The organism is Streptomyces sp. NPDC029164 (assembly GCF_055563995.1).
This window is the reverse complement of sequence record NZ_JBVHWW010000041.1, coordinates 1-54,597: the sequence shown is the minus strand read 5'-3', so window position 1 is coordinate 54,597 and position 54,597 is coordinate 1. Positions and strand designations below refer to the sequence as shown.

Sequence of the window (54,597 nt, the reverse complement as noted above, 5' to 3'; positions counted from 1 at the left end):
CACCGCCGAGCTGGCCGAGCGCGGCGAGCCGGTGCTGCTGGACGTGGCACGCGAACTGGGCCTGGACGTCGAGGAGTTCGACACCGCCCTGATCGACGGGCGGCACATCCTGATCGTCGACGCCGACCAGGCCGAGGGCAAGGCGATCGGCGTGACCGGCACCCCGACGTACGTGATCGACGGCGAGCGCCTCGATGGCGGCAAGAGCCAGGACGGCCTGCGCGCCCGCATCGAGGAGATCGCCGACCGCCTGCTCGGTTCCTGACATCCCGGGCTCCCGGGCTCCCGGGCTCTAGATCAGCTCTTTGACGGCGTTCACCGAGGTGTCCCGGTAGCCGAGCGACTCGTAGAGCCGCCGGGCCGGGGTGTTGCCCTCGACCACGTACAGCCCCAGGTGCCGGGCCCCGGCGGCCAGCGCACTGTGCTCGGCCAGCAGCATGAGGGTCCGGCCGTGACCCCGACCGCGGTGTCCGGGCTCGACCCGTACGTCGTACACGTAGGGGACGGTGCCGAGGCCGGGCAGTGCGCGCTCCCCCACCCACACGCTGCCAAGGATCGCGCCCTGCGGGCTCTCCACCACGTGGAAGGCCGTGCCGGGGGTCTCCCGCCCCGCCGGCAGCATCCGGGCGTGTTCGGCGCGGGACGCGGCCACGCCCTGCTCCGCGGTCATGCCCGGGGAGACGAGGCGGGGACCGTACTCCACGATCTCCACCTCCAGCCACGCGTCGAACTCCGCCTGGGTCATCGGGCGGCCCGTGCTGCCCGCCGGGAGCGCGGGCGGTTCGGCCGGCAGCTCATTGACCATGACCCGGCCGGCCTCCCGGTAGCCGAGGGCGGTGGCCATCCGCAGCGCCGGCGCGGCGTCGGCGGGCACCGACACGGCGATACAGGTGCAGCGCCAGGAGCGCAGCACCTCCTCGGCCGCGAGCGCGGCGACCGTGCCGCGCCCGCGCCGGCGGTCCGGTTCGTCGATCCACAGGTCCCGGATCTCGCCGGTCCCGGGCTGGGCGGCGGACCTGGTGGCCAGTTCGAGCGTGCCGACGTGCCGGCTGTTGACCCGCACCTCGTAGGTCCGCGAGCGGGTTCCGTCACTGTGCTGCTGGAGCGGCTGCGCGGGCCGCAGGGTGGTGGTCATCACTTCGAGTTCTACCTGCCCGGCGGCTTCGCGTCACCAGGGTTCACGGATCGATGTCCGATCCGGCCTTCACCTCGAAGATCCGCATCACCTCGGCCGTGACCGGCCCGGGGCCCGTCCCCAGCTCGCGGTCGTCGATCCGGACGACCGCCTGGGCGTCGCGCAGGGAGGAGGTCACGAAGATCTCCTCGGCCTGTTCGAGCGCCTCGAAGGGCAGGTCGGTCTCCTTGGCGCCGGCCCAGTCGACGAGGAGGGCCCGGGTGATGCCCGCCAGACAGCCGGAGCTCAGGGGCGGGGTGTGCAGTTCCCCGTCGATGACGACGAAGACGTTGGAGCCGGTGCCCTCGCAGAGCCGGCCGACGGTGTTGGCGAGCAGGGCCTCGGAGGCCCCGGCCCGGTGCGCGGCGGCGAGCGCGACCACGTTCTCCGCGTACGAGGTGGTCTTCAGGCCGGCCACGGCGGAGCGTTCGTTGCGCACCCAGGGGACGGTGACGACGGCGGTGGTGTCCGGCCGGCGGGCGGACGGCGCGACGGCGGCGATCAGGGTGGTGCCGGCGTCGCCGCGGTCGGAGCCGAGCGGGGCGACCCCGCCGGTGTAGGTGAGGCGCAGCCGTCCCTGCTCCACCGGGTTGGCCTCCAGTACGGCGGCGCAGGCCCGGCGCACCTCGTCGAGGTCGGGGTCGGGCAGGCCGAGTCCCCGGGCGGATCGGGTCAGCCGCTCCAGGTGGCGGGTGAGGGCGAAGGCCCGGCCGCGCTCCGCCTTCAGCGTCTCGAAGACGCCGTCGCCCACGGTGAGCCCGTGGTCGAGGACGGACACGTGCGCGCTGTCCACGTCCTTCAGCGCTCCGTCGAGCCAGATTCTCATGGTGCGGTCCTTCCGATCGTCCCGTTCGCCCCCTGGATGCCGGTGCTCTCGTGGCCCGCCGCGACCCGCAGCAGCCGGGCGGCCTTCAGTTCGGTCTCCGCCCACTCGCGGTCGGGGTCGGAGCCCCAGGTGATGCCGGCGCCGGTGCCGAAGAGCAGGCTGGGTCCGCCGGGGGTCTCGCGGTCGATCCAGAAGGTCCGGATGCCGACGGCGAGCTCGGCGGCGCCCCGGTCGGCGTCGACCCAGCCGATGCCTCCGCAGTAGGGACCGCGCGGGGCGGTCTCCAGGGCCTCGATGATCCGCAGGGCGGAGGACTTGGGCGCGCCGGTGACGGAGCCGGGCGGGAAGGTGGCGGCGAGCAGCTCGGGCCAGCCGGCGCCGTCGGCGAGCTCGCCGCTCACGGTGGAGACGAGGTGGACCAGGCCCGGGTGCTCCTCGACGGCGCACAGCTCGGGGACGGTGACGGAGCCCGTGGCGCAGACCCGGCCGAGGTCGTTGCGTACGAGGTCCACGATCATCACGTTCTCGGCGTGGTCCTTGGGGAGCAGGTCGGCGGCGGTGCGGCCGGTGCCCTTGATGGGGCCGGACTCGATGCGGCGGCCGGTCCGGCGCAGGAAGAGCTCCGGGGAGGCGGTGGCGATCTCCACGCCGTGCGCGGCCAGCCGAATCGTTCCTGCGAAGGGTGCGGGGTTGCCGCGGGCGAGGAGCGCCGTGAGGGCGTCGACGTCGGCGCGGTCGGGGTGGGGCAGCGGCGCGGACATCACGCGGCAGAGATTGGCCTGGTAGACCTCGCCCGCGGCGATGTGCTCGCGGATGCGGCGCACGCCGTCGACGTACGCGGTCCGGTCGAGCGAGGAGGTCCACTGGTCGGCGTCGGGGCCTCGCCAGGCGCCCGGGACCGGTGCGGGGACCGGGTCGGGGCGCACGTCCCCGAAGCGCGCGCAGACCAGCCGCCCTTCGAAGCCGGCGGCCACGGCCCAGAAGCCGGTGGAGTCGAGGGCTGCGGGATCGCTGGTGACGTCCCGGAGGTCGGTCGCGAGGAGGCCGCCGAAGCGGGCCATGGGGGGCAGGTCGTGCACGGCTGCGAGTCTATGACCGGTGACGACGCGGCGCCGGTGGGGTGACGGCGGGGTGACCTGTGGTGATCGAGCGGCAGCACGCTGCGGAAACGCGTTTTTGAGCTGGCCCGGGAATCCGCTAGAGTTCAACTCGTCGCCAGGGAGCGAAGGGGCAACACCCCGGAGTGAACGCGGTGACCTGCGGACGTAGCTCAGTTGGTAGAGCACCACCTTGCCAAGGTGGATGTCGCGAGTTCGAGTCTCGTCGTCCGCTCGAAGTGGGGGATCTTCCCGAGAACCCCTGCAGCTCCATGGTGGAGTGGCCGAGAGGCGAGGCAACGGCCTGCAAAGCCGTCTACACGGGTTCAAATCCCGTCTCCACCTCCAAGGACGATTAGCTCAGCGGGAGAGCGCTTCCCTGACACGGAAGAGGTCACTGGTTCAATCCCAGTATCGTCCACTGATCCGCAAGGATCCCCGCGCGATTAGCTCAGCGGGAGAGCGCTTCCCTGACACGGAAGAGGTCACTGGTTCAATCCCAGTATCGCGCACGCAGTACCTGGCATTCACTTGCCTGACCTGCGGCTTCCGAGCCGTGGTTCCCGCGCGATTAGCTCAGCGGGAGAGCGCTTCCCTGACACGGAAGAGGTCACTGGTTCAATCCCAGTATCGCGCACCGAACGAAAGCCCCGACCGTCACCTCGGCCGGGGCTTTCGCGTTCCCGTTTCCCCCGCGGTCCGAAACGCGGTCCGCCAACGTGGGGCAGGAATGCAGGCCAGGAATGCAGGGGACGAAAAAGGGCACGAAAAGGGCACGAAAAAGGGTGCTGCCCGTCCGACTCCCCAGTCGTACGGGCAGCACCCTTCACCTGCCGTCCGTCCGTCGCTCCCCCGTCCCCACGGGGTTCGACCACCGATGTCCCGGCCCGGACCGCTCTCCCGGGCCCGGGGCGCCGCTCAGCGCCCCGGCATCAGACCCACGGACGACGCCTGTGCCGCCAGCTGATCGAAGCCTCCGAAGAGGAAGAGCAGCAGGGCGGCCAGGGGGAGCACCATGGCCGCGGCCACCAGTGGGTGGCGGGTACCGGACTCGTGGCCGTTGAACGCGAATGCCTTGCGTCCCTGCCGTGCGATGTCCGCCATGGCCCTCTCCCTGTCGTTTGGCAGCGGCGGGTTTGTGACCTCGGGGGACGAGTGCGCCACCCGCCGCTTGTCTTCAACACTAGGCGGGCGGACGGCCCCTGGCCTCATGCCTTCGTACCCATTGCCGGGCCTCCAGGAGGATGACGGGGCCTCGTCCGTGTACTCCCCTGGGTGGAGGCCGCTCCCCCGCTGTCGGGGTCTTCCCGGAGGGGATGACCGGAGGGTAGTGACTTCTCTCACTTCCTTCACTCCCTGTTGATGCGTGTCCGTCCACCGGCCCTCGGCAAGATCCACTCGCGCGTGGTCGGCGCCCGGGTGCACCCGGGCGCTCCCACACCCGCCCCCGAGCCTCAACCCCCTTGGTCCAAGGGCCGCTTGGGCGTACGGAGCACCCGCTGCGCGCTGCCGACGGGCGCCCCTGATGCTCCCTCAAGTGTGCTGTGCCGCACTGACAATCGAATCCCACGGCGAGGGCGCGGCCTCTGAGCACGCATGCCGGATGGTCCGTAAGCTGTGCCACGTCAACAGGACGACCGGTCAGCGGGGTGGACATGGCGATGATGCGGCTCCGGCGCGAGGACCCGCGTGTCGTCGGCTCGTTCAGACTGCACCGGCGGCTCGGTGCCGGCGGCATGGGCGTGGTCTACCTGGGCTCGGACCGGCGCGGGCAGCGCGTCGCCCTCAAGGTCATCCGGCCGGACCTGGCCGAGGACCAGGAGTTCCGCTCGCGGTTCGCCCGCGAGGTGTCCGCCGCCCGGCGGATCCGGGGCGGCTGCACCGCACGGCTGGTGGCGGCGGACCTGGAGGCCGAGCGGCCCTGGTTCGCCACCCAGTACGTACCCGGGCCCTCGCTGCACGACAAGGTGGCCGAGGAGGGCCCCCTGACGGCCGCGCAGATCGCCGCCGTCGGCGCCGCGCTCTCCGAGGGGCTGGTCGCCGTGCACGAGGCGGGGGTCGTCCACCGGGACCTCAAGCCCTCGAACATCCTGCTCTCGCCCAAGGGCCCGCGGATCATCGACTTCGGGATCGCCTGGGCCACCGGGGCGAGCACGCTCACCCATGTGGGTACGGCCGTCGGCTCCCCCGGCTTCCTCGCGCCCGAGCAGGTGCGCGGCGCGGCCGTCACCCCCGCCACGGACGTCTTCGCCCTCGGCGCCACCCTCGCCTACGCGGCGACCGCCGACTCGCCCTTCGGGCACGGCAGTTCCGAGGTCATGCTCTACCGCGTGGTGCACGAGGAGCCGCACCTCCAGGGGGTCCCGGACGCGCTGGCGCCCCTCGTACGGGCCTGCCTGGCCAAGGATCCCGAGGAGCGGCCCAGCACGCTCCAGCTGTCGATGCGGCTCAAGGAGATCGCGGCCCGCGAGGCACAGGGGCTGTCGGAGGGCCGCCCGCCGGCGCAGCGGGCCCGGACCGAGCGGCCGACGGGCCGGCTCCCCGAGGACTACGCGGAGCAGCGCACGGAGCGTCGTACCGGCGGCTCCACCGCGCCCCGGGCCACGGGCGGATCCCCGGGCGGGCCGCACTCGCGGCCCTCGTCCTCCCGCAATCCGCGCCACCCCGGCGGCCCGTCCTCCCGGCCGACCTCGGGCCGTACGGGCGGCCGCCCGGCACCGAGGACGACGGGGACCGGGCGGCGGCCGTCACGGCCGGACCCCCGGCTGATGCGGCAGCGGCTGATCGTGTTCGTCCTGGTGACGCTGATCGTGGCGCTGGGCATCGCCGCGGCCCAGAAGCTCTAGGCCTGGGCCCAGGCCCGGGCTTTGGTCCAGGCCGGCCGCACACTGTCTGCCGGCCGTCGCTACGCCGTCTCGCGGCCCTGGGCGACGGCGTAGAAGGCGACGGCGGCGGCCGCGCCCACGTTCAGCGAGTCCACGCCGTGTGCCATCGGGATCCGTACCCACTCGTCGGCGGCGACCAGCGCCTGCGTGGACAGACCGTCCCCCTCGGCGCCGAGCATCAGCGCGACCCGTTCCAGGGACTGCGGCGCGGCCACGTCGATCGGCGAGGCCTTCTCGTGCGGGGTGAGGGCGAGCAGCTTGAAGCCCGCCTCCCGCACCGAGTCCAGGCTCTTGGGCCAGGCCTCCAGGCGGGCGTAGGGGACGGAGAACACGGCGCCCATGGACACCTTCACCGAGCGGCGGTAGAGCGGGTCCGCGCAGTCGGGGGACAGCAGCACCGCGTCCATGCCGAGGGCGGCGGCGCTGCGGAAGATCGCCCCGATGTTGGTGTGGTCGTTGACCGCTTCCATGACGACCACGCGGCGGGTCGTGGCGAGGAGCTCCTCGGCCGTGGGCAGCGGCTTGCGCTGCATGGAGGCGAGGGCGCCGCGGTGCACGTGGTAGCCGGTGACGCGTTCGGCGAGCTCGGGGCTGACGGCGTAGACCGGAGCCGGGAGTTCGTCGATGACGTCGCGCATGACGTCGACCCACTTCGCCGACAGCAGCATCGAGCGCATCTCGTAGCCGGCGTCCTTGGCGCGTCTGATGACCTTCTCGCCCTCGGCGATGAAGAGTCCTTCGGCGGGCTCGCGCCTGCGCCGCAGTTCGACGTCGGTCAGGCCCGTGTAGTCGCGCAGGCGCGGGTCGTCGGGGTCCTCGACGGTGATGAGATCAGCCACAGGGTGATACTGCCTTGTCCTGGGTGCGGTGCCAACGGCCTGTCAGGCGCTGGTGCTGGGGGCGCTGGTGCCGGGGGCGTTGACGCGGACGACCTCGCCGATGACGATGACGGCCGGCGGGCGGACCTCCTCGGCACGGACCCGCTCGCCGACCGTGGCGAGGGTGGCGTCCACCCGGCGCTGGGTGGCGGTGGTGCCCTCCTGGACGACCGCGACGGGGGTGTCGGCCGCGCGGCCGTGCCGTACGAGCGCCCCGGCGATCAGACCGATCTTGTCGACACCCATGAGGATCACCAGGGTGCCGGTGAGCTTGGCGAGGGCCGCCCAGTCCACGAGGGAGCGCGGGTCGTCGGGCCCGACGTGCCCGCTGACCACGGTGAACTCGTGGGCCACACCCCGGTGGGTGACCGGGATGCCGACGGCGCCGGGCACCGAGATGGAGCTGGAGATGCCGGGCACGACGGTGCACGGGATGCCCGCCTCCGCGAGCGCCTGGAGCTCCTCCATGCCGCGGCCGAAGACGTACGGGTCCCCGCCCTTGAGCCGCACCACGGCCTTGCCGGCCTTGGCGTGCTCGATCAGCGCGTTGTTGATGGCCTCCTGGGCCATGAAACGGCCGTACGGGATCTTCGCGGCGTCGATGACCTCGACGTGCGGGGGCAGCTCGTCGAGCAGGTCGCGGGGGCCGAGCCGGTCGGCGATGACCACGTCGGCCTCGGCGAGGAGGCGGCGGCCGCGCACGGTGATGAGGTCGGGGTCGCCGGGCCCGCCGCCGACGAGGGACACGCCGGGGGTGCGGGGGCGGGCGGCGGTGAGGGTGCCGTCGCGCAGCCCCTCGACGACGGCGTCCCGGACGGCGGCGGAACGGCGCGGGTCGTTGCCGCTCAGCACGGCGACGGTGACACCCTCGACGCGGCCGGTGGCCGGGGTCCAGGCGGTGGCGGCCTCGGCGTCGTCGGCGCGCACGCACCAGATCCGCTCGCGCTCGGCTTCGGCGGAGGCGGCGTCGTTCGCGGCCCGGTCGCGGGTGGCGATGAGGGCGTACCAGGCGCCGGCCAGGTCACCGTCCTCGTAGCGGCGGCGCTCCCAGCGGATCTCGCCGGTCTCGGCCATGGCGTCCACGGAAGGGGTGGCGGAGGGCGAGACGAGCAGGACGTCGGCGCCGGCCGCGACGAGCGCGGGGAGGCGGCGCTGGGCGACCTGGCCGCCGCCGATGACGACGACGCGGCGGCCGGCGAGTCGGAGTCCTACGGGATAGGCGGGGGTGTCGGCCATGGCGGTTGCGGCTCCTGGGGGCGGCGGCGGTGCGGTGCTCTTGCGTGCCGCTGCGGCGCTGGAGCGGCGGGGTACTGACGTGCGGTGATGCGGTGCTGGTCCACCATACGGCGCGGGCCGTCCCGCAGCGCGGACGGGTCCCACGCCCAACCCCCGGGCCCTGCCCTGCCCGGGTCGGTCGGGTCGGGTCGGGTCGGGTCGGGTCGCCTGATCGCCACCTCACCCGGCGGCCGGGCCGTGAGCCCGGGGTCCGGGGGCGGCCTCGGGGTAGAGCGGTGCCCCTCGTCGGCACCCTGCCCGGGATCTCGGCCTGGAGCCCGGGGTCCGGGGGCCACCGAGGTGGGGCGGTGCCCCCTTCGTCGGCACCCTGCCCGGGATCTCGGCCTGGAGCCCGGGGTCCGGGGGCCACCGAGGTGGGGCGGTGCCCCCTCGTCGGACCCTTGCCCGGGATCTCGGCCTTGAGGCTGGGGTTCGGGGGGCGGCTTCGGGGTGGGGCGGTGCCCCTCCGGGACGTCTCCTCGGCTCGCGAACCCTGAGCCTGACCGGCCCGTTGCCCGGCGATGGGTTCGCTCGACCTGCGGGGACGCCCCGGAGTGTCCCCACCCCACGGCCCACCCACCAGCCAGCCGAATCCCCCTCCGGGCAGACCAGCCCCCGCCCCCGCCCAGAGTTCAGCCCCGCCGCACACAATGCCGCCTCGCCGCACACCATCCAGCCTCGCCGGCGATTGAGGCGCGGGGTTCGGGGCGGAGCCCCGGGCAGTAAGCCGCACCCGGCCACCCAGCAGGCCCGCCCCCGTACCGTCCGGGCTCGCCCTGCACAATCCGGGCTCGCCCCCCACAATCCAGCCCCGCCGCACACCATCCAGCCCCGCCGGCGATTGAGGCGCGGGGTTCGGGGCGGAGCCCCGGGCAGTAAGCCGCACCCGGCCACCCAGCTGGTCCGTCCCCGTACCGGTCCGGGCTCGCCCTGCACAATCCGGGGTCGCCCCACAATCCAGCCCCGCCGCACACCATCCAGTCCCGCCGCACACCATCCAGCCTCGCCGGCGATTGAGGCGCGGGGGTCGGGGCGGAGCCACGGGTGTTGGGGCGGACCCGGCCATCCAGTTGGTTCGCCCCCGTATCGTCCGGGCTCGCCGGCGATTGAGGCGTACGCGCCGGGTGGGCCTTGGGCCTGGCGGGTTACTTTTCTGTGACGCCGGCCGAGTCGAAGGTGGCGACCTCGTGCATCGCGCGGGCCGCGCTCTGGACCAGCGGGAGGGCCAGCAGCGCGCCGGTGCCCTCGCCGAGGCGGAGGTCCAGGTCGACCAGGGGGCGCAGGCCGAGCTTGTTCAGGGCCGCCACGTGCCCCGGCTCCGCGCTGCGGTGGCCCGCGATGCACGCCGAGAGGGACTCCGGGGCGATGGCCCGGGCGACGAGGGCCGCGGCGCCGGCGCTGACTCCGTCCAGGATGACTGGGGTGCGGAGGGAGGCTCCGCCCAGGAGCAGACCGACGATCGCCGCGTGCTCCAGGCCACCGATGGCGGCCAGGACGCCGATCGGGTCCGCCGGGTCCGGCTGGTGGAGGTCAAGGGCGCGGCGTACGACCTCGACCTTGCGGGCGTGCGTCTCGTCGTTGATGCCCGTGCCGCGGCCTGTGACCTCCGCCGGGTCGACGCCCGTGAAGACCGAGATGAGCGCGGCGGAGACCGTGGTGTTCGCGATGCCCATCTCACCGGTGAGGAGGGCCTTGTTGCCCGCCGCCACCAGGTCGCGGGCCGTCTCGATGCCGACCTCGATGGCCGCGATCGCCTCCTCGCGGGTCATCGCCGGGCCGACCGAGAGGTCGGCCGTGCCCGGGCGGACCTTGCGCGGGAGCAGGCCCGGCGTGGCCGGGAGGTCGCCGGCGACGCCGACGTCGATCACGCAGACCTCCGCCCCGACCTGGTTCGCGAACGCGTTGCAGACCGCGCCGCCGCCCAGGAAGTTGGCCACCATCTGCGTGGTGACCTCCTGGGGCCAGGGGGTGACGCCCTGGGCGTGCACCCCGTGGTCACCGGCGAAGATCGCGACGGCGGCCGGCTCGGGGATCGGCGGCGGGCAGACCCGAGAGAGGCCGGACAGCTGCGCGGAGATGATCTCCAGCATGCCCAGGGCCCCGGCGGGCTTGGTCATGCGCTTCTGCCGCTCCCACGCCTCGCCGAGCGCCTTCGCGTCGAGCGGGCGGATGCTGGCGACCGTCTCCGAGAGCAGGTCGTGCGGCTCCTCGCCGGGCAGCGCGCGGCGCCCGTACGTCTCCTCGTGGACGACCCACGAGAGCGGCCGCCGCTGGGACCAGCCGGCCTGGGCCAGCTCGGGCTCCTCGGGGAACTCGTCGACGTAGCCGACGCACAGGTAGGCGACGACCTCCAGGTGCTCCGGCAGGCCGAGCTCGCGGACCATCTCGCGCTCGTCGAAGAAGCTGACCCAGCCGACGCCGAGGCCTTCGGCGCGGGCGGCGAGCCAGAGGTTCTCGACGGCGAGGGCCGAGGAGTACGGGGCCATCTGCGGCTGGGTGTGCCGGCCGAGGGTGTGGCGGCCGCCGCGGGTGGGGTCGGCGGTGACGACGATGTTCACCGGGGTGTCGAGGATGGCCTCGATCTTGAGTTCCTTGAACTGCTTCGCCCGGCCCTTGGGCAGCGACTTGGCGTAGGCCTCGCGCTGGCGCTGGGCGAGCTCGTGCATCGTCCGGCGGGTCTCGGCGGAGCGGATGACGACGAAGTCCCAGGGCTGGGAGTGGCCGACGCTGGGCGCGGTGTGGGCCGCCTCCAGGACGCGGAGCAGCACCTCGTGCGGGATCGGGTCGGTACGGAAGCCCTTGCGGATGTCGCGGCGCTCGCGCATGACGCGCAGGACGGCCTCGCGCTCGGCGTCGTCGTAGGCGGGGGCCGGGTCGCCGGCGTGCTCGGCCGGGGCGGGTGCCTCGGGCTGGGCTTCGGGCTGGGCCTCGGCGGGCGCGACCGGCTCGGGCTGGGCCTCGACGGGCTCCGGCCGGACCGGCTCGGCGACGACGGCCTCGACCGGCGCGACCTCGATCAGCTCCGGCTCGACGGGCTCGGGCTGCGCTTCGACGGGCTCCGGCTGGACCTGCTGGACCGGCTCGGCGGCGACGGCCTCGACGGGCTCGGGCGCGACCTCGGTCGGCTCCGGCGCGACGGGCACGACGGGTACGACGGGCTCGGGCTGGACGGGCTCGACCGCGACGGCCTCGACCGGGGCGACCGGCTCGGGCTGGGCCTCGACGGGCTCCGGCCGGACCGGCTCGGCGGCGATGGCCTCGATGGGGGCCACGGGCTCCGGCGCGACCTCGATCGGCTCCGGCGTCGCGACGGGCTGGACGGCCTCGGGCTCGACCGGCTCGGGCTGGACGGGCTCGGCTGCCGCGGGCGCCGCCTCGGCCACGACGGCCTCGGGCTGCGGCTCGGGCTGCTCGGCCTGAACCACCGTTTCTGCGGGGACGGCGAGCGGCTCCGGGTCCACGGGCGGCTGCGCGGGCTCGACGGCCTGCACGGGCGCGGCCTCCGCCACCGGCTCGGGCGCGGCCTCGACCGGCTCCGGCGCGGCCACGGGCTCCGCTGCCCAGGGGGCCCCGGCCTGCGGCGGGATCTCGCCCGGCTGCGCGGCGGGGGCCGCGACGGCCTCCGCGCGCGGGACGTCCAGGTACTCCGGGCCCGTGGTCGGGGGCCCCGCCTGGCGGAGCGGTGTGGGCGCCGCCGGGGTGGTCAGCACGGCGGCCATCGGGGCGGCCGGAGCGGGGGCCGCGGCCGGGCCGCGGTCCGCGAGGGAGCGTACGACTCCGCCGGTGGCCTCGGGCACGGGCGGGCCCATGTGCAGCGGGCGACGGACGGGAGCCGCGGGGGCCACCGGAGCGGCGGGGGTCGCGGGCGGCGGGACGACGAGCCCGCCGAGGTCGAGCGCGCCGGAGTCACGGCCGCCCGCCTCGTGCGCGCCCGCGCTGTAGCCGCTGTCGGGGAAGGAGGACGGGGGGAAACCGGGGTACGCGGCGGGCTCGGGGTACCCGGCCGGCTCCGCGTACGCCGGGGCCTCGGGGTACCCGGGCCCGGCGCCGTAGGAAGCGTCGGTGTATGCCGGCGGCGCGGGGAGCTGGGGGTCCACGGGGAAGACGGGGGCCGGCGGGACGACCTGCGGGTCGCTCCACGCGCCCTGGCCGCTCGGCATCAGCAGCAGTTCCTCGTCCTCCGGCTCGGCCGGGTTGTCCATGAGGTCCTGGAAGGCGTAGCCGCCGGGGATCGGTGCCGGGATCGGGACCGGAGCGGGGACGCCCTGCTGATCCACCATGCCCGCACTGTCCGGGAGACCCTCGCCCGGTACCTGGCCGGTGTCAGTCATGCTTACCCCTCGCCCATCGGTTCTGCCTCGTCGGTCGCCCGGTCGCCCACGAGGCCTCCAAGCGGAGTTGCCGTGCGGGGCCGGCGTGCGACGGGTCCGTCTCACATCCGCCCGCACGACAACCACTAAGCATTGTCGCGCCCGTTAGCCATCGTGGCGGCCATAACCGCCGTGGTCCTCTGTGGACTGCGCCACGTCGCGCGTTCCGGCGGTGTCGCGATGCCCGAAACGTCGAGGCAGTACGACGATCGGCCAGCCTACCCCGGCCCTCGTCTCAGCGGGTCACAGGGCGTTCTGCCGACAGGAGGAACACCACGGAACGGTCCTGTTCGGCCCAGGTGCGGGGGTCCAGGGCGACGGACTGGAGCAGCGCGCACTCGACGGCGTACCCGTGTTCGGTGAGGGCGCGGCCGATGGCCTCCGCCTCGTCGCGCGTGGAGGCGTGGCTGACGATCCGTTCGGGGCGGCGGTCGGCGACGGCCGCGACGACCTCGGCCCCGCCGCCGCCGACGCGGACGACGTCGGGCTCGGGCAGGTCCTCCAGTACGTGCGGTGCGCGCCCGGCGACGACCTGGAGCTGCACTCCGCGCTTGCGGGCGGCGGCAGTTGTGCGTTCGCAGGCGCGCGGGTCGGCGTCGACGGCGATGACGGCGGCGCCGAGGGCGGCCGCGTCCACGGCCACGCCGCCGGAGCCGGCGCCGATGTCCCAGACGAGGTCGCCGGTGCGCGGGCCGAGCCGGGCGAGCTGGGCGGCGCGCAGTTGTGCCGACTCCCCTTCGCCCGTGTCGGGCTGAGGGCGGGCCCAGCCGCGGTCGGTGGAGAGGGCGGGGCTCTGGCCGAGCAGCCAGCCCGGGTCGGCGGCCGGGGCCTGTCCGCCGCCGCCGATGACGATGACGACGTTCGGGTCGCGCCAGCTGTGGTCGGCGGCCTTGTCGGAGGTGAGGACGCTCACCTGCTCCCGGTCCGTGCCGAGTTCCTCGCAGACGACGAAGGTGCGGTGGACTCCGTCCAGGAGCAGCGCGAGTTCGGCGGGGCCGGCGCCGGGCGAGGTGAGGACGGCGACCTTGGCGTGGGCGCGGCAGACGTTGACGGCGCGGCGCAGGGTGCGGGGGTGGGCGACGACGACCTGGGCGTCGTCCCAGGGCATGCCGGCGCGGGCGAAGGCGGCGGCGACGGAGGAGACGGCCGGGACCACCTCGACCTCCAGGCCGTGCTCGGGGGCGCGCAGGGTGCGTACGACGCCGAAGAAGCCGGGGTCCCCGTCGGCGAAGACGACGGCGGTGCCGCGGTGGCCGGCGATGCGGCGGGCGGCGAGGCCGAGGCTGCCGAGGCGGATGCGTTCGGCGGTGGGCGGGACCTCGGGGAGTGCGAGGTGGTGCGCGGCGCCGGCCACGAGGGTGGCGGCGGAGAGCGCGGACCGGGCGGCCGCGGTGAGGGGCGAACCGTCCCAGCCGATCACCGTGACCCGGTCGGCCATCGTCGTCAGTCTCCTGGTGTGGGGGCGGGGCGAAGTTCGGTCGGGGCGGGCACGGTGAGACTACCCGGTCATCGGTTCAGTTCCAGTCGGCGCCGACGGTGCGGCCGTGCGCGTCGGCGCGCTGCCCGAAGGCGGTGCTGCCCGCGTAGCCGTCGTAGGAGTCGTAGCCGTCGTAGCCGTCGCCTTCGTCGAGGTCCTCGGGGACGAGGCTCCAGACGATGAGGTCGGTGCGGGTGTCGGTCCAGCCGCCGTCGGGGGTCTGCGTGCGCACTATCCACGCGTTGCGCAGGACGCCTTCGCTGATGCAGCCGATCTTCTGCGCCACCTGCTGGGAGGCGGTGTTGTCGGCGGCGGTGCGCAGTTCGAGGCGCTCGAACCCCTGGTCGCGGAAGAGCCATTGGGCGACGGCCTGTACGGACTCGCTGGCGTAGCCCTCGCCGCGGGCCCAGGGGGCGGTGACGTATCCGACCTCGGTGGCGCGGGTGCGCCAGTTGGTGTTCTGGAGGTGGACGATGCCGACGAGGCGCTGGGTGAGGAACTCGGTGACGGCGAAGACGATGCCGCGGCCTTCGGTGCGTTCGGCGTGGGAGTCCCGGGTGGCCCAGTCGTGGGCGTCGGCGTGGGTGTAGGGGTGCGCCGCGGTGGTCCAGGCGGTGACGTGCTCGTCGTTCATCATCTCGGTGAGCGCGGTGACGTCCTCTTCCTCGAAGGGGCGCAGCACCAGCCGGTCCGTGCTGATGGTGACGTCCGGGAAGGTGGTAGTCATGCGCAGCTCCATGCCTGAGAAACGTGGTGCGACCGTGGTGCGATGCGACCGTGGTGAGGGACCGTTCATGCGGGACCGTCTCTACGGGTCGTAGGCCACAGCATGCAGCATCGACCGGGGGAAGTGCAGGGCCGGGTTGCCCGGAAGCGGGCAGAGCTCGGCCCCGCGCGCCGTCAGGGGCGTGCGGGGCCGAGATTCCTGACCGCGGGGCCGGGCCCTGGGGCCGGCCCGCCGGCTCAGGAGGCCGGGGCGCCGAAGGCCGGGATGACCGAGCCCTGGTACTTCTCGTCGATGAACTTCTTGACCTCGTCGGAGTTCAGGAGCTTGGCGAGCTTCTGGATCCGCGGGTCGTTCTGGTTGCCGTCCTTGACCGCGAGGAAGTTGGCGTAGGGGTTGCCCTCGGCCTTCTCCAGGATCAGCGCGTCCTTGGCGGGCGACAGCTTGGCCTCGATGGCGTAGTTGCCGTTGATGACGGCGGCGTCCACGTCGTTCAGGGCGCGCGGGACCGTGGCGGCCTCCAGCTCCTTGAACTCCAGGCCCTTCTTGTCGGTGATGTCGGACAGCTTGGCGCTGGTGCCGACACCCTCCTTGAGGGTGATCAGGTTGTGCGCGGCGAGCAGCTGGAGCGCGCGGCCCTCGTTGGTGGTGTCGTTGGGGACGGCTATGGTCTGGCCGGCCTTGATGTCCGCGATCGCCTTGACCTTCTTGGAGTAGAGGCCGAGGGGCTCCAGGTGCACGTTCACGACGGGCACGATGTGCGTGCCGTTCTTCTTGTTGAAGTCGTCGAGGTACGGCTTGTGCTGGAAGAAGTTGCCGTTGACCTGGCCCTGCTCGGTGGCGGTGTTCGGCAGGACGTAGTCCGTGAACTCCTTGACGTCGAGCTTGAGGCCTTCCTTCGCCGCGAGGTTGTCCTTGACGAAGTTCAGGATGTCGGCGTGCGGGCTCGGGGAGGCCGCGATGACGAGCGGCTTGCTCTCGTCGGCCTTGCCGCCGTCGGACTTGGTGGAGGACGGGTCCGAGGAGCTGCCGCAGGCGGTGAGGCCGAGGGTGAGCGCGGTGGCCGTGGCGGCGAGGGCGGTGAGCTTGATGTTCTTACGCACGAAGAGTGCCTTTCTTGCTGAACAAGTACCGAGGACTTGCTGGTGGTGGCCCAAGCACGACAAGTGCGGGCTCTGTGGGGTGGGAAGGTCGGGGGTGGCCGGCGGGCCGGGTCAGGCGGTGCGGCCGCGGCGGGCCAGGAGGCGGACGGCGCCGTCGCCGATCAGCTGGATGGCCGTGACGAGGACGATCAGGACCGCGACGGTGGCGACCATGAAGCCGGTCTCGAAGCGCTGGAAGCCGTACGTGATGGCCTTGGAGCCGAGTCCTTCGCCGCCGACGGCGCCGGCCATGGCGGAGTAGCCGACGAGGGTGATGACGGTGGTGGTGACGCCGGCGACGAGCGAGGGCAGGGCCTGCGGCAGGAGCACCTTGCCGACGAGGGTGGGGACGCCGCCGCCCATGGACTCGACGGCCTCGATCAGGCCGTGGTCCACCTCGCGGACGGCCGTCTCGACGAGCCGGGCGAAGAAGGGGACGGCGCCGATGGCCAGCGGGACGATCATGGCGGTGGGGCCGATGAAGGTGCCGACGACCGCGGTGGTGACCGGGATCAGGAAGATCAGCAGGATGATGAACGGCAGCGAGCGGCCTATGTTCACGATCACGCCGAGGACCTTGTTGAGCGGCTGGTTCTGCAGCAGCCCGCCCTTGTCGGTCAGCACGAGCAGGATGCCGATGGGCAGTCCGCCGAGCACGGTCACCAGGGTGGACCACAGCACCATGTAGAGGGTGTCGTACGTGCCCTGGGTGAGCAGGGGCTGCATCTCGGACCAGGTCACTTCGCACCATCCTTGACCAGCGCGGCCAGTTCGTCGTCGATCTCGTCGATCTGCTCGGCCTCGTCGATCACGTCGATCACGTCGATCACGTCGACCTGGAGGCCCTGTTCGCGCAGGAAGCCCACCGGGACGACGTTGTCCTCGTAGCGGCCGGGCAGCTCGATGCGCATGCGGCCGATCAGCCGGCCGGCGACGGTGTCCATCGCGGCGCCGAGGATCGAGATGTCGATGTTGTACGTGCGCGAGAGCTGCGAGATGACCGGCTGGGCGGCGGCCTCACCGTGGAAGGTGACGTCGACGACCGTGTGGTCGGGGCCGGTGGCGGCGCCGGTGACCGGGAAGAGCTCGCCGGCGAGCTCGGAGCCGGGGGTGGCGAGCAGTTCGGCGACCGTGCCGGATTCGACGATGCGGCCGTTCTTCATCAGGGCGGCCGAGTCACAGACGCTCTTGACCACGTCCATCTCGTGCGTGATGAGCAGCACGGTGAGGCCGAGCTGCTGGTTGAGGTCGCGCAGCAGCCCCAGGATGGAGCGGGTGGTCTCGGGGTCCAGGGCGCTGGTGGCCTCGTCGGACAGCAGCACCTTGGGGTCGCCGGCCAGGGCGCGGGCGATGCCCACGCGCTGCTTCTGGCCGCCGGAGAGCTGGGTGGGATAGGCCTTGGCCTTGTCGGCGAGGCCGACCAGGTCGAGGAGTTCGAGTGCCTTGCGGGAGCGCTCGCGGCCGGAGACGCCGAGGATCTCCAGGGGCAGTTCGACGTTGCCCTGGACGGTGCGCGAGGACAGCAGGTTGAAGTGCTGGAAGACCATGCCGATGCGGCTGCGGGCCTCGCGGAGCTCCTTGCCGGCGCGGCGGCCGCGGCCGGCGAGCGCGGTGAGGTCGACTCCGTCGACGCTCACGGTGCCGGTGGTGGGGCGCTCCAGCAGGTTCACGCAGCGGATCAGGGAGGACTTGCCGGCGCCGCTCTGGCCGATGACTCCGTACACCTCGCCCTCGCGGACGTGGAGATCGACGCCGTCCAGGGCGGTGACCTCACGGCCACGGGACTGGTAGACCTTCGTGAGGCCCGATGTGGTGATCACAGGATTTCCGTCGCTGTCGAGTGCACGGCGCAGCGGGGTGCCGTGCACGGGGCGAACATCTGGGGACGCGATACGGGACGAACCATCAGAAAACGATGGCTTGGACGCATGCGCGGGGCAGGAGTGAGCCGGGCCGTTCATCAGCGGGTGACGCTCTGGCGCGGCTGGTCTCGCTTCGGGGCGCGAGGCTCAGGAAGGGGCCCTCAGAAGGCGCACATTCGACACATACAACGAGCACCGGGCGTCATCGTCGCCTCGGTCGCAAGGGTGCGGCTGCTCGTCGTGGTCATGGGCCCAAGTAAAGCAGACGTCTCCCCTGACCGATCAACGGTGTCCGGATAGCGGACTATTTCTGCCCGCATACCGGACGGGACTGGTCCACACCCGTCGCCGCACCGGCGCCCCTGACCTGCGTCGACGCGGCCTGCGGGCCCGGGGCGGACGCACCGGTCCGCGGTCCGGCGGGAGGGGGCGCTGTGGTCAAGACCACGGTCCGCGCGGCGCGCGGACGCGGGAGCGCGGGGCCGGCCGCAAGGGGCGCGCGCATCGGGTCTTTCGGCCCGTAATACCCTCGCTGCATGCTCGACGCCCTGACGGTCGCCATCGGCGTGGCCGCACTCGCCCTCGCCGCCTGGTGCGGCCACGCCGCATGGCGGGACCAGCCGACCAAGGACTGGCATTTCATCGGCATGGCCGTCGTGACCGTGCTGGTCCTGGCCCAGCTGGTGATCGGCCTGGTCAAGCTGGGGCTGGGCGAGAAGCCCGACGAGGGCACGGTGATCTTCGTGTCGTACCTGCTGGGCGCCTTCGCGGCGGTGCCGGCGGCCGGCATGCTCTCGCTGACCGAGCGGACCAGGTGGGGATCGGTCACGGTGGCCGCCGGCGCGGTCGTCCTCGCCGTCCTCGAAGTACGGCTCTACGACATCTGGGGAACCACCGGTGCCTGACGCTGAGACGAAGACCGTCACCCCCGCCGGGCGCAAGGGGCTGGTCTCCGGGCCCGGGCTGCTGCTGGTGTGGCTCTACGGGGTGATGGTGGTGGGCGCGGTGTCCCGCTCGGCCTTCCAGATCTCCACCGAGTTCGACAAGGCACCGCTCGCCTACTCGCTGTCGGCCGTGGCGGCGCTGGCCTACGCGTTCATCACGTACTCGCTGGTGCGCGGCGGCGAGACGGCCCGCAAGGCGGCGCTGGTCTGCTGCGCCGCCGAGCTCGCCGGCGTACTGGCCGTGGGCACCTGGACCCTGGTGAACCCCGACGCCTTCCCCGACACGACCGTGTGGTCGGCCTTCGGGATGGGCTACCTGTTCATCCCGGTGATCCTGCCGATCACCGGGATGCTCTGGCTGCGCACGAAGCGCTGACCGGCTACGCGCTGACCGCGAAGTCGGTCGGGTCCTTGGCCTCCTTCTCCAGGATCACCAGCTGGACCCCGTCGGAAGCCGTGCGTCCGCCGACCTTCACGTAGCCGGCCTTGCGGTAGAGGCGCAGGTTGGACTCGCTCTTGTGGCCGGTGTGCAGACGGAAGCGGGTGGTGGTGCCGGGGCTCGCGAGGGCCTCCTCGACCGCGCGCAGCAGGCGCGCGCCGAGCCCGTGGCCCTGCAGGCGCGGGTGGACGCACAGCTTGGCGATCTTGGCGGTGCCGTCCTCGTCCACGTTGCCGCGCACGGTGCCGACGATCTCGTCGCCGAGCCGGGCCACCAGGACGGTGTCCGTGGCGAGCTCCCCCTTGAGGGAGTCCAGGGACTGGGTGAGCGGCTGGATGAGGTAGTTGCCGTACAGCTCGGCCTCGCGCTGGAAGGCCAGGTACTGCAGTTTGAAGATCTGCTCAGCGTCCTCGGCAGCCGCCGCCGAAATGGTCACGCTCATGCCCATGTGCGCATGCCTCCAGCTCACCTGGTAGCCCGTTGGTCTACCGCTCCTTTCCCCGAAGGCCAGGAGCCGCAACCTCTGCAGCCAGCATTCTGCGCAGACATCCCAGGCAACGGGAACGGACGGGCCCCAAACTTCCTTGTGAGATACCCAACTCTCCTGCGATTTCACGGTAAGTGAGGTCTCTGGGCGAAAGAAGTGCCCGCATCAGCTCCGGACAGCGTCCGGGCAACCGGGCGACCGCCGATCGGAGTGCGCGGTTCACCTCCCGGTCCAGAAGGGCGTCTTCCGGTTCGGCCCCCGCGGCCGGTTCGCGGCCGGCGGCCGGTTCGCCCCCCGCGCTGTCGCCGGCCGGCGGGCCGTCGTACGGGATCTCCCGCCTGGCCCGGCGCCGGGCCAGGCGGGCCTCCGCCCGTACCGCCCGGCGCAGCCAGCGCGCCGGCTCCGCCGGCTCGGCGGGATCGGGGGCGCGCCGGCCGCTCTCCAGCAGCCTGACCCAGACGGCTTGTTCCAGGTCGGCCGCGTCCACCCCGGTGCCCGCGGCTTCCGCCGCCGCCTCCGCGGAGAGCAGCGGGCCGAGCTTCTCAAAGAGGTCAGCCTTCAGCAGGTCCATGCCGGGCGGGACGAGTGGGCCGGGCCCCGCGGTTTCCCCGCCGGGCCCGGCCCACTCGTTCGGGAAGCTTCGCTCAGCCGTTGACGGGGCGTCGGCCCGGGCGGAAGGCCTCGGCCGCGAGCAGTCCGGTGTCCGGGTTGTCGGTGAAGATCCCGTCGATGCCCTGTTCGAAGTAGGTCCGGAAGGCGGCGAGGGCGTCGCCGTAGCCGGCCGGATCCGTGCCCTTGCGGTACTCGGCCGGCAGGAAGCTGTTCTCGTTGCGCGCGGTGTAGGGGTGCAGCACCAGCCCGCGCGCGTGCGCGTCCTTCACCAGGGTGGTCGGCGTCCCGAGCCGGCCGTCCGCCGTGCGCGGGAGGATCAGGTCCATGGTCGGGCCGATGCCCTGGGCGAAGCCGGAGATCCACTTCAGGCCCTCGGGCTTGACCAGGTCCGCGACCGTCCGCGGGTCCTTGGCCTGTTCGAAGTCCCAGGGACGCGTGTTCGCCGCGGAGAGCAGCACGACGCGGGGCGCGGAGACCAGCCGGGAGAGCCGCTGGATGCTGGAGGGCTCGAAGGACTGGAGGAAGACGGCCGCGCTCCGCCCGTCGCGCCCGTAGCGGCGCAGCAGCTTGGCGAGGGGCTCCTCCAGGCCGAGGCCGAGGCCGCGGAAGTAGCCGGGGTGCTTGGTCTCGACGTGCAGCCAGACCCGCTTGCCGCGCCGCTTGCCCTCGCGGTCGGCCCAGCGCAGCACCTCCTCGAAGGTGGGCACGGCCCACTGGCCGTCGTAGAGCGTGTTGCGCTGGCGGACGGCGGGGATGCGTTCCTTCGCGCGCAGGGTCTTCAGCTCGGCGAGGGTGAAGTCCTCGGTGAACCAGCCGGTGACGGAGACCCCGTCGACGGACTTGGTGGTGCGCCGGGCGGCGAACCCGGGGTGGTCGGCGACGTCGGTGGTGCCGCCGATCTCGTTCTCGTGCCGGCACACCAGGTGCCCGTCCTTCGTCGGGACCAGGTCCTGCTCGACGACGTCGGCGCCCAGGTCGAGTGCCAGCTGGTAGGAGCCGAGCGTGTGCTCCGGCCGGTAGCCGCTGGCTCCGCGGTGGCCGATGACCGTGGGGCAGGGGAGGTCCCGGTACCCTCCGTCGCCGTGCCCGCCGCTCGCGGCGGACGCGGATCCCGCCGCGAGTCCGGTGATGCCGCCCCCGGCCGCCAGGACGGCCGCCCCCAGGACCGTGCGCCGCGCTGCCCCACCCTGTGTCATGAGTGCCACTCCTCGTCGTCGTGACGGGCGCGCGGTTCCGGGATCTCTGATGGTCTCGGCATCTCGCGGCCCGTGATCGGCGTGCCGATGGTAGGCAAAAGGCGGTGGCCGGAGGGGGTGCGGCGACGGCACATCCGGGGAACTTGGCGGAAACGTGTGTCAACACTCCGTATCCGACACGTGAACCCGATGTGCGCTCGGACGTGACCCGCGAGTATCGTCCTCACCTGCACCACCGCCGTGTGGTGGGTGCCAGAACCGCTTTTCGATGCCGGAGGGCCCACGTTGTTCCGTACGCGCCTCATCAAAGCCACTGTCGGACCGGTCATGCGCATGATGTTCCGCACCCGTGTGGAAGGCATCGAGAACATCCCCGGCGACGGACCGGTGATCCTGGCGGGCAACCACCTCACCTTCATCGACTCCATGATCCTTCCGCTGGTGTGCGACCGTACGGTCCACTTCATCGGCAAGGACGAGTACGTGACGGGCAAGGGCATCAAGGGCCGCGCCATGGCCTGGTTCTTCACCGGCTCCGGCATGATCCCCGTCGACCGTGACGGGGCCAACGGCGGAGTCGCGGCCCTGATGACCGGCCGCCGGATCCTCGAAGAGGGCAAGATCTTCGGCATCTACCCCGAGGGCACCCGCTCCCCCGACGGCCGCCTCTACCGCGGCCGCACCGGCATCGCCCGCCTGACCCTGATGACCGGGGCCCCCGTGGTGCCGTTCGCGATGATCGGCACCGACAAGCTCCAGCCCGGCGGCGCCGGCATGCCCCGCCCCGGCCGGGTCACCGTCCGCTTCGGCGAGCCGATGGAGTTCTCCCGCTACGAGGGCATGGACCGCGACCGCTACGTGCTGCGCGCCGTCACCGACTCGGTGATGGCCGAGGTCATGCGGCTCTCGGGCCAGGAGTACGTGGACATGTACGCCACCAAGGCGAAGGCCGCGTAGTCCCCCGTCGTTTCTACTGCCGCTGAAGTGACCGGCTGACGCCCGCCGCCGTGGTGGTGGCGAGGACCCAGCCGGTCACGATCAGCAGGTACGACAACCACTGGTACCAGCCGCTCGGCGCGTAGGCGGACTCCTGCCCGAAGCCGATGATCGGCAGCATCAGGTCGATCGTGTAGAAGACCGCGTTGAAGTCCGGCGCCTCGCCCTGTTTGAGCGGGCGGGGCGGGACGAGCGAGTAGGCGATCGTCCCGGTCAGCAGCAGCGCCAGCAGCCAGCCCGCCGCGCGCAGCGGCCGGAAGCCGTAGCCGACGGTGACGTCCTGGAGCAGCCCCCAGAGCCGGGCGGGCCGGGGCAGGGTGCGGCGGTGCCTGCGCAGCTTGGCGAGCAGCACCGTGCGGGCGGCCGGCTCGTCGCCCGCCGTACGGTAGGCCGCGGCGAGCTGTTCGTAGGCGTACGGGACGTACCCGGACTCCTCGCGCTCCAGAGCGGGCAGCCGCTCCTCCGCGGGCAGGTGCGGGGCGAGCGTGCGGTAGGTGAGCCCGTCGATGCGGATCGTTTCCGGCCAGGTTTCGGGCTGCATGTGCAGCATGTCGAACTGGGAGCGCCGCAGGTTCACCCCGCCCCGGAGGGTCTCGCATTGCCTCAGCCACACCTCGCCGACGACACAGCTGGAGGCGCGCAGGGCGACCCCGTCGGGGTTGTCGAAGACGGCGCGGCTGAGGTGGAGCTGGCCCGGTATGCGCGAGCCCGTGAGGTTGACCAGGCCTCGGGCCTCCAGCCGCCGGCCCCGCAGGTCGCTGCCGACGCTGAGGTTCTCGGCGTGCAGGGCGATGCCGCCGGGGGCGAACAGGCGGGACTCGTTGAGGTTGACCTGGCCGCCGACGGTGGCTCCGTTCATGCGCGTCTGGCCGTGGACGGTGAGGTCATTGGCGATGATGTCCGTGCCGATGTCGACGTGGTTGAGCTGGAGCGTCGGCTCGTCCGCCTCCTCACCGGCCGAGGGGCCGATCACCGCCCCCTGGAGGAAGAGGCCGCCGGAGATCCTGGCACCCTGCAGGCGGACGGGGCCCGTGATCCGGCAGCAGGAGAGCCGCAGGACCACGTCGACGCGCAAGGTGGCCGCGGTGAGGCCGGGGAGGGTGGAGTAGCCGAGCACGAGCGCGCGCAACTGGGCCCCGTACAGGAGGGGTTTGCGCTCGAACCAGCAGTCGCGCAGCCGGATGGGATGGTCGACGACGGCGTACCGGAGGTCGAGCTTCCCGACGATCTTCGCGCCCTTGACCTTGAGTCCGGCGACCCGGCCCTCCTCGGTGCGGCCGGCGCCCAGCAGCAGGGCGCGCAGCACCTCGGCGCGGACGGTCCGGTCCGGCCCCCAGCCGGCTCCGTCCACGGAACTGTCGTCGGGCTGTTCGCGGAAGTCGACGCCCTCGCCGCGCGGGAAGGCGTCCCATATGCGGCGCTCGGCCGGGGTCAGGTCGTTGATCTCCATCGCCGGGATGGTGTCCCGCGGTCCGACGGACTGTCAACCGTGGCCGCGGCAGCATCCCCTGGCGGGACGTCAGTGCGCGACGCCGTCCTCGAGCCGCTGGCCCTTCAGCAGGAACCAGGCTGCCGCGGCGGTGGCCAGCAGCACGGCCGCGCCGACGCCGGAGGCGAGGCGCAGACCGTCGACGAAGGCGTCCTGGGCGGCGCCCACCATCTGCGTGGCGGTGGCCGGGTCCAGTGACTTGGCGGCTTCGACGGCCCCGCCGAGGGATTCGTGCGCGGCGTCGGCCACCGGCCCCGCGGCTCCGGCCGGGGCGGTGAAGCCCTGGTAGACGCCGGTGACGATGGAGCCGAGCAGGGCGATGCCGAGGGCGGCGCCGAGTTCGTACGCGGTCTCGGAGACGGCGGAGGCCGAACCGGCCTGCTCCTTGGGCACGCTGGAGAGGATGACGTCGGCGGTGACGGTGAAGGAGAAACCGGCGCCGAGGCCGACGACGAGCAGGGCCGCGCCGAGCACCGGGTAGCCGCTCTCCTTGTGGATCACGGTCAGGACGGCCAGGGCCAGGCCGATGGCGGCGAGGCCGCCGGCCACGATGGACCGTACGGAGTACTTGCGGGCGTACCGGCCCGCGATCAGGCCGGTGACCACCGCGCCGACGGCGGCGGGCAGTTCGGCGAGGCCGGCCTCCAGCGGGCCGCGGCCCTGTACGAGCTGGAGGAACTGCGAGAGGAAGAAGACCAGTCCGGAGAGGCCGAAGACGGTGAGCAGGTCGGCGAGGACCGCGCCGGAGAAGCCGCGGTGCTTGAAGAGCCGCATGTCGAGCAGCGGGGACGGCAGGGTGAACTGGCGGCGGACGAAGGCGTACAGGGCGCCGGCGCCGAGCCCGGCGGTGGCCACGACCTCCCAGGTCAGGCCGTGGGTGGCGACTTCCTTGATGGCGTAGACCACGCTGATGACGCCGACGAGGGAGAGGCCGACGCTGACGAGGTCCCAGGGCCCGGCGACCGGGTTCTTGGACTCGGGCAGCAGCTTGATGCCGACGAGGACCAGGGCGATCATCACGGGGAGGTTGATGAGGAAGACCGAGCCCCACCAGAAGTGCTGGAGCAGGGCTCCGCCGACGACGGGGCCGACGGCCGCGCCGGCCGAGGCGGTGGCGCCCCAGATCCCGATGGCGAGGCTGCGCTCCTTGGGGTCGTGGAAGATGTTGCGGATCAGCGCGAGGGTGGACGGCATCAGGGTGGCGCCGGCCACGCCGAGCAGGGCCCGGGCGACGATCATCATCTCGGGGCTGGTGGCGTAGGCGTTGAGGACCGAGACGGCCCCGAAGGCGGTGGCGCCGACGAGGAGCAGCTTCTTGCGGCCGATGCGGTCGCCGAGGCTGCCCATCGACACCAGGAGGCCGGCGATGACGAAGGAGTAGATGTCGCCTATCCACAGCAGCTGGGTGCCGGACGGCTTGAGGTCTTCGCTGAGCGAGGGGGTGGCGAGGCCGAGTACGGTGGCGTCCACCGCGACCAGCAGCACGGCCAGGACGAGCACGGAGAGCGCGAGCCAGCGCCCCTTGCTCTTCCCCTCCGTCCCCGTCTGCCTGCTCAGCTGTTCGGTACGGCTCATTTCTCCACACTCCGTCGGGCGCCACCGAGCAGCAGCTCGATGATCATGTACTGAAAGTCCTTGGCGGCGACCCGGCCGTCCATGACGGCCCAGGCGCAACTGCCGATGAGGCCGTAGAGGGCCTCGGTGAGCCATGCGGGGCTCAGGTCGATCCGGATGTCGCCCTCTTCCTGGCCGCGCCGGAACAGGGCGGTGACGCGGGCGTCGAGCCGGGACCATCCCTCGTTGATCTGGTCGCCTTCGAACAGCTGGTTCTCGGTGACGAGGAAGGCCAGCAGTTCGGCGTTGGGCTCGGCCTCGGCGACGAGGCGTCTGAGCGCCTCCACAGCCGTGCCCTCGTCGAGGCGGGCGGTGTCGAAGGCCACCTCGAACTCCCGGATGCCGAGCTCTTCGAGGGCCCGTACGAGGGCGTCGCGCCCGGCGAAGTGCCGGTGGAGGGTCGCGCGCCCGATTCCGGCGGCGCGGGCGACCTCGTCCATCGTGGCGGTCGATTTGCGGGAGAGCAGGGCGGCCGCGTCGCGGAGCACCTGGTCACGATGCGTGGCCATGAGACAAGCATACCCCGAATGAGACGGCAATGTCTCATTCGGCTCGAAAATGAGCTGCCAAAGGGCGGCCGGAAGGGAATCCTCCCTCGATGAAGCCACTGCTGTTGATCGATGTCGACGGACCACTGAACCCCTACGCGGCCAAGGCCCAGCGCCGCCCGGAGGGTTACACCACCCACCGGATGCGGCCCACGGGCTGGCGGGAGGGGGAGAGCGCGAAGCCGTTGCGGGTTTGGCTGAATCCCGCCCACGGGGAGGAGCTGCTCGCGCTGGCGGAGGCGTACGAACTGGTGTGGGCCACCACCTGGAAGGACGAGGCGAACGACTGGATAGGCCCCCACCTCGGCCTGCCCCGGCTTCCCTTCATCGACTGGCCGTCGATGCACGGCCGGGCGCCGCGCGGCACTTTCTGGAAGACCCAGTACATCCTCGAATACGCGGGCGAGCGACCCTTCGCGTGGATCGACGACGACATCGGGGCCATGGACCGCGAGTACGTCGAGCGGTTCCATCCGGCGCACGCGCTGCTGCTGCGGATCGACGAGCAGATCGGGCTGGTCCGCGAGGACTTCGACACCCTGGCCGGATGGGCGGCACCGCGGCCGGGTGGACACTCTTAGCGAATCGATCATCACTAGCCGTGTTCGGCGGGGTGATGCCGACTGTGATCATTTGGAGTGACTGTGGCCCCGGGAGCCTTCCCCCGCCGGCCCGCGAGCCGGGAGGCTGCTCTCCAGTGAGCCCTTACACCGCGACCCCGTCCTCGGGCGGCAGCGCAGCCGTGGACAGCGACCGTCCGTTCTCGATCAGCGTCGTCCGCCTGTAACGCCGAAGGGGCGGGGGAGCCCATCCGCTCCCCCGCCCCCGGCCACGCTCGGGACCACCGCCCGTCGGCTACTGCTTGTGGACCGCCCAGGCGTGCTGGATGACCAGGTCGGCCTTCAGCTCGGTCAGCTGGACCGCGACCGCCGAAGGGGCGGTGCCGCCGCGGCCGTCGCGGGAGGCGAGGGCGCCCTTGACGTTGAGGACGGTACGGACCTCGGGGGTCAGGTGCTCCGAGATCTTCGCGAACTGCTCGTCGGTGAGCTCGTCCAGCTCGATGCCGAGCGCCTCGCACTCCTTGACGCACTCGCCGGCCACCTCGTGCGCCACCCGGAACGGCACGCCCTGCTTGACCAGCCACTCCGCGATGTCGGTGGCGAGCGAGAAGCCCGCCGGGGCCAGCTCCTCCATCCGCTCCCGGTTGACCGTGAGGGTGGCCATCATGCCGGTGAAGGCCGGCAGCAGGACTTCGAGGGTGTCGCAGGAGTCGAAGACCGGCTCCTTGTCCTCCTGGAGGTCCCGGTTGTACGCCAGGGGCAGCGCCTTGAGCGTGGCGAGCAGGCCGGTCAGGTTGCCGATGAGGCGGCCCGACTTGCCACGCGCCAGCTCCGCGATGTCCGGGTTCTTCTTCTGCGGCATGATCGACGAGCCGGTGGAGAAGGCGTCGTGCAGGGTCACGAAGGAGAACTCCTTCGTGTTCCAGATGATGATCTCCTCCGCGATCCGGGACAAATTGATCCCGATCATCGCGGTGACGAAGGCGAACTCGGCGACGAAGTCGCGCGAGGCCGTGCCGTCGATGGAGTTGCCGACCGAGCCCCGCTCGAAGCCCAGGTCGGCGGCGACCGCCTCCGGGTCCAGGCCCAGCGAGGAGCCGGCCAGCGCCCCCGATCCGTACGGGGAGACCGCGGTCCGGGTGTCCCACTGCCGCAGCCGCTCCGCGTCCCGGGACAGGGACTGCACGTGGGCCAGTACGTGGTGGGCGAAGAGCACCGGCTGCGCGTGCTGGAGGTGGGTCCGGCCCGGCATCGCCACGTCCGCGTGGCTCTCGGCGAGGCCGACCAGCGCGTCCTGGAGGTCCGCGATCAGACCGCCGATGATCCGGGCGTGGTCGCGCAGGTACATCCGGAAGAGGGTGGCCACCTGGTCGTTGCGGGAGCGCCCGGCGCGCAGCTTGCCGCCGAGGTCGGCGCCGAGCCGCTCCAGCAGGCCCCGCTCCAGGGCGGTGTGCACGTCCTCGTCGGCGATGGTGCCGGTGAAGGAGCCGTCGGCCACGTCGGCCTCCAGCCGGTCCAGTCCGGCGATCATGCGGTCGAGTTCTTCGGCCGTGAGCAGGCCCGCCTTGTGGAGCACGCGGGCGTGGGCGCGCGAGCCGGCGATGTCGTAGGGCGCGAGGCGCCAGTCGAAGTGGACCGACGCGGACAGCTTCGCGAGGGCCTCGGCGGGACCGTCGGCGAACCGGCCGCCCCAGAGCCGGACGTCACCGTTGTTGCTGCTCACAGCTACTGCTCCTCAAGACTGCATGGCATGTACGGCATGCTTTTGGATGTGAAACCGCCTCCCCGCCGCGGAGGAAACGGGGAGGCGGTCACGTACTGCTGATCGGTCAGGCGAGGTCGCGCCGCGCCGCGATCTTCGAGGAGAGGCCGAAGATCTCGATGAAGCCCTGCGCCTTGGACTGGTCGAAGGTGTCGCCCGAGTCGTAGGTCGCGAGGTTGAAGTCGTAGAGCGACTCGTCCGACTTCCGGCCGGTGACGACGGCGCGGCCGCCGTGCAGCGTCATCCGGATGTCACCGGTGACGTGCTGGTTGGCCTCGTTGATGAAGCCGTCCAGCGCCCGCTTGAGCGGGGAGAACCACAGGCCGTCGTAGACCATCTCGCCCCAGCGCTGCTCGACCTGCCGCTTGTAGCGGGCCAGCTCGCGCTCGACGGTGACGTTCTCCAGCTCCTGGTGGGCGGTGATCAGCGCGATCGCGCCCGGGGCCTCGTACACCTCACGGGACTTGATGCCCACGAGCCGGTCCTCGACGATGTCGATCCGGCCGATGCCCTGGGCGCCGGCGCGGTCGTTGAGCTGCTGGATCGCCTGGAGCACGGTGACGGGCCTGCCGTCGATGGCGACCGGGACGCCCTCCTTGAAGGAGATGACGACCTCGTCGGCCTCGCGCGGCAGGGCCGGGTTCGAGGTGTACTCGTAGATGTCCTCGATCGGGGCGTTCCAGATGTCCTCCAGGAAGCCCGTCTCGACGGCGCGCCCGAAGACGTTCTGGTCGATGGAGTACGGGGACTTCTTGGTGGTCGCGATCGGGAGCTGCTTCTCCTCGCAGAAGGCGATCGCCTTGTCGCGGGTCATCGCGTAGTCGCGGACCGGGGCGATGCACTTGAGGTCCGGGGCGAGGGCGACGATGCCCGCCTCGAAGCGGACCTGGTCGTTGCCCTTGCCGGTGCAGCCGTGGGCGACGGTCGTGGCGCCGTGCTTCTTGGCGGCGGCGACCAGGTGCTTGACGATGGCCGGCCGGGAGAGCGCCGAAACCAGCGGGTACCGGTCCATGTAGAGGGCGTTCGCCTTGATCGCCGGGAGGCAGTACTCGTTGGCGAACTCGTCGGAGGCGTCGGCGACCTCGGCCTCGACCGCACCGCAGTCGAGCGCGCGCTTGCGGATGACGTCCAGGTCCTCGCCGCCCTGGCCGACGTCCACGGCAACGGCGATGACCTCGGCGCCCGTCTCCTCGGCGATCCAGCCGATGGCGACGGAGGTGTCCAGGCCGCCCGAGTAGGCGAGTACGACGCGCTCGGTCACGGGTTTCTCCTTACGGTGCATTCAACGACAGGCATAACTATGCACTACTCCGTATGTTTCGTCAATCAACCCCATCGTGAGGCCTTTGACCTGGGCGAATATGAGGCGCGCGAGCACCCGTCCACCGCCTAGGCTCGCCGGGTACGCAGGGACAGGGGGAGGGCACATGAGCGCCGGGGAACGACAGGACGCGAAGAACGGACGGGCCGCCGCGGCGGGACTGCTCGCCGGCAGGCGCGCCGGGATCGGCGGAGTCCGCCTGCCCGACCGGCCGGCGGCCTGGACCGCGTTCGACGAAGAGGTCCGCCTGGCCCGCCCCCACGGCACCTCGCCGCCGTCCTTCGACCGCCCGGAGACCCGCCTGTGCCACCGGGACGGCCGGATCCGCGAGGCCGCGCTCGACGAGCCGGACCCGGCGCTCCCGCTCGTGGCGATCCGCTGTGCCGACTGGGTACCGGCGGTACGCAAACGCGCCCGCCGGATCCTCCGCGAGGCCCTGGCCGCCGACCCCGCGCGGACCCTGACCGACCTGACCCCGCTGGTCCTGCGGTTGGGCCGGCGGGAGCAGGGCGCCTGGGCACTGGAGCGGTTCGAGGCCGCCCTGCGCGCCGAGGACCCCGTCCTCGCCCCGTGGTGGCGGCCGGCCCGGCCCGCGACCTGGTGGCGGGCCGAGCGGCCCGCGCGCACCCGCACCGGCGAGCAGCCCGACACCGTACTGGCCTGGCTGCGGTGGAGCCCGGACCTGGTCACCCGGCGCTTCGCCGCCCGGATCACCCTCGACCGCGCGCAGTTCGGCGTACGGGAACTGGCCCGGCGGGCCGCCGTCGAGCAGGACCCGGTGACGAGCACGCTCTGGACCGACGCCGCGCTGGCGGCGCTGGCCGCCGGGGGTCCGGGCGACGGGGCTCCGGGCGACGGGGATCCGGGCGACGCGCCGGACCGGGCCCACGCGGCGGCGGACGCGGACGCGGCCGTCGACGCCCTGCTGGGCGGACACCTCCCCATGGTCCGGGCCGCCGGGGTCACCGCCCTGCGCCGGGCCGGGCGGGCCGCCGAGGCCGTGCACCACCTCACCGACCGCTCCGGAACGGTCCGGGCCTGCGCCCGCTGGCTCCTGCGCCAGGGCGGGGGCGATCCGTACGCGCACCTCCGCGAGCTGGTCGAGGCCCCGGACCGGATCAACGGGTACGTCGTCACGGGCTTCGCCGAGTGCGCCGGCCGCGCGGACGCCCCGCTGCTGCGCGCCCTGCTCGACCACCCCGCCGGGGCGGTCCGGGCGGCGGCCGTCGCGGGTCTGCGCCACCTGGACGTCACCGACCTCGCGCTGCTGCGGCCGCTGCTGGACGACCCCTCGCCGGCCGTGGCCCGGGAGGCCTCCCTCAGCCTGCGCGCCTCGGCAGGGCAGCTGCCCGCCGACTGGCTGCTGGCCCGCATCGCCCCCGGCCGGCCGCGCCACAGCCGCCTCGCGGCGTACCGCGTCCTGCACGCCGGGGGCGGCGTGCCCGGACTGCGGGCCTCCGTGGAACTGCTGACGGACGAGGACGCCGGGTTGCGCGTACTCGCCGGGCAGCGCCTCGGGAGCCTGTGGTCCCCCTACCGGCCGCCCGCCCTTCCGGTCGGCGATCCGGAGGTCGGCGCCCTGCTGGACCGCTGCACCGGAGTGTTCGGCGACTACGTCCTGCGGCGGATGCGCTCACAGCTCGGGCTCCCCCGCACCGGAACCGCGACGGAAGGATACTGATCACCATGGGAAAGCTCTACGAACGCATAGACGGCCGCCTGCGCACCTTCATCGAAGCGCAGCCGGTCTTCTTCACCGCGACCGCACCGCTGGCCGGGGACGGTCACGTCAACCTGTCCCCCAAGGGCCGCGCAGGGACCCTCGTGGTCATCGACGAACAGACCCTCGCCTACCTGGACTTCGGCGGCAGTGGCGCCGAGACCCTCGCGCACGTCCGCGAGAACGGCCGGATCACCCTCATGTGGTGCGCCTTCAGCGGCCCGCCGAACATCGTGCGCGTCCACGGCCAGGGCGAGGCGGTCTTCCGCGACGACCCCCGCTGGGGCGAGCTGATCCCCCTGTTCGGTAACGCCGACGGGCCGTCCGCACGGGCGATCGTCCTCGTCCACGCCCGCCGGATCTCCGACACGTGCGGGTACGCCGTCCCCTTCATGGAGTACGAGGGCGAGCGCACCCTCCACGCGGAGTACTTCGGCCGCAAGACGGACGAGGAGTTCGCCGCGTACTGCGAGAAGAAGGAGTTCATCGAGACGAGCCTCGACGGCCTGCCTGCGCTGCCTCTGCCCCTTCCGCCCCGTACCGTCTGACATGTGCTGCGTACCGCTCTCGTCACAGGCTCACTGATCGTCAGCAGCCTGCTCCCGCAGGCCCCCGCGCCCCTGCCGTCCCGGCTCGCCGACACCGGCGGAGGGAGTCAGCTGATCATCGCCGTCGCGCCCGCGCCCGGATCCACCACCGGTCGGCTGACCTGGTGGGACCGGTGGTCAGGGGGCTGGCACGAGGCCGGCAGCGCGCCCGCCCGGTTCGGGTCGAACGGCCTCACCGAGGGCGCGACCCGGACGCAGGGCACCAGCACCACGCCGACCGGGCTTTACGCACTCCCGTACGCCTTCGGGATCCGGCGTGCACCGGCCGGCACGGAGGTCCGCTACCGGCGGGTGCGGGGCGACTCCTGGTGGTGCCAGGACAACGCGTCCGCCCACTACAACCGCTGGGTGGAGCCGCTGCCCGCGGACTGCGCGCCGGGCGAGGCCGAGCACCTGGTGACGTACGAGAAGCAGTACGCGCACGCGCTGCTCATCGCCTTCAACTACGAGCGGCCCGTGCGCGGCCGGGGCGCCGGGATCTTCCTGCACGTCAACGGCAAGGGCGCGACAGCCGGTTGCGTGTCCGTGCCCGAACGGGCCATGCGGGCGATCCTGCGCTGGGCGAACCCGCGCCGGCACCCGCACATCGCGATCGGCACGGAGGACGGGCCGCTCGCCGTCACCCGGTACTAGGTCCGCGGGTCCCAGGCTCGTCCTCGTCCTCGTCCGCGGCCCGGTACTCGTAGGCGTCCTCCCACCAGACCTTGTCGTCCAGCCACTCGTCCTCGTCGTCCTCGTATTCCTCTACGACGATCTGGTCGACACCGCGCCACGTGTCGTAGTCGCGCGAGGCCATGTCGGCGAACGCCGCCGCGGCACCGGGATTGCCGGCGCCCCGGACCTCCCCGCCGACCCGCCAGGCTCAGCCCTCCTTCTGCGCCAGCCGCAGGAGGTGGTCGGCGAGGGCCTGGCCGCCCGCCGGGTCACGGCTGATCAGCATCAGGGTGTCGTCGCCCGCGATCGTGCCGAGGATCGCGCGGAGTTCGGCCTGGTCGATCGCCGACGCGAGGAACTGCGCCGCACCCGGCGGGGTGCGCAGGACCACGAGGTTCGCGGAGGCCTCCGCCGAGATCAGCAGCTCCCCGGAGAGGCGCCGCATGCGCTCCTCCTTCGCGGACTCGCCGAGCGGTGCCTGCGGGGTGCGGAAGCCGCCCTCGCTGGGCACCGCGTAGATCAGCTCGCCACCGGTGTTGCGGATCTTCACCGCACCCAGCTCGTCGAGGTCGCGGGAGAGCGTCGCCTGGGTGACGCTCAGCCCGTCGTCGGCGAGCAGCTTGGCCAGCTGGCTCTGGGAGCGGACCGGCTGCCGGTTGAGGATGTCCACGATCCGGCGGTGGCGCGCGGTGCGGGTCTGCGGGACGGCCTGTCCGACTTGCTCGTTGTCCTGCGCCTGGCTCATCGTCGTCTCATTCTTCGGATCCGTCCCCGTTGGCTGCGTCGAGGATGCCGGGCAGGGCCCGGACGAACGCGTCAGCCTCGGCCTCGGTGAGCAGGTACGGCGGCATGAGCCGTACGACGTCGGGGGCGGGCGCGTTGACCAGGAAGCCGGCGTCCTGAGCCGCCTGCTGCACCTGGGGTGCGAGCGGCTCGGTCAGCACGATACCCAGCAGCAGGCCGGCGCCCCTGACGTGGGAGACCAGCGCGTGCCCCGAGGACTCGATCCCGGAGCGCAGCCGCTCGCTGCGGGCCTTGACCTGGTCGAGCAGCCCCTCGGAGGCGATGGTGTCGATCACGGCGAGGCCGGCGGCGCAGGCGACCGGGTTCCCGCCGAAGGTGGTGCCGTGCTGGCCGGGCTGGAACAGGTCGGCCGCGGTCCCGAAGAGGGCCACCGCGCCGATCGGCAGTCCGCCGCCCAGCCCCTTGGCGAGGGTGACGATGTCGGGCTCGACGTCCTCGTGGGCCTGGTGCTCGAACCACTGGCCGCACCGGCCGATGCCGGTCTGGACCTCGTCGAGGACGAGCAGGGTGCCGGTGGCGCGGGTGATCTGGCGGGCGGCCGTCAGGTACCCGGCCGGGGGCACGACCACGCCGTTCTCGCCCTGGATCGGCTCGATGACGACGAACGCGGTCTCCTCGGTGACGGCGGCCCGCAGGGCTTCGACGTCGCCGAAGGGGACGTGCGTGACGTCGCCCGGCAGCGGCAGGAAGGGTTCCTGCTTCTTCGGCTGGCCGGTGAGGGCGAGGGCGCCCATGGTCCGGCCGTGGAAGCCGCCGTCGGTGGCGACCATGTGGGTCCGCCCGGTCAACCGGCCGATCTTGAAGGCGGCTTCGATCGTCTCGGCCCCGGAGTTGCAGAAGAAGACCTTGCCGGGGCGGCCGAAGAGCTGCAGCAGCCGCTCGCCGAGCGCGACGACGGGCTCGGAGATGAAGAGGTTGGAGACGTGGCCGAGGGTGGAGACCTGCTCGGTCACGGCCGCCACGATCGCCGGGTGGGCGTGGCCGAGCGCGTTGACCGCGATGCCGCCGACGAAGTCGGTGTACTGCTTGCCGTCGGCGTCCCACACCTGGGCTCCCTCGCCGCGCACGAGGGCGATGGCGGGGGTTCCGTAGTTGTTGGTCAGCGCGCCCTGCCAGCGCGCGCCGTACTCCTGGTTGCCGCTGCCCTTCGTCATTCCGCTCCCCCTGGCTGTTGTCCGGGCCGTGGGTCGGGCACGACCATCGTGCCGATGCCCGAGTCCGTGAAGATCTCCAGCAGGATCGAGTGCTGGACCCGCCCGTCGAGCACGCGGGCGGTGTTCACGCCGTTGCGCACGGCGTGCAGGCACCCCTCCATCTTGGGCACCATGCCGCTGGACAGCTCGGGCAGCAGCTTCTCCAGCTCGCTGACGGTGAGCCGGCTGATGACCTCGTCGCTGTGCGGCCAGTCCGCGTAGAGGCCCTCGACGTCGGTGAGGACCATCAGCGTCTCGGCGCCCAGCGAGGCGGCGAGCGCCGCGGCCGCCGTGTCGGCGTTGACGTTGTAGACGTGGTGGTCGTCGGCGCTGCGGGCGATGGAGGAGATGACCGGGATCCGGCCGTCCGAGAGCAGCGCCTCGATCGCGCCGGTGTCGATGGCGGTGATCTCGCCGACCCGCCCGATGTCGATGACCTCGCCGCCGATCTCCGGGCTGTGCTTGGTCGCCGTGATGGTGTGGGCGTCCTCGCCGGTCATGCCGACGGCGAGCGGCCCGTGCTGGTTGAGCAGTCCGACCAGCTCGCGCTGGACCTGGCCCGCCAGCACCATCCGTACGACGTCCATGGCCTCCGGGGTCGTGACGCGCAGGCCGGCCTTGAACTCGCTGACCAGGCCCTGCTTGTCGAGCTGGGCGTTGATCTGGGGGCCGCCGCCGTGCACGACGACCGGCTTGAGGCCGGCCTGGCGCAGGAAGACCACGTCCTGGGCGAAGGCCGCCTTGAGGTCCTCGTCGATCATGGCGTTGCCGCCGAACTTGATGACGACGATCTTGCCGTTGTGGCGGGTGAGCCAGGGCAGGGCCTCGATGAGGATCTGCGCCTTGGGCAGGGCGGTGTGCTTGCGGGCGGTGCCGGGCTGGCCGGCCTTCTCGTCGCTCATGAGGAGTACGCGCTGTTCTCGTGGACGTAGTCGGCGGTCAGGTCGTTGGCCCAGATGACGGCCGACTCGCCGCCGGTGGAGAGGTCGGCGGTGATGCGGACCTCGCGGTCCTTCATCGAGACCAGGTCGCGGTCCTCGCCGACCGAGCCGTTCTTGCAGACCCACACGCCGTTGATGGCGACGTTGAGGCGGTCCGGGTCGAAGGCGGCCCGGGTGGTGCCGATCGCGGAGAGCACCCGGCCCCAGTTCGGGTCCTCGCCGTGGATGGCGCACTTGAGCAGGTTGTTGCGGGCGATGGACCGGCCGACCTCGACCGCGTCGTCCTCGCTGGCCGCGCCGATGACCTCGATGCGGATGTCCTTGCTGGCGCCCTCGGCGTCACCGATCAGCTGGCGGGCCAGGTCGTCGCAGACGGTGCGCACGGCCTCGGCGAACTCCTCGTACACCGGCACCCGGCCGGACGCGCCGGAGGCGAGCAGCAGCACCGTGTCGTTGGTGGACATGCAGCCGTCGGAGTCGACCCGGTCGAAGGTGGTGCGGGTGGCGGCGCGCAGCGCCTTGTCGAGGGTGGCGCTGTCCAGGTCGGCGTCGGTGGTGAGGACGACGAGCATGGTGGCGAGGCCGGGGGCGAGCATGCCCGCGCCCTTGGCCATGCCGCCGACGGTCCAGCCTCCCTGGGAGACGGTGGCCGTCTTGTGCACGGTGTCGGTGGTCTTGATGGCGATCGCGGCGGCCTCGCCGCCGTCCTCGGACAGGGCGGCGGCCGCGGTCTCGATGCCGGGGAGCAGCTTGTCCATGGGGAGCAGGACGCCGATCAGGCCGGTGGACGCGACCGCGACCTCCCCGGCGTTGAAGTCCTCGCCGAGGACGGCGGCCACCTTCTCGGCGGTGGCGTGGGTGTCCTGGAAGCCCTTGGGGCCGGTGCAGGCGTTGGCGCCGCCGGAGTTCAGGACGACCGCGCCGACGGTGGCGCCGCGCAGGACCTGCTCGGACCAGTGCACGGGGGCGGCCTTGACGCGGTTGGAGGTGAAGACGCCCGCGGCGGCCTGACGCGGCCCCTTGTTGACCACGAGGGCCAGGTCCGGGTTGCCGTTGGCCTTGATCCCGGCGGCGATGCCCGCTGCCGTGAATCCCTGTGCTGCCGTGACGCTCACGGTGCGACTCCGATCGTCGAAAGACCCAGGCTCTCGTGAAGCCCCAGGGCGATGTTCATGCTCTGCACCGCGCCGCCGGCGGTGCCCTTGGTCAGGTTGTCGATGGCGCTGACGGCGATGATCCGCCGGGCGGACGCGTCGTAGGCGACCTGGACGTGGACGGCGTTGGAACCGTGGACGGACTTGGTGGACGGCATCCGGCCCTCGGGAAGCAGGTGGACGAACGGCTCGTCGGCGTACGCCTTCTCGTAGGCGGCGCGCAGCGATTCGGCGGTGGTGCCGGGGAGGGCCTTGGCCGAGCACGTGGCGAGGATGCCGCGTGCCATGGGCACGAGGGTCGGCGTGAACGAGACGGAGACGCGCTGCCCTGCGATGGGGCTCAGGTTCTGCACCATCTCGGGCGTGTGCCGGTGGCCGCCGCCCACGCCGTACGGGGTCACCGAACCCATCACCTCGGCGCCGAGCAGGTGCGGCTTGAGGGCCTTGCCCGCGCCGGAGGTTCCGGTGGCGGCGACGATCACGGCCTCCGGCTCGGCGAGCTGGGCCAGGTAGGCGGGGAAGAGCGCGAGGGAGACGGCGGTGGGGAAGCAGCCGGGGACGGCGATGCGCTTGGTCCCCTCCAGTGCGGCCCGGCCGCCGGGCAGCTCGGGGAGGCCGTAGGGCCAGGTCCCTGCGTGCGGGGCGCCGTAGAAGGCGTCCCAGTCGGCGGAGTCCTTGAGCCGGTGGTCGGCGCCCATGTCGACGACGAGGACGTCCTCGCCGAGTTCGGCGGCGACGGCGGCGGACTGGCCGTGCGGGAGTGCGAGGAAGACGACGTCGTGGCCGGCGAGGGCCTGGGCGGTGGTCGCCTCCAGGGTGCGCCCCGCGAGCGGCACGAGGTGTGGCTGCAGGGAGCCGAGGAGCTGTCCGGCGTTGGAGTTGCCGGTCAGCGCGCCGATCTCCACTTCGGGGTGCGAGAGCAGGAGGCGCAGGACTTCCCCGCCCGCGTACCCGCTCGCTCCGGCCACCGCTACACGTACCACCATCGGACCCTCCTCATCGATGGCATGACTATACGTACGTCCGCACGTTTATGCAATGTTCTGGATCTCGGCGGGAGGGACGCGCGGGAGGATCCGGCGCCTGCGGCGCCCTACGGAAGATGTCTAGCAGGAAAGGGCCCGCTCCGGCGGCGATTGCGCCGGTCGCGTCGGCACGCGGCGGGAGCCGTCCCGTCGACGAGACGGCGTCCGGACCACCGTGTTCTACGCCGGGGCCTGGAGGGAGAGGTACCAGCGGCGCGCCCAGCCGGTGAGGGTCAAGGTGGACAGCGGTCGCACGTCCACGTTCCAGTAGGTCAGCGGGGGCGCCTGGAGCGCGTAGACCAGGGCCGCCCGGACCACCGAGGGCTCGGCCACCGCCACGATCGCGCCGCCGTCGTCGGCGGGGCGGGTGTCGAGCCAGCCGCCGATCCGGGAGATGAAGGCGAGCAGGGACTCGCCTCCGTGCGGGGCGGCCCGCGGATCGCTGAGCCACAGGTCCACCGCGCCGGGTTCGCGGGCGGTCACCTCGGCCAGGGTCAGCCCCCGCCAGCGGCCCATGTCGCACTCGCGCAGCGCGGGCTGCGCGAGGGGCGCGTACCCGAGGGCCTCGGCGGTGGCCCGGCTGCGCGGGGTCGGCGAGCAGTAGCGCAGCTCGGCCGCGCCCAGGGGCACGAGGTCCCGGGCAGCGGACTCCACCGATCGCCAGCCGGCTCCGTCCAGCGGGCGGTCGTCGTCGAAGCGCTCGGCGAGCAGCGAGGAACTACGGGCTGCGGCAACGAGCGAAACCCGAACATGCATGCGGTGATGGTGAGCCGCGAACGGCCGGGGGTCAAGCTTTCCGGAACGACGCCGTCAGCGGCTTGGGCGGCTAGCCGCCGAGGCCGGCCCGCAGCCGCTGGACGGCCTCCACCAGCTCCCCCGGCCCCGACACCCCGGCGAAGCTCAGCCGGACGTACGGGCCGGGCGGTTCGGCGCAGAAGTACGGGCGGCCGGGGGCCACCGCGACCCCGGCGCGCAGGGCCGCCGCCGCGAAGGCCGCGTCATCGGCTCCGTCGGCCATCCGCAGCCACAACTGGTATCCGCCCGACGGCAGGTGGTGCAGCGTCAGCCCGGGCAGCTCCCGGCGCAGGGCCCCCGCGAGCACGTCCCGCCGGTGCCGCAGCTCGGCGGCCACGGTGCGCAGGTGGCGCGGCCAGGCGGGCGCGCCGACCAGTTCGAGGGCTGCCTCCTGGAGCGGCCGGGACACGAAGAAGGTGTCCACGACCTGGATGGCGCGCAGCCGGTCCACCACCGGGCCCCGGGCGGCCAGGGCGCCCACCCGCAGGCTGGGCGAGGTGGCCTTGGTCAGGGACCGGACGTGCACGACCACCCCGTCGTGGTCCTCGGCGGCCAGTGTCGCGGGCAGCGGACCGGCGTCGTCGTGGCCCAGGGCGCGGGCGTAGTCGTCCTCCACCACGAAGGCTCCGGCGGCGCGCGCGATCCGCAGCACCTCGGCCCGCCGCGCGGGAGCCAGTACCGCCCCGGTCGGGTTCTGGAACAGCGGCTGGCATACGAACACCCGCGCGCCGGTCGCCTCGAAGGCGGCGGCCAGCAGCTCCGGCCGCACCCCCTCGGCGTCCACCGGGACGGGCACGGGCCGGCAGCCGGAGGCGCGGGCGATGGCCAGCAGCCCGGGGTAGGTCGGGGATTCCACCAGGATCGGCGCCCCGGGCGGGGCCAGCGCCCGCAGGGCGGTGGTCAGCGCGCTCTGCCCGCCCGCGGTGACCAGTACGTCGGCGGCCGCGACGGCCCCGCCGATCTCGCGGGCGAACCAGTCGCGGAGCTCGGGCAGCCCCTCCATGGGCGGCCGGTCCCAGGCACCGGGGCGCCGCCCGGCCCGGGCGAGCGCGGCCGCCATGGCCCGCTCGGGCTGGATGGAGGCGTGCAGGTAGCCGCTGTTGAGTCCGATCACCCCGGACGGCGGTGCGGCCAGACAGGCCAGCACCCCGGAGGCGTCGACCGAGCGCGGCACGATCTCGCCGGGGGCCTCGGCGCTGAGGGCGACCTCCTGCCAGGAGGTGTCCCCGGGCGCGGCGGGCGCCGTGCGCGGGGAGGCGCGGAAGACGCCGGCGCCGGGCCGGGTGACGACGAGGCCCTCGGCGGCGAGCTGCGCCAAGGCCCGGGAGACGGTGACGGGACTGACCCGATAGCGCTCGACCAGAGCCCTACTCGACGGGAGCTTTCCACCTACAGAGTAGCGGTTGAGCTCAGACCGCAGCGATTCCACCAGTTCCATCACACTGCTACGCTCATACATGACAGCACAGAATAGCGCTACTCTCCCGAAGGCGATAGCGGTCACGAGCCCGGCGGGCAGCGGTACCGCCCTCGCCTCACTCGGCGTCCTCGCCTTCTCCCTGACCTTCCCCGCCACCGCGTGGGGCCTGGAGAGCTTTGGGCCGTGGTCCCTCGTCGCCCTGCGCAGCGTCCTCGCCGCCGTCATCGCCGGAGCCTTCCTGCTGGCCCGCCGGGTCCCGCTGCCCGCCCGCAAGCACTGGGCCGGTCTCGCCGTCGTCGCGGGCGGGGTGGTCGTCGGCTTCCCGCTGCTCACCACCCTGGCGCTGACGACCTCCACCACCTCGCACGCCGCCGTCGTGGTCGGCCTGCTGCCGCTCACCACCGCCGCCCTGTCCGCGCTGCGCACCGGGGCGCGGCCCTCGCGCGCCTTCTGGGTGGCGGCCGTCGCCGGGGCCGCGGTCGTCATGGGCTTCACCCTCGCGCAGAGCGGCGGCGCCCTCTCGGCCGGCGATGCCTGCCTGTTCGGCGCCCTGCTGGTCTGCGCCGCCGGGTACACGGAGGGCGGGCGCCTCGCCCGGACCCTGCCCGGCTGGCAGGTGATCGGCTGGGCGCTGCTCCTGTGCCTGCCGCTCAGCCTGGCCGGCTCCGCGCTCGGGCTCGCGTACGAGCCGGTGCACCTCGGCGGGCACGGGCTGGCCGGGCTGGTCTGGGTGGCGGCCGGCTCCACCTTCCTGGGCCTGTACGTCTGGTACCGGGGCATGGCCGAGATCGGCGCACCGCGCGCGAGCCAGCTCCAGCTCGCCCAGCCGCTGCTGACCCTGGTCTGGTCGGTGGCGGTGCTGGGCGAGCGGCTCACCCCCGCCGCGCCGCTGGCCGCCTGCGCGGTCCTCGTCTGCATCGCGGTCACCCAACGGGTCAAATAGCCCCAGTACGACCTAAACTGCTAGCACCGGATCGGACCGCCACCGAGGAGGTCAGTTATGCGCGCGACCGAGGGCGACCAGCTGGTGCAGCACGGCAGGATCGTCGGACAGCACGACAAGGTGGGCGAGATCACCCAGGTGCTGGGCGAGAACGGAACCCCCCCGTACCGGGTCCGCTTCCAGGACGGGCACGAGGCCCTCATGGCCCCCGGGCCCGACTGCGTGGTCCGTCACCCCGTAGAGCCCGACCAGTGAATCAGCGCGGGGGCACCGCCGAGCCGTAGTGGTCGGCGACCACCCGGGCCATCGCTCCGTTGGGGTCCGCGGCCACCTGCTTCGCCGAGAAGTAGACGTGGCCGCGGACTTCCGGGTGTCCGGCGGCGAACCGCAGGTGCTTCGACAGCTCTCCCGGATCTCGCCAGGCCGCGGTGGTGCTGTCCGCGTCGCAGCGGTACAGCGCCTCCCCCACGTAGAGGTCCACGCCCGTGCCCGCCACCGTCCGCGCCCACCAGGGCACGACGTCGGCGTAGTCGGCGGTCGGGTGGCCGATGTGCCAGTACGCCTGGGGCACGATGTAGTCGATCCAGCCCTCCCGGACCCACTTGCGGGTGTCCGCGTACAGGTCGTCGTACGTCCCCAGGCCCGCCCGTGTCGGCGAGCCGAGCGGGTCCCGGTCCGAGTTGCGCCAGACCGCGAAGGGGCTGATGCCGAACCGGACCGCCGGGCGCAGCGCCCGCAGCCGCGCGGACATCTCCTGGACCAGGGTGTCGGTGTTGTGGCGGCGCCAGTCGGCGCGGGACGCGAAGGAGCCTCCGTGCTCCTCGTACGCCTCGTCGTCGTCGAAGTACTCGCCCTCCGCCGGGTAGGGGTAGAAGTAGTCGTCCCAGTGCACCGCGTCCACCGGGTAGCGGGTGATGGCGTCGAACATGGCGTCCTGTACGAAGCGCCGCACCTCGGGCATGCCGGGGTTGTAGTAGAGCTTCCCGCCGTACTCGACGGTCCAGCCGGGGTTGCGCCGGGCCGGGTGGGCGGCGGCCAGCCGGTCGAGGTCGGTGTGGTTGGCCACGCGGTACGGGTTGAACCAGGCGTGCAGCTCCAGCCCGCGGGCGTGCGCCTCGGTGACCGCCGTGCCCAGCGGGTCCCAGCCGGGATCGGCCCCCTGCTCGCCGGTCAGCCACTGCGACCAGGGCTCCAGCTTCGAGGGCCAGAACGCGTCGGCCGCCGGCCGGACCTGGAGGACCACCGCGTTGAGCCGGCGCTTGACGGCGGTGTCGAGGAGCCGCAGCAGTTCCGTGCGCTGCCGTGCGGCGGAGAGCCCGCTCCGGGAGGGCCAGTCCACATTGGACACGGACGCGATCCACATGCCACGGAACGCGGCGGTGGCGGCCCGGGCGGAGAGCCCGGCGGCCGTCCGCCGCGCCGCCGCGGCGGCTGGTCCGGAGGTGGTGGCCGCGATCACCCCCAGGGCTCCGGCCAGCAGTGCCCGTCGGCCGATGTACGTCATGTGACATCTCCGTTTCGCTGAGTGACATTGCGCGATGTCCGCTCAGCATGCCCGCCCCGGCCCGCCGCCCGGCGCAAGGTCGGGAGTAACGTCGGGGGGCGTGGCGGGCGCCGGAATCGTACGGGGGACCCGCCGACGGAGAGCTGCGAAAGGCACGAAGTGACTGACCTCCCTTCCGACATCACACGGGTCGGCGTAGTGGGCTGTGGCCAGATGGGCGCGGGTATCGCCGAGGTGTGCGCCCGCAGTGGCCTTGAGGTCAAGGTCGCCGAGACCACCGGCGAAGCCCTGGAGATCGGCCGGACCCGGCTTCACAACTCCCTGACGAAGGCCGCCGAACGCGGCAAGATCACGGAGGAGGAGCGGGACGCCGCCCTCGCCCGCCTCACCTTCACCACCGACCTCGGCGAGTTCGCCGACCGTGACCTCGTCATCGAGGCGGTCGTCGAGAACGAGCAGGTCAAGACGGAGATCTTCCAGGTCCTCGATCAGGTGATCACCCGCCCGGACGCGATCCTGGCCTCCAACACCTCCTCGATCCCGCTGGTCAAGCTGGCCGTCGCGACCTCGCGGCCCGACCAGGTCATCGGCATCCACTTCTTCAACCCGGCCCCGGTGCAGAAGCTCGTCGAGCTGATCCCCGCGCTCACCACGGGCGAGGAGACCGTCAAGCGGGCCGAGGCCCTGGTGCGGAACGTGCTGGGCAAGCACGCGGTCCGCGCCCAGGACCGTTCCGGCTTCGTCGTCAACGCGCTCCTCGTCCCGTACCTGCTGTCCGCGATCCGGATGTTCGAGTCGGGCATCGCGAGCCGCGAGGACATCGACAACGGCATGGAGCTGGGCTGCGCCCACCCGATGGGCCCGCTCAAGCTGTCCGACCTGATCGGCCTGGACACCATCGCCTCGATCGCCGACTCGATGTACGCCGAGTACAAGGAGCCGCTGTACGCCGCTCCCCCGCTGCTCCAGCGGATGGTCGACGCGGGCCGCCTGGGCCGCAAGACGGGCGCGGGCTTCTACCCGTACGCCTGATCCCCGCCGCTGCCCCCTACGGCTGACCCAGCCGCAGGTGGTGCAGCAGGAGCAGCCCGGCCGCCATGTTGGCGGCCGGGACCTCCCCGCGCGCGATCATGTCCGGCACGAGTTTGAGCGGGACCCATTCCCGGCGCGAGGACTCGAACGCGTCCTCGGGATGGCCGATGTAGGTGGCCCCCTCCGCCCAGTAGAGGTGGTGGCGGCCGTCGGTCAGCCCGTTGGACGGCTCGACGGTCATCAGGTGGTGGAGCGGGCCGGGCCGCCAGCCCGACTCCTCCTCCATCTCGCGCGCCGCCGCGGCCGCGATGTCCTCGCCGTCCTCGACCACCCCGGCGGGCAGTTCCCAGCCCCAGCTGTCGGTGATGAAGCGGTGCCGCCAGAGCAGCAGCACCTCATTGGCCTCGTTGACGGCCGTGGCCACGGCGACCGGACGCAGCCGGATCACGAAGTGGTCCAGGTGCCGGCCGTCGGGGAGTTCCACGTCGGCGAGATTCACGTCGAACCAGCGGTTCTTGTACACAGTCTGCTCACTCAGGTTCATCCACTGCACGGCTGTGCCACCTTCCGTTCGAGTAGGTGGCAAACATGGCAGCAGCTGACCCGTCACAGCGGAACGCGCAGCGCCCCGTCGATGAGCTGTGCGGTCTCCTCCGCGCCCGAACAACCGCTGGTCAGCAGCTGTTCGCGGACCGCCCGCAGCCGGTCGCGCAGCCGCAGCGACTCCATCCCCTTGGCCCGTTCGGCCATTTCCGCCGCGGACGCCGCCGCCCGGTCCGCCTCGCCCTGGCGCAGCTGGATCTCGCACAGCATCGCCAGCCGGTGCACCCGCCCGCGGTCGTGGGCCGGGGTGCCGACGGCGGCGGCCGCCTGGACCCGGGCCGCCTCCAGATCCCCCAGACTGAGCAGCGCCTCGGCGACCTGGACGTTGACGAGCCCGGGCTGTACGTAGCCGGTCTCGTCGGGTTCGGTGCCCGGGCGGATCCGCTCCGCGGCCGCCTCGGCGTTGCCGATGCAGGCCAGCGCGGCCCCGGTGTCGCCGAGTTGGGCGTACGCCTTGGCCTGCATGGCGTACAGGTCGGCGGTCAGCGCCGGGGTGGTGTGCGGGCCGGCGGCGCGCAGCGCGGCCTCGGCGAAGGCGACGGCCTGGCGGTATTCGCGCAGGTGCAGGGACTGGTTGACGATCAGCGCGATCACGTACGCCCCGAGCCCGCGGTCCCCGCTCGCCTTGGCCAGGCGCAGCGCCTGGTGGAAGTAGCGCTGGGCGAGCCCGTGGGCGTCCGAGTCGTACGCGCAGATCCCCGCCACCGCCACGAGGGACCCGGTGGCCCGGTGCAGCCGGCGGCCGAGGGCGTCGGGGTAGCTTCCGCGCAGCATGGGCGCCGTCTCACTGCCAAGGAACCGGACGATCCGGTCCCGGGTGGCCACCCCGCCGGCCCGGCGGTACATCAGCTCGTAGTGCGCGCGGGCGGCCTTCAGGATCTCGATGTGCTCGGGACCGATCCGGTTCGGGCCCTCGCGGGAGACGTCCGCGTCCTCGGGCGGGTTCTCCCATTCCCAGACCGGGATCACGGCGGGCGTTCCGGTAACCGCCTCGGCGGTGAGCAGCTGGGGCCGGGCCTGCCCGTCGGACCGCCACAGGGCGGCGGCCCGGTCCACGAACCCGCTGAGCGGGGAGGCGTGCAGGGAGACGGGCCGGTCGGCCGCCCCGAGCCCGATGTCGTCCAGTCCGACGGGACGCCGCAGCCGGCCGCCGAGCACCTCGCAGATCAGGTCGGGGACCTGGCCCCGGGGCCGCTGACCCTTCAGCCACCGGGCCACGGCGGTGTGTTCGTAGCGCAGGGCGAGTCCGCGGGTGCGACCTGCCTGGTTCACGTAGGCGGCGAGTCCGGCATGGGACATGCCCGCCTCGGCGAGGAGGGCGTCGAGCAGGACATTGGGCTGCATGGGCCGCTCCCAGGGCTCGTCGATCTCAGGCTAGTGGGTGCGCGGTTCACACGGGGTGTGAACCGAGTACGCGCATAAATGCGATGCGCACTCTGCCGCACGGGCCGCCGTGGGCGCTTCACTTAAGGGCCTCGCCAAGAGGTAGCCCGGGTCGTCGGCTCCCCCTCGTACAGTGCGACGACCCGCACCGCGCCGCCCGTCCTGCTGTCTGCCCGACACTCCACGGCAGGCGGGCGGCGCGTTCCGGCTCCGCCGGCGCCCGGTTGGTCGCCGGGCCCCGGCGGAGCCGGCCCCCGGCAGCCCGCCGGTCAGGACCGGTCGTCGCGGAGCACCAGCAGGGCGACGTCGTCGGCGAGTCGCCCGCCGGTGTGCCGGAGGAGGGCCGCGTGCACGCCCGCGACCAGCCGCGCGGGCGTCCGCGGGGCCGGGGCCCGTGCGAGGACCTCCGCAGGGGGTAAGCACGCGCCGGTGGCGTCCCGGGCCTTCTCGGCGATCGGTGTGCGGGAACAGGGTCTCCCCGGACCGCGGTTCACTCCGCCCTTCTCACTCGAACGAGTGAGGGCGCATCCGGTGGTCCGGATGCGCCCTCAACTGGCCTTTACGCGGGGCGGCTACGCGCCCCGGAGCACCGCCCCGGTCCGCTCGCCCGCCAACGCCACCGCCGCGTCGCGCGCGGCCGTGGACTCCTCGGCGGTCAGCGTCCGGTCGGTCGCGCGGAAGCGCAGCGCGTACGCCAGGGACTTCTTGCCCTCGCCGACCTGCTCACCGGTGAACACGTCGAACAGCCGCAGCGACTCCAGGAGTTCGCCCGCTCCCTTGCGCAGGGCGGCCTCCACGGAGGACGCGGGAACCGACGCGTCGACGATCAGCGCGACGTCCTGGGTCGCCACCGGGAAGGTGGAGATCCGGGGCGCCTGCAGGGCCTCGCCGCCGGCCGCCGCGAGGCGGTCCAAGTCGAGCTCCATGGCGCTGGTGCGGGCCGGCAGGCCCATCGCCTTGACCACGCGCGGGTGCAGTTCGCCGGCGTGGCCGATGACCTGCTCGACGCCGTCGATGGTGACGACCAGCTCGGCGCAGCGGCCCGGGTGCCAGGGACCGTACTGGCCCTGGCGGACGACGAGCCGCGCGCCGGCCTCGACGGCCAGCGAGCGGGCGGCCTGGACCGCGTCCGCCCAGTCGGCCGGGCGGCCCTTGCCCCACCAGCCGGCCTGCTCGCGCGCACCGGCCAGCACGACCGCGGCGTACCGCGGCTGCGCGGGCAGGGCCGCGTTCAGGGTGGCGATCTCCTCGTCCGTGGGACGCCGGTCGACGGGCAGCCGTACGGCGACGCCCGGCTGCGCGGCGGCCCGGAAGACCGAACCGGTCTCGAAGAGCGCGAGGTCGTGGCTGCCCCGGCTGTCGTTGCGGCGCAGCGCGCCGAGCAGACCCGGCAGCAGCGTGGTGCGCAGCGCCGGCTCCTCGTCGGAGATCGGGTTGACGAGCTTGACCACCTGGCGCGACGCGTCGTGCGCCGGGAGCTGGAGCTGGTCGAAGACGCCCTCGCCGATGAAGGGGTAGCTCAGCGCCTCGACGTAGCCCGCGCCGGCCAGCGCGCGGCCGACCCGGCGGTGCAGCTGCTGCCGGGCGGTCAGACCGCGGCCGGAGGGCACCTGCGGGAGGGTCGACGGGAGGTTTCCGTAGCCCTCCAGCCGAATGACCTCTTCGGCGAGGTCGTTGGGCGCGGCGAGGTCGGGCCGCCACGAGGGGACGGTGACGACGAGCTCGTCCTGGCCGTAGACGTCGCAGCCGATCTCCTGGAGGCGGCGCACGACGGTCTCGCGGCCGTACTCCATGCCGGCGACGCGGTCCGGGTGGTCCGCGGGCATGGCGATGGTGCGCGGCGCGCCCGGGGCGATGACCTCGGTGACCCCCGCCTCGGCGGTGCCGCCCGCGAGGAGCACGAGCAGGTCGACGGTCCGCTGCGCGGCCGCGGCGGCGGCCTGCGGGTCGGTGCCCCGCTCGAAGCGCTTGGAGGCCTCGGAGGAGAGCTTCATGCGGCGGGCGGTGCGCGAGATCGACACGGAGTCGAAGTGCGCGGCCTCGATGACCACCTCGGTGGTCCCGGTGACCTGTCCGGTCGAGCCAGAGGGATCAAAAGGTGTGGTGACGGCGTCGGCGATCTCGGTGTTGGCGCCGCCCATGACACCGGCGAGCCCGATCGGGCCGCGGTTGTCGGTGATCACCAGGTCCTCGGCGTCGAGCGTGCGCTTGACACCGTCCAGGGTGATCAGCTCTTCGCCCTGCTCGGCCCGGCGCACGCCGATCGGCCCCTCGATGGACGAGCGGTCGTAGGCGTGCAGCGGCTGGCCGAGCTCGAGCATCACATAGTTGGTGATGTCGACGGCGAGCGAGATCGGGCGCATGCCCGCCTTCTGCAGGCGGCGGGTCAGCCAGATCGGGGAGCGCGCGTCGGGGTCGAGACCGGTCACCGTGCGGGCGGTGAAGCGGTCACAGCCGGCCGGGTCGTCGATCTTGACGGGGTAGCCGTACGAGTTCGGCTGGGGCACGTCGAGCAGCGCCGGGTCGCGCAGCGGCAGGCCGTAGGCGGTGGCCGCCTCGCGGGCGACACCGCGCATGGACATGCAGTAGCCGCGGTCCGGGGTGATGTCGATGTCGAGGACCTCGTCGACGAGCTGGAGCAGCTCGATCGCGTCGGTGCCGACCTCGTGCTCGTGCGGCAGCACGATGATGCCGTGCGTGCCGTCGTCGCCCATGCCCAGCTCGTCGCCGGAGCAGATCATGCCGTGCGAGGTGCGGCCGTACGTCTTGCGCGAGGCGATCGCGAAGTCGCCGGGCAGCACCGCGCCGGGCAGGACCACGACGACCTTGTCGCCGACGGAGAAGTTCCGGGCGCCGCAGACGATCTCCTGCGGTTCGCCGGTGCCGTTGGCCTGGCCGACGTCGACCGTGCAGAAACGGATCGGCTTGCGGAAGCCCTCCAGCTCCTCGATGGTCAGCACCTGGCCGACGACGAGCGGGCCCTTGAGCCCGCCGCCGAGCTGCTCGACGGTCTCGACCTCGAGGCCGGCGTCGACCAGCTTGGCGGCCACGTCACGGCCGGTCTCGCCCGCGGGCAGGTCGACGTACTCCCGCAACCAGGAAAGCGGGACGCGCATCAGATCTCACTCCCGAACGGCCGGGTGAAGCGAACGTCACCCTCGACCATGTCTCGCATGTCTTCAACGTTGTGACGGAACATCAGCATCCGCTCGATGCCGAACCCGAAGGCGAACCCGCTGTACTTCTCGGGGTCCACACCGCAGGCGACGAGCACCTTGGGGTTGACCATGCCGCAGCCGCCGAGCTCGATCCAGCCCTCGCTGGAGCAGGTACGGCACGGGCGGTCGGGGTTGCCCACCGACTCGCCGCGGCATACGTAACACTGCATGTCCATCTCGGCGGACGGCTCGGTGAACGGGAAGAAGTGCGGGCGCAGGCGCGTGGTGGTGCCCTCGCCGAACAGCTCCTGGACCATGTGGTCCATGGTGCCCTTGAGGTCCGCCATGGTCAGGCCCTCGTCCACGGCGAGCAGCTCGACCTGGTGGAAGACCGGCGTGTGGGTCGCGTCGAGCTCGTCGGTGCGGTACACCCGGCCCGGGCACACGACGTAGACGGGGGGCTTGCGCTCCAGCAGCGAGCGGGCCTGCACCGGGGAGGTGTGGGTGCGCAGGACGACACCGGACTCGTCGCCCTCGGTGCCCTCGGGGCCCCGGACGAAGAAGGTGTCCTGCATCTGGCGCGCCGGGTGGTCGGGCGTGAAGTTGAGGGCGTCGAAGTTGAACCACTCCGCCTCGACCTCGGGCCCCTCGGCGACCTCGTACCCCATGGCCGTGAAGATGTCCGCGATGCGGTCCATCAGCGTGGTCAGGGGGTGCCGGGCGCCGGCGGGGACGCGGTCGTAGGGCAGCGTGACGTCCACGGCCTCCTCGACCAGCACCCGCTCGTCGCGCTCGGCTTCGAGCTCGACCGTGCGGGCCCCGAAGGCCTTGTTCACGGCGCCGCGGGCCTGGCCCACGCGCTTGCCCGCCTCGGCCTTGGCCTGCGGGGGCAGCGCGCCGATCTCGCGGTTGGCGAGCGCCAGGGGCGAGCGGTCGCCCATGTGCGCGGTCTTCGCCTCACGCAGCGCGTCGAGGTCGCCGGCGGACGCGAAGGCGGCGAGCGCCTCGTCCCGCATGCGCTCGATCTCTTCCGGTTTCAGTGCCTCGACCTCGACAGGGTCGTACGACTTGTTCGGTGCCGACATCTCTTCCCGTACTTCCGATGGCTGGCTGGTGGGTCCCCGTACGGCACGATCAGACCGATCGACACAGAGACACAAAGGTGCCAAAGGACGAGTCTAAAGGTCGCTGGGGGTGAAGGAGCCCGTGGGCCGTCTGGCGAGATGCTCAGCAGGGCTACTGCGTGAGGTACGCCGGGGCGCTCACGGGCAGGATAAATCGGAATTCGGCGCCGCCGCCGGGGCCGCGGCCGACCGTGATGGTGCCGCCGTGGGCCTCCACGATGCCCTTGACGATGTACAGGCCCAGGCCGGTGCCGCCGCGCTTGCTCCCCCGCCAGAAGCGGGTGAAGACGCGGCCCATCGACTCCTCGGGGATCCCGGGGCCTTCGTCGGACACGGTGACGGCGGTTCCCTTCTCATGCGGCGATACGTCGATGGTGACCGTTCCGTCTCCGTGACGCACCGCATTTTCGAGGAGGTTGCCGAGAATCTGGTCGATCTTGTCCGGATCGGCCCAGCAGTCGGGGAGCGGGCGGCTCACTCGTACGAGGAACCGCTCGGGGGCCTGCCCGTTCGCGGTGAGCGCCTGGACGTGGCGGCCGACGGCGGTGGCGAGGTCCACGGGCTGGCGGCGCACCTCCAGACGGCCGGAGTCGATGCGGGAGATGTCGAGGAGTTCGGCGATGAGGCGGGTGACGCGGTTGGCGTCGGCGTCGACGGTCTCCAGCATCAGCCGCTTCTGGTCGTCGGTGAAGCGTTCCCACTTGGCGAGCAGGGTGGCGGTGAAGCCCTTGACGGAGGTCAGCGGGGAGCGCAGCTCGTGGGCGACGGTGGCGATCAGCTCGGCGTGGCTGCGCTCGGTGCGGCGGCGCGCCTCGGTGCCCCGCAGGGTGACCACGAGGCGGCGCAGCGGGCCGGTGGGGTGGGTGCGGATGTAGCTGGCGGAGACCAGCACCTCGCGGCCGCCGGGGAGCAGCAGGTTCCGCTCGGGCTGTCCGCGGCGGGTGGCGAGGCCGCCGTAGGGGTCGGTCAGCGCCCACCAGCGGCGGCCTTCGAGGTCCTCCAGCGGGAGCGCGCGGTCGATGCGGGCGCCGAGGGCCTGGGCGGGGTCGGTGGCGGTCATCCGGGCGGCGGCCCGGTTGAAGCAGATGACGCGCCCGGTGTGGTCGGCGACGACGAGCCCGTCGGGCAGGCAGTCGGGGTCGATCCCGAAGCCGAGCCCCTCGCCCTCGGCCCGGGAGCCGGTGCCGGCGTCCGCGGGTCCGCCCGGACGGGCGCCGGCCGGGGCCTGCGGCGGGACGCCGGCCAGAGCGTCGGCCCGCGGCGGGACCTGGGCGGCGCCGGGTCCGGCCGGCACCGGTGGACCGGCCGTCGTGCCGGCCCCCGGTGAGCTGTTCGTACCGACGGTCATGTCCCCGTACCCCACATCTCCGAGTAGCGCAGTGGGCCCCCGGGCCGCCACATTACTAGCTGGGGGTCACGGAGCGGCACCCTCCGGGCGCCCGCTGTGCACGCGCGGACGCGTAGAGACACACGGCGGCGGCCGTCGCCAGGTTCAGGCTCTCCGCCTTCCCGTGGATCGGGACCCGCACCACGGCGTCCGCGAGGGCCCTGGTCTCCTCGGGAAGGCCCCAGGCCTCGTTGCCGAAGACCCAGGCGGAGGGACCGCCCATGGTGCCCGCGTCCAGCTCGGCGTCGAGGTCGTCCTCGCCCGCGCCGTCGGCCGCGAGGATCCGTACGCCGGCCGCCCGCAGGCCCTCGACGGCCTGTTCCACCGGGACGCCGACCGCGACCGGGAGGTGGAAGAGGGAGCCCACGGAGGCCCGTACGGACTTGGGGTTGTAGAGGTCCACGGAGGCGTCGGTCAGCACCACCGCGTCGGCGCCGGCGGCGTCCGCGCAGCGCAGCACCGTACCGGCGTTGCCGGGGTCGCGGACGTGCGCGAGGACGGCGACGAGCCTGGGCCCGGACTTCAGGATCTCCTCGAACGGGGAGTCCAGGAAGTGGCAGACCCCGACGAGGCCCTGCGGAGTGACGGTCTGCGAGACCTCGGCGAGCACCTCGTCGCAGGCGTAGTGCACGCGGGCACCCGCGTCCAGGGCGGCGTCGATGATCTCGGTATAGCGCTCGGCCGCCTCGACGGTGGCGAACAGCTCGATCAGGGTCGACGCGCCGGTCGGTCCGCGGTGCTCGACGGCCTCGCGGACCGCCTGCGGGCCCTCGGCGATGAACCGGCGCTCCTTGGTGCGGAAGTTGCGCCGCGCCAGTCGCCTGGCGGCGGCCACCCGCGGGGATCGGGGGGAGATCAGCTCGGCGGGGTGACCCAGGTCAGCCATGGTCTCTGCGGTTCTCTCTCGGGGATGCGGGGCGCACGGGCGCGGGCGGTGCGGAGCGCGCGGAGCGCGGACGGTACGGAGCCCGCGGGCGCCGGCGGTACGGAGCCCGCTGCGCCGGCGGTACGGGCGGTCTGCCCCTGCGGTGCGGGGAAAGCACTCGGACCCGCAGGCGAATCGCCTGCGGGTCCGAGGGTGCCGACTGCTTACGCGGCCGGCCAGGCCTTACGCAGCGGCCTTGGGGGCGTTGACGTCGGCCGGAAGCGCCTTCTGAGCGACCTCGACCAGCGCGGCGAACGCGTTGGCGTCGTTGACGGCCAGCTCGGCGAGGATCTTGCGGTCCACCTCGATGTTGGCGGCCTTCAGACCCTGGATGAGGCGGTTGTACGTCATGCCGTTCTGGCGGGCAGCAGCGTTGATGCGCTGGATCCACAGCTGACGGAAGTCGCCCTTGCGCTTCTTGCGGTCGTTGAAGTTGTAGACCAGCGAGTGGGTGACCTGCTCCTTGGCCTTGCGGTACAGGCGCGAACGCTGACCGCGGTAGCCGGAGGCCGCCTCGAGGATTGCCCGGCGCTTCTTGTGGGCGTTTACTGCCCGCTTGACGCGTGCCACTTTTTAACTCCTTGTAGCGGGGCCGTGGGTGTCTTCACACGGCCCGAATTCGATGGGGTCCCGGTCTTGACGTCCCGCTCCCGCGAGGGAGCGGAGGACATCAGATGCCGAGAAGCTTCTTGATCTTCGCGGCGTCGCCGGGGGCCATCTCCGCGTTGCCGGTGAGGCGGCGGGTGACACGGGACGACTTGTGCTCGAGCAGGTGGCGCTTGCCGGCGCGCTCGCGGAGCACCTTGCCGGAGCCGGTGACCTTGAAGCGCTTCTTGGTACCGCTGTGCGTCTTGTTCTTCGGCATGGCGCCGTTATCTCCTCGTCGGTGGCGCTCCCACCGGTCCGTTGCGGGACCGGCTCACGGGAGCGTCATGTTGTGTCGGTGATCCGAGACGGGCTGCCTCGGGATCAGGCCTCGGCGTTCGTCTCGTCGGCGGGGGCCTCGGTGACGTCGGCGGAGGCGACCTCGGTGGTCTCCTCGACCTCGACGGCGGCGTCCTCGGAAGGGGCCTCGTCGTCGGCGTGGGCGACACCCTGGCGCTCGGCCTTGCGGGCGGCCTGCGCCTCGCGGGCTTCGGCCATCGCCTCGGTCTTCTTCTTGTGCGGACCGAGGACCATGATCATGTTTCGGCCGTCCTGCTTCGGGTTCGACTCGATGAACCCGAGGTCCTCGACGTCCGAAGCGAGACGCTGCAGCAGTCGGTAGCCGAGTTCCGGCCGGGACTGCTCGCGACCACGGAACATGATCGTGATCTTGACCTTGTCGCCCTGCTTGAGGAACCGAACGACGTGACCCTTCTTGGTGTCATAGTCGTGCGGGTCGATCTTCGGCCGGAGCTTCATTTCCTTGATGACCGTGTGCGCCTGGTTCTTGCGCGCCTCACGGGCCTTCATGGCCGACTCGTACTTGAACTTGCCGTAGTCCATGAGCTTGCAGACCGGCGGGCGTGCGGACGCCGCGACCTCGACCAGGTCGAGGTCGTACTCCTGCGCGAGCTCAAGCGCCTTGGCAAGCGGCACGATGCCGACCTGCTCGCCGCTGGGACCGACAAGCCGTACCTCGGGAACGCGAATCCGGTCGTTGATGCGGGGCTCGGTGCTGATGGATCCTCCTCGGTAGCACCACACGACTGCCTGGCAGACAGCCGCTGACGTGTATTTCCGTCAGACCACCACAGCGGGAGAATGAAAAAAGCCCCGCCGGGCACAGGCAGGGGCTCCAATACAACCGGAACACCGTCGCGTGCGAACCGCGGGGCGTAGACTCGGGCAGCTTTCCATCGTCCGTACGGAACGATGGATGCCACCTGACCGGTGACCCGCCGTCCCGGAGGACGATCAGGTGGGAGAAACGGAGCCTCCACTTGTGGGCCGGGCACAGAAGTGTCCGGCCGGTCGATGTACATACTAGCACCCGCGTTGCAAGCCCGCCGCACGGCATATCGTGGGACTCATGACTGACGCGACACCCTCCACCGACCCCGCTGCCGACGGCGCCCCCGACTACGACGCCATGACCCGCGACATCGCGGACGTGCCCGCCGTCGAGGTGATCACCACGGTGGCCGTGCACCTGCTGAGCGCCGCGGCGGTCAACCTGGGCCTGGACAAGCCGGACTCCGAGCACAAGGACCTCGACGAGGCCCGCAAGCTGATCACGGCCCTCGCCGGCCTGGTCACCGCGAGCGCCACCGAGATCAGCTCCTTCCACGCCGCCCCGCTGCGCGACGGCCTGAAGTCGCTCCAGCTGGCCTTCCGCGAGGCCTCGATCGTTCCGGACGAGCCGGGCCAGGGCCCGGGCGAGAAGTTCACGGGTCCCGTCTTCGCCTGAGCGCGCGCGTACGCCGCGTAAGAACGCGAGGAGAACGCGAGGAGAACGCGAGTAGAGAAGAGGGGGGGGGGGGGGGGGGGGGGGGGGGGGGGGGGGGGGGGGGGGGGGGGGGGGGGGGGGGGGGGGGGGGGGGGGGGGGGGGGGGGGGGGGGGG

Annotated in this window: 52 protein-coding genes and 5 tRNA genes (1 of these 57 only partly in view); 18 read left to right on the top strand and 39 right to left on the bottom strand. The window is 72.5% G+C overall.

All coding sequences use genetic code 11. The features are described 5' to 3' along the window. Positions 1-265, top strand: the 3' portion of a protein-coding gene (locus tag ACZ4VT_RS31875) for a DsbA family protein (protein ID WP_467954902.1). 230 nt of this gene lie to the left of the window's left edge; the window shows 265 of its 495 coding nt (coding positions 231-495); its start codon lies beyond the left edge, outside the window; its stop codon occupies positions 263-265. A gap of 27 nt (positions 266-292) precedes the next feature. On the opposite strand, the gene ACZ4VT_RS31870 is transcribed toward ACZ4VT_RS31875, so the two are convergent. From ACZ4VT_RS31870 to ACZ4VT_RS31860, 3 genes are read right to left on the bottom strand one after another with little or no spacing between them, the layout of a single operon-like run. After that, on the bottom strand, positions 293-1,135 hold the full coding sequence (locus ACZ4VT_RS31870; protein WP_467954901.1) for a GNAT family N-acetyltransferase: 843 nt from the start codon (positions 1,133-1,135) through the stop codon (positions 293-295). Positions 1,136-1,178: 43 nt separating this feature from the next. Beyond that, entirely contained in the window at positions 1,179-2,000 is an 822-nt protein-coding gene (locus ACZ4VT_RS31865; RefSeq protein ID WP_467954900.1) for an aminotransferase class IV, read from the bottom strand. Beyond that, positions 1,997-3,079, bottom strand: a complete 1,083-nt coding sequence (locus tag ACZ4VT_RS31860) for a chorismate-binding protein (RefSeq protein WP_467954899.1) — start codon at positions 3,077-3,079, stop codon at positions 1,997-1,999. Before ACZ4VT_RS31860 ends, ACZ4VT_RS31865 begins: the two co-directional genes overlap by 4 nt. 180 nt (positions 3,080-3,259) lie before the next feature. Between ACZ4VT_RS31860 and ACZ4VT_RS31855 the strand changes: the two genes are divergently transcribed. From ACZ4VT_RS31855 to ACZ4VT_RS31835, 5 genes are all read left to right on the top strand, one after another. Next, a tRNA-Gly gene (locus tag ACZ4VT_RS31855) sits at positions 3,260-3,332 on the top strand. A 39-nt stretch (positions 3,333-3,371) separates the two neighbouring features. Beyond that, a tRNA-Cys gene (locus ACZ4VT_RS31850) sits at positions 3,372-3,445 on the top strand. A gap of 1 nt (position 3,446) precedes the next feature. Continuing rightward, positions 3,447-3,518 (top strand) — tRNA-Val (locus ACZ4VT_RS31845). Positions 3,519-3,537: 19 nt separating this feature from the next. Continuing rightward, positions 3,538-3,609, top strand: a tRNA-Val gene (locus ACZ4VT_RS31840). A gap of 53 nt (positions 3,610-3,662) precedes the next feature. Next, positions 3,663-3,734: transfer RNA gene (locus tag ACZ4VT_RS31835), tRNA-Val, on the top strand. 281 nt (positions 3,735-4,015) lie between these two features. Here the strand turns inward: ACZ4VT_RS31835 and ACZ4VT_RS31830 are convergent. After that, positions 4,016-4,201: a hypothetical protein gene (locus ACZ4VT_RS31830; RefSeq protein ID WP_030706226.1), complete on the bottom strand. Its 186-nt coding sequence runs from the start codon at positions 4,199-4,201 to the stop codon at positions 4,016-4,018. 551 nt (positions 4,202-4,752) lie between these two features. On the opposite strand from ACZ4VT_RS31830, the gene ACZ4VT_RS31825 reads away from it, so the two are divergent. Continuing rightward, positions 4,753-5,943, top strand: coding sequence for a serine/threonine-protein kinase (locus tag ACZ4VT_RS31825; protein ID WP_467954898.1), 1,191 nt, complete (start codon positions 4,753-4,755; stop codon positions 5,941-5,943). 59 nt (positions 5,944-6,002) lie between these two features. Here the strand turns inward: ACZ4VT_RS31825 and ACZ4VT_RS31820 are convergent, their stop codons facing one another. The 8 genes from ACZ4VT_RS31820 to ACZ4VT_RS31785 all read right to left on the bottom strand — a co-directional run bounded on the left by ACZ4VT_RS31820 (position 6,003) and on the right by ACZ4VT_RS31785 (position 17,668). Beyond that, positions 6,003-6,821 (bottom strand): TrmH family RNA methyltransferase, encoded by an 819-nt coding sequence (locus ACZ4VT_RS31820; RefSeq protein ID WP_362803242.1) that lies wholly within the window; start codon positions 6,819-6,821, stop codon positions 6,003-6,005. A 42-nt stretch (positions 6,822-6,863) separates the two neighbouring features. Further along, positions 6,864-8,096 carry a uroporphyrinogen-III C-methyltransferase gene (gene cobA, locus ACZ4VT_RS31815; protein ID WP_467954897.1) on the bottom strand — a complete coding sequence of 411 codons (1,233 nt, stop codon included), beginning with the start codon at positions 8,094-8,096 and terminating at the stop codon, positions 6,864-6,866. 1,184 nt (positions 8,097-9,280) lie between these two features. Next, positions 9,281-12,466, bottom strand: coding sequence for a nicotinate-nucleotide--dimethylbenzimidazole phosphoribosyltransferase (gene cobT, locus ACZ4VT_RS31810; RefSeq protein WP_467954896.1), 3,186 nt, complete (start codon positions 12,464-12,466; stop codon positions 9,281-9,283). 274 nt (positions 12,467-12,740) lie between these two features. Beyond that, positions 12,741-13,943: a precorrin-6y C5,15-methyltransferase (decarboxylating) subunit CbiE gene (cbiE, locus tag ACZ4VT_RS31805; protein ID WP_467954895.1), complete on the bottom strand. Its 1,203-nt coding sequence runs from the start codon at positions 13,941-13,943 to the stop codon at positions 12,741-12,743. A gap of 76 nt (positions 13,944-14,019) precedes the next feature. Further along, positions 14,020-14,709: a GNAT family N-acetyltransferase gene (locus tag ACZ4VT_RS31800; protein ID WP_467954894.1), complete on the bottom strand. Its 690-nt coding sequence runs from the start codon at positions 14,707-14,709 to the stop codon at positions 14,020-14,022. Between the two features lie 236 nt (positions 14,710-14,945). Then, positions 14,946-15,809: a MetQ/NlpA family ABC transporter substrate-binding protein gene (locus tag ACZ4VT_RS31795; RefSeq protein ID WP_467954893.1), complete on the bottom strand. Its 864-nt coding sequence runs from the start codon at positions 15,807-15,809 to the stop codon at positions 14,946-14,948. Positions 15,810-15,920: 111 nt separating this feature from the next. Continuing rightward, complete coding sequence (locus ACZ4VT_RS31790; protein WP_467954892.1) at positions 15,921-16,589, bottom strand: methionine ABC transporter permease; 669 nt, start codon at positions 16,587-16,589, stop codon at positions 15,921-15,923. Beyond that, the gene (locus ACZ4VT_RS31785; protein ID WP_467954891.1) at positions 16,586-17,668 is read right to left on the bottom strand and encodes a methionine ABC transporter ATP-binding protein; all 1,083 of its coding nucleotides are present in this window, start codon (positions 17,666-17,668) and stop codon (positions 16,586-16,588) included. Before ACZ4VT_RS31785 ends, ACZ4VT_RS31790 begins: the two co-directional genes overlap by 4 nt. A gap of 578 nt (positions 17,669-18,246) precedes the next feature. On the opposite strand from ACZ4VT_RS31785, the gene ACZ4VT_RS31780 reads away from it, so the two are divergent. Then, the gene (locus ACZ4VT_RS31780; protein WP_467954890.1) at positions 18,247-18,615 is read left to right on the top strand and encodes a hypothetical protein; all 369 of its coding nucleotides are present in this window, start codon (positions 18,247-18,249) and stop codon (positions 18,613-18,615) included. Continuing rightward, positions 18,608-19,030: a hypothetical protein gene (locus ACZ4VT_RS31775; protein ID WP_467954889.1), complete on the top strand. Its 423-nt coding sequence runs from the start codon at positions 18,608-18,610 to the stop codon at positions 19,028-19,030. The genes ACZ4VT_RS31780 and ACZ4VT_RS31775 overlap by 8 nt, the downstream gene beginning before the upstream one ends. A 4-nt stretch (positions 19,031-19,034) precedes the next feature. On the opposite strand, the gene ACZ4VT_RS31770 is transcribed toward ACZ4VT_RS31775, so the two are convergent. From ACZ4VT_RS31770 to ACZ4VT_RS31760, 3 genes are all read right to left on the bottom strand, one after another. Then, positions 19,035-19,541, bottom strand: a complete 507-nt coding sequence (locus tag ACZ4VT_RS31770) for a GNAT family N-acetyltransferase (protein ID WP_351289594.1) — start codon at positions 19,539-19,541, stop codon at positions 19,035-19,037. Positions 19,542-19,578: 37 nt separating this feature from the next. Next, complete coding sequence (locus ACZ4VT_RS31765) at positions 19,579-20,151, bottom strand: RNA polymerase sigma factor (protein WP_467954888.1); 573 nt, start codon at positions 20,149-20,151, stop codon at positions 19,579-19,581. A 73-nt stretch (positions 20,152-20,224) separates the two neighbouring features. Beyond that, positions 20,225-21,388 carry a glycerophosphodiester phosphodiesterase gene (locus ACZ4VT_RS31760; RefSeq protein WP_467954887.1) on the bottom strand — a complete coding sequence of 388 codons (1,164 nt, stop codon included), beginning with the start codon at positions 21,386-21,388 and terminating at the stop codon, positions 20,225-20,227. A gap of 327 nt (positions 21,389-21,715) precedes the next feature. On the opposite strand from ACZ4VT_RS31760, the gene ACZ4VT_RS31755 reads away from it, so the two are divergent. After that, positions 21,716-22,345 (top strand): lysophospholipid acyltransferase family protein, encoded by a 630-nt coding sequence (locus tag ACZ4VT_RS31755; RefSeq protein WP_037805411.1) that lies wholly within the window; start codon positions 21,716-21,718, stop codon positions 22,343-22,345. 13 nt (positions 22,346-22,358) lie between these two features. Here ACZ4VT_RS31755 and ACZ4VT_RS31750 read toward each other — a convergent pair whose 3' ends face one another. The 3 genes from ACZ4VT_RS31750 to ACZ4VT_RS31740 form a co-directional block, all read right to left on the bottom strand. After that, a complete protein-coding gene (locus ACZ4VT_RS31750) occupies positions 22,359-23,834 on the bottom strand; it encodes a membrane-associated oxidoreductase (RefSeq protein WP_467954886.1) in 1,476 nt (491 codons plus the stop codon). 69 nt (positions 23,835-23,903) lie between these two features. Continuing rightward, the gene (locus tag ACZ4VT_RS31745; RefSeq protein WP_467954885.1) at positions 23,904-25,448 is read right to left on the bottom strand and encodes an MFS transporter; all 1,545 of its coding nucleotides are present in this window, start codon (positions 25,446-25,448) and stop codon (positions 23,904-23,906) included. Continuing rightward, complete coding sequence (locus ACZ4VT_RS31740; RefSeq protein WP_467954884.1) at positions 25,445-25,996, bottom strand: TetR/AcrR family transcriptional regulator; 552 nt, start codon at positions 25,994-25,996, stop codon at positions 25,445-25,447. The genes ACZ4VT_RS31745 and ACZ4VT_RS31740 overlap by 4 nt, the downstream gene beginning before the upstream one ends. An 89-nt stretch (positions 25,997-26,085) precedes the next feature. Between ACZ4VT_RS31740 and ACZ4VT_RS31735 the strand changes: the two genes are divergently transcribed. After that, positions 26,086-26,616: an HAD domain-containing protein gene (locus ACZ4VT_RS31735; protein WP_467954883.1), complete on the top strand. Its 531-nt coding sequence runs from the start codon at positions 26,086-26,088 to the stop codon at positions 26,614-26,616. Between the two features lie 274 nt (positions 26,617-26,890). On the opposite strand, the gene argH is transcribed toward ACZ4VT_RS31735, so the two are convergent. Next, entirely contained in the window at positions 26,891-28,318 is a 1,428-nt protein-coding gene (gene argH / locus ACZ4VT_RS31730) for an argininosuccinate lyase (RefSeq protein ID WP_467954882.1), read from the bottom strand. Positions 28,319-28,424: 106 nt separating this feature from the next. Beyond that, positions 28,425-29,618: an argininosuccinate synthase gene (locus ACZ4VT_RS31725; RefSeq protein WP_467954881.1), complete on the bottom strand. Its 1,194-nt coding sequence runs from the start codon at positions 29,616-29,618 to the stop codon at positions 28,425-28,427. A 166-nt stretch (positions 29,619-29,784) separates the two neighbouring features. Between ACZ4VT_RS31725 and ACZ4VT_RS31720 the strand changes: the two genes are divergently transcribed. Genes ACZ4VT_RS31720 through ACZ4VT_RS31710 form a run of 3 tightly spaced genes read left to right on the top strand, consistent with a single transcriptional unit; the run spans position 29,785 to position 32,639 of the window. Next, complete coding sequence (locus ACZ4VT_RS31720) at positions 29,785-31,359, top strand: hypothetical protein (protein ID WP_467954880.1); 1,575 nt, start codon at positions 29,785-29,787, stop codon at positions 31,357-31,359. Positions 31,360-31,364: 5 nt separating this feature from the next. Beyond that, complete coding sequence (locus ACZ4VT_RS31715; protein WP_362803303.1) at positions 31,365-31,946, top strand: pyridoxamine 5'-phosphate oxidase family protein; 582 nt, start codon at positions 31,365-31,367, stop codon at positions 31,944-31,946. A 6-nt stretch (positions 31,947-31,952) separates the two neighbouring features. Further along, positions 31,953-32,639, top strand: a complete 687-nt coding sequence (locus tag ACZ4VT_RS31710; RefSeq protein ID WP_467954921.1) for a L,D-transpeptidase family protein — start codon at positions 31,953-31,955, stop codon at positions 32,637-32,639. Here ACZ4VT_RS31710 and ACZ4VT_RS31705 read toward each other — a convergent pair. From ACZ4VT_RS31705 to ACZ4VT_RS31670, 8 genes are all read right to left on the bottom strand, one after another. Continuing rightward, positions 32,626-32,802, bottom strand: coding sequence for a hypothetical protein (locus ACZ4VT_RS31705; protein ID WP_467954879.1), 177 nt, complete (start codon positions 32,800-32,802; stop codon positions 32,626-32,628). The genes ACZ4VT_RS31710 and ACZ4VT_RS31705 overlap by 14 nt on opposite strands. A 66-nt stretch (positions 32,803-32,868) precedes the next feature. Beyond that, positions 32,869-33,405: an arginine repressor gene (locus ACZ4VT_RS31700; RefSeq protein WP_030706175.1), complete on the bottom strand. Its 537-nt coding sequence runs from the start codon at positions 33,403-33,405 to the stop codon at positions 32,869-32,871. Between the two features lie 7 nt (positions 33,406-33,412). After that, on the bottom strand, positions 33,413-34,618 hold the full coding sequence (locus ACZ4VT_RS31695; protein WP_467954878.1) for an acetylornithine transaminase: 1,206 nt from the start codon (positions 34,616-34,618) through the stop codon (positions 33,413-33,415). Beyond that, the gene (gene argB, locus ACZ4VT_RS31690; protein ID WP_467954877.1) at positions 34,615-35,559 is read right to left on the bottom strand and encodes an acetylglutamate kinase; all 945 of its coding nucleotides are present in this window, start codon (positions 35,557-35,559) and stop codon (positions 34,615-34,617) included. Before argB ends, ACZ4VT_RS31695 begins: the two co-directional genes overlap by 4 nt. Further along, positions 35,556-36,713 carry a bifunctional glutamate N-acetyltransferase/amino-acid acetyltransferase ArgJ gene (gene argJ, locus ACZ4VT_RS31685; protein WP_467954876.1) on the bottom strand — a complete coding sequence of 386 codons (1,158 nt, stop codon included), beginning with the start codon at positions 36,711-36,713 and terminating at the stop codon, positions 35,556-35,558. Before argJ ends, argB begins: the two co-directional genes overlap by 4 nt. After that, positions 36,710-37,738, bottom strand: a complete 1,029-nt coding sequence (gene argC / locus ACZ4VT_RS31680; protein WP_467954875.1) for an N-acetyl-gamma-glutamyl-phosphate reductase — start codon at positions 37,736-37,738, stop codon at positions 36,710-36,712. The genes argJ and argC overlap by 4 nt, the downstream gene beginning before the upstream one ends. A 219-nt stretch (positions 37,739-37,957) precedes the next feature. Next, positions 37,958-38,533: a histidine phosphatase family protein gene (locus tag ACZ4VT_RS31675; protein WP_362857929.1), complete on the bottom strand. Its 576-nt coding sequence runs from the start codon at positions 38,531-38,533 to the stop codon at positions 37,958-37,960. A gap of 70 nt (positions 38,534-38,603) precedes the next feature. Further along, positions 38,604-40,031, bottom strand: coding sequence for an aminotransferase-like domain-containing protein (locus tag ACZ4VT_RS31670; RefSeq protein WP_467954874.1), 1,428 nt, complete (start codon positions 40,029-40,031; stop codon positions 38,604-38,606). Here ACZ4VT_RS31670 and ACZ4VT_RS31665 point away from each other — a divergent pair. After that, positions 40,030-40,935, top strand: coding sequence for a DMT family transporter (locus tag ACZ4VT_RS31665; RefSeq protein WP_467954873.1), 906 nt, complete (start codon positions 40,030-40,032; stop codon positions 40,933-40,935). The genes ACZ4VT_RS31670 and ACZ4VT_RS31665 overlap by 2 nt on opposite strands. 57 nt (positions 40,936-40,992) lie before the next feature. After that, positions 40,993-41,190 carry a DUF1918 domain-containing protein gene (locus ACZ4VT_RS31660; RefSeq protein WP_467954872.1) on the top strand — a complete coding sequence of 66 codons (198 nt, stop codon included), beginning with the start codon at positions 40,993-40,995 and terminating at the stop codon, positions 41,188-41,190. Position 41,191: 1 nt separating this feature from the next. Here the strand turns inward: ACZ4VT_RS31660 and ACZ4VT_RS31655 are convergent, their stop codons facing one another. After that, the gene (locus ACZ4VT_RS31655; protein WP_467954871.1) at positions 41,192-42,439 is read right to left on the bottom strand and encodes a glycoside hydrolase family 10-like protein; all 1,248 of its coding nucleotides are present in this window, start codon (positions 42,437-42,439) and stop codon (positions 41,192-41,194) included. A gap of 159 nt (positions 42,440-42,598) precedes the next feature. Here ACZ4VT_RS31655 and ACZ4VT_RS31650 point away from each other — a divergent pair, with 159 nt between their 5' ends. Further along, positions 42,599-43,471, top strand: coding sequence for a 3-hydroxybutyryl-CoA dehydrogenase (locus tag ACZ4VT_RS31650; protein ID WP_030706157.1), 873 nt, complete (start codon positions 42,599-42,601; stop codon positions 43,469-43,471). 16 nt (positions 43,472-43,487) lie between these two features. Here ACZ4VT_RS31650 and ACZ4VT_RS31645 read toward each other — a convergent pair whose 3' ends face one another. From ACZ4VT_RS31645 to infC, 10 genes are all read right to left on the bottom strand, one after another. After that, the gene (locus tag ACZ4VT_RS31645) at positions 43,488-44,015 is read right to left on the bottom strand and encodes an NUDIX hydrolase (RefSeq protein ID WP_467954920.1); all 528 of its coding nucleotides are present in this window, start codon (positions 44,013-44,015) and stop codon (positions 43,488-43,490) included. A 62-nt stretch (positions 44,016-44,077) separates the two neighbouring features. Next, positions 44,078-45,418: a transcriptional regulator gene (locus ACZ4VT_RS31640; RefSeq protein ID WP_467954870.1), complete on the bottom strand. Its 1,341-nt coding sequence runs from the start codon at positions 45,416-45,418 to the stop codon at positions 44,078-44,080. 308 nt (positions 45,419-45,726) lie between these two features. After that, the gene (locus ACZ4VT_RS31635; protein WP_467954869.1) at positions 45,727-45,951 is read right to left on the bottom strand and encodes a hypothetical protein; all 225 of its coding nucleotides are present in this window, start codon (positions 45,949-45,951) and stop codon (positions 45,727-45,729) included. A 78-nt stretch (positions 45,952-46,029) separates the two neighbouring features. After that, entirely contained in the window at positions 46,030-48,573 is a 2,544-nt protein-coding gene (gene pheT / locus ACZ4VT_RS31630; protein WP_467954868.1) for a phenylalanine--tRNA ligase subunit beta, read from the bottom strand. After that, the gene (pheS, locus tag ACZ4VT_RS31625; protein WP_467954867.1) at positions 48,573-49,700 is read right to left on the bottom strand and encodes a phenylalanine--tRNA ligase subunit alpha; all 1,128 of its coding nucleotides are present in this window, start codon (positions 49,698-49,700) and stop codon (positions 48,573-48,575) included. Before pheS ends, pheT begins: the two co-directional genes overlap by 1 nt. A gap of 151 nt (positions 49,701-49,851) precedes the next feature. Next, the gene (locus ACZ4VT_RS31620) at positions 49,852-51,087 is read right to left on the bottom strand and encodes a sensor histidine kinase (protein WP_467954866.1); all 1,236 of its coding nucleotides are present in this window, start codon (positions 51,085-51,087) and stop codon (positions 49,852-49,854) included. 55 nt (positions 51,088-51,142) lie between these two features. Next, the gene (locus ACZ4VT_RS31615) at positions 51,143-52,003 is read right to left on the bottom strand and encodes a TrmH family RNA methyltransferase (protein ID WP_467954919.1); all 861 of its coding nucleotides are present in this window, start codon (positions 52,001-52,003) and stop codon (positions 51,143-51,145) included. Positions 52,004-52,234: 231 nt separating this feature from the next. Next, positions 52,235-52,621, bottom strand: a complete 387-nt coding sequence (gene rplT, locus ACZ4VT_RS31610; protein ID WP_007263143.1) for a 50S ribosomal protein L20 — start codon at positions 52,619-52,621, stop codon at positions 52,235-52,237. A gap of 100 nt (positions 52,622-52,721) precedes the next feature. Then, positions 52,722-52,916: a 50S ribosomal protein L35 gene (rpmI, locus tag ACZ4VT_RS31605; protein ID WP_030012385.1), complete on the bottom strand. Its 195-nt coding sequence runs from the start codon at positions 52,914-52,916 to the stop codon at positions 52,722-52,724. Between the two features lie 104 nt (positions 52,917-53,020). Beyond that, complete coding sequence (gene infC, locus ACZ4VT_RS31600) at positions 53,021-53,740, bottom strand: translation initiation factor IF-3 (RefSeq protein ID WP_037805393.1); 720 nt, start codon at positions 53,738-53,740, stop codon at positions 53,021-53,023. A gap of 325 nt (positions 53,741-54,065) precedes the next feature. On the opposite strand from infC, the gene ACZ4VT_RS31595 reads away from it, so the two are divergent. Then, positions 54,066-54,443 carry a DUF1844 domain-containing protein gene (locus ACZ4VT_RS31595; protein WP_351303530.1) on the top strand — a complete coding sequence of 126 codons (378 nt, stop codon included), beginning with the start codon at positions 54,066-54,068 and terminating at the stop codon, positions 54,441-54,443. Positions 54,444-54,597: the final 154 nt, after the last annotated feature.

Excerpts from the sequence above, each read along its gene's own strand:
- ACZ4VT_RS31870 (WP_467954901.1), bottom strand. The coding sequence starts at position 1,135 with ATGACCACCACCCTGCGGCCCGCGCAGCCGCTCCAGCAGCACAGTGAC.
- ACZ4VT_RS31865 (WP_467954900.1), bottom strand. The coding sequence starts at position 2,000 with ATGAGAATCTGGCTCGACGGAGCGCTGAAGGACGTGGACAGCGCGCAC.
- ACZ4VT_RS31830 (WP_030706226.1), bottom strand. The coding sequence starts at position 4,201 with ATGGCGGACATCGCACGGCAGGGACGCAAGGCATTCGCGTTCAACGGC.
- ACZ4VT_RS31825 (WP_467954898.1), top strand. The coding sequence starts at position 4,753 with ATGGCGATGATGCGGCTCCGGCGCGAGGACCCGCGTGTCGTCGGCTCG.
- cobA (WP_467954897.1), bottom strand. The coding sequence starts at position 8,096 with ATGGCCGACACCCCCGCCTATCCCGTAGGACTCCGACTCGCCGGCCGC.
- cobT (WP_467954896.1), bottom strand. The coding sequence starts at position 12,466 with ATGACTGACACCGGCCAGGTACCGGGCGAGGGTCTCCCGGACAGTGCG.
- cbiE (WP_467954895.1), bottom strand. The coding sequence starts at position 13,943 with ATGGCCGACCGGGTCACGGTGATCGGCTGGGACGGTTCGCCCCTCACC.
- ACZ4VT_RS31800 (WP_467954894.1), bottom strand. The coding sequence starts at position 14,709 with ATGACTACCACCTTCCCGGACGTCACCATCAGCACGGACCGGCTGGTG.
- ACZ4VT_RS31780 (WP_467954890.1), top strand. The coding sequence starts at position 18,247 with ATGCTCGACGCCCTGACGGTCGCCATCGGCGTGGCCGCACTCGCCCTC.
- ACZ4VT_RS31770 (WP_351289594.1), bottom strand. The coding sequence starts at position 19,541 with ATGGGCATGAGCGTGACCATTTCGGCGGCGGCTGCCGAGGACGCTGAG.
- ACZ4VT_RS31765 (WP_467954888.1), bottom strand. The coding sequence starts at position 20,151 with ATGGACCTGCTGAAGGCTGACCTCTTTGAGAAGCTCGGCCCGCTGCTC.
- ACZ4VT_RS31760 (WP_467954887.1), bottom strand. The coding sequence starts at position 21,388 with ATGACACAGGGTGGGGCAGCGCGGCGCACGGTCCTGGGGGCGGCCGTC.
- ACZ4VT_RS31755 (WP_037805411.1), top strand. The coding sequence starts at position 21,716 with ATGCGCATGATGTTCCGCACCCGTGTGGAAGGCATCGAGAACATCCCC.
- ACZ4VT_RS31750 (WP_467954886.1), bottom strand. The coding sequence starts at position 23,834 with ATGGAGATCAACGACCTGACCCCGGCCGAGCGCCGCATATGGGACGCC.
- ACZ4VT_RS31745 (WP_467954885.1), bottom strand. The coding sequence starts at position 25,448 with ATGAGCCGTACCGAACAGCTGAGCAGGCAGACGGGGACGGAGGGGAAG.
- ACZ4VT_RS31740 (WP_467954884.1), bottom strand. The coding sequence starts at position 25,996 with ATGGCCACGCATCGTGACCAGGTGCTCCGCGACGCGGCCGCCCTGCTC.
- ACZ4VT_RS31735 (WP_467954883.1), top strand. The coding sequence starts at position 26,086 with ATGAAGCCACTGCTGTTGATCGATGTCGACGGACCACTGAACCCCTAC.
- ACZ4VT_RS31720 (WP_467954880.1), top strand. The coding sequence starts at position 29,785 with ATGAGCGCCGGGGAACGACAGGACGCGAAGAACGGACGGGCCGCCGCG.
- ACZ4VT_RS31715 (WP_362803303.1), top strand. The coding sequence starts at position 31,365 with ATGGGAAAGCTCTACGAACGCATAGACGGCCGCCTGCGCACCTTCATC.
- ACZ4VT_RS31705 (WP_467954879.1), bottom strand. The coding sequence starts at position 32,802 with ATGGCCTCGCGCGACTACGACACGTGGCGCGGTGTCGACCAGATCGTC.
- ACZ4VT_RS31700 (WP_030706175.1), bottom strand. The coding sequence starts at position 33,405 with ATGAGCCAGGCGCAGGACAACGAGCAAGTCGGACAGGCCGTCCCGCAG.
- ACZ4VT_RS31695 (WP_467954878.1), bottom strand. The coding sequence starts at position 34,618 with ATGACGAAGGGCAGCGGCAACCAGGAGTACGGCGCGCGCTGGCAGGGC.
- argB (WP_467954877.1), bottom strand. The coding sequence starts at position 35,559 with ATGAGCGACGAGAAGGCCGGCCAGCCCGGCACCGCCCGCAAGCACACC.
- argC (WP_467954875.1), bottom strand. The coding sequence starts at position 37,738 with ATGGTGGTACGTGTAGCGGTGGCCGGAGCGAGCGGGTACGCGGGCGGG.
- ACZ4VT_RS31675 (WP_362857929.1), bottom strand. The coding sequence starts at position 38,533 with ATGCATGTTCGGGTTTCGCTCGTTGCCGCAGCCCGTAGTTCCTCGCTG.
- ACZ4VT_RS31665 (WP_467954873.1), top strand. The coding sequence starts at position 40,030 with ATGACAGCACAGAATAGCGCTACTCTCCCGAAGGCGATAGCGGTCACG.
- ACZ4VT_RS31670 (WP_467954874.1), bottom strand. The coding sequence starts at position 40,031 with ATGTATGAGCGTAGCAGTGTGATGGAACTGGTGGAATCGCTGCGGTCT.
- ACZ4VT_RS31660 (WP_467954872.1), top strand. The coding sequence starts at position 40,993 with ATGCGCGCGACCGAGGGCGACCAGCTGGTGCAGCACGGCAGGATCGTC.
- ACZ4VT_RS31655 (WP_467954871.1), bottom strand. The coding sequence starts at position 42,439 with ATGACGTACATCGGCCGACGGGCACTGCTGGCCGGAGCCCTGGGGGTG.
- ACZ4VT_RS31645 (WP_467954920.1), bottom strand. The coding sequence starts at position 44,015 with ATGAACCTGAGTGAGCAGACTGTGTACAAGAACCGCTGGTTCGACGTG.
- ACZ4VT_RS31640 (WP_467954870.1), bottom strand. The coding sequence starts at position 45,418 with ATGCAGCCCAATGTCCTGCTCGACGCCCTCCTCGCCGAGGCGGGCATG.
- pheT (WP_467954868.1), bottom strand. The coding sequence starts at position 48,573 with ATGCGCGTCCCGCTTTCCTGGTTGCGGGAGTACGTCGACCTGCCCGCG.
- pheS (WP_467954867.1), bottom strand. The coding sequence starts at position 49,700 with ATGTCGGCACCGAACAAGTCGTACGACCCTGTCGAGGTCGAGGCACTG.
- ACZ4VT_RS31620 (WP_467954866.1), bottom strand. The coding sequence starts at position 51,087 with ATGACCGTCGGTACGAACAGCTCACCGGGGGCCGGCACGACGGCCGGT.
- rpmI (WP_030012385.1), bottom strand. The coding sequence starts at position 52,916 with ATGCCGAAGAACAAGACGCACAGCGGTACCAAGAAGCGCTTCAAGGTC.
- ACZ4VT_RS31595 (WP_351303530.1), top strand. The coding sequence starts at position 54,066 with ATGACTGACGCGACACCCTCCACCGACCCCGCTGCCGACGGCGCCCCC.